This is a genomic window from Parabacteroides sp. FAFU027 (genome assembly GCF_022808675.1).
In the GTDB taxonomy this organism is placed as follows: Bacteria; Bacteroidota; Bacteroidia; order Bacteroidales; family UBA7332; genus CAXXIC01.
The window spans coordinates 1-57,671 of sequence record NZ_JAKZKV010000016.1; the positions used below are offsets into that span (position 1 = coordinate 1).

At 42.1% G+C, this 57,671-nt stretch carries 51 protein-coding genes and 2 pseudogenes (1 of these 53 running past the window's edge); 34 read left to right on the plus strand and 19 right to left on the minus strand.

Translation table 11 applies throughout. From position 1 onward, the window contains the following. From MLE17_RS17345 to MLE17_RS17375, 7 genes and pseudogenes are all read left to right on the plus strand, one after another. Positions 1-98, plus strand: a pseudogene (locus tag MLE17_RS17345) (IS4 family transposase); the annotation flags it as partial. A 54-nt stretch (positions 99-152) separates the two neighbouring features. After that, positions 153-839, plus strand: a complete 687-nt coding sequence (gene aqpZ / locus MLE17_RS17350; protein WP_243350002.1) for an aquaporin Z — start codon at positions 153-155, stop codon at positions 837-839. Between the two features lie 235 nt (positions 840-1,074). Then, a complete protein-coding gene (locus MLE17_RS17355; RefSeq protein WP_243350003.1) occupies positions 1,075-2,130 on the plus strand; it encodes a hypothetical protein in 1,056 nt (351 codons plus the stop codon). Positions 2,131-2,490: 360 nt separating this feature from the next. Next, the gene (locus MLE17_RS17360) at positions 2,491-3,060 is read left to right on the plus strand and encodes a Crp/Fnr family transcriptional regulator (RefSeq protein ID WP_243350004.1); all 570 of its coding nucleotides are present in this window, start codon (positions 2,491-2,493) and stop codon (positions 3,058-3,060) included. Positions 3,061-3,156: 96 nt separating this feature from the next. Next, positions 3,157-3,762: a hypothetical protein gene (locus tag MLE17_RS17365; RefSeq protein WP_243350005.1), complete on the plus strand. Its 606-nt coding sequence runs from the start codon at positions 3,157-3,159 to the stop codon at positions 3,760-3,762. Positions 3,763-4,033: 271 nt separating this feature from the next. Continuing rightward, positions 4,034-5,074 (plus strand): GTP pyrophosphokinase family protein, encoded by a 1,041-nt coding sequence (locus MLE17_RS17370; protein ID WP_243350006.1) that lies wholly within the window; start codon positions 4,034-4,036, stop codon positions 5,072-5,074. Between the two features lie 141 nt (positions 5,075-5,215). Further along, a complete protein-coding gene (locus tag MLE17_RS17375) occupies positions 5,216-5,680 on the plus strand; it encodes a hypothetical protein (protein ID WP_243350007.1) in 465 nt (154 codons plus the stop codon). 83 nt (positions 5,681-5,763) lie between these two features. Here MLE17_RS17375 and MLE17_RS17380 read toward each other — a convergent pair whose 3' ends face one another. Next, positions 5,764-6,582: a hypothetical protein gene (locus tag MLE17_RS17380; protein ID WP_243350008.1), complete on the minus strand. Its 819-nt coding sequence runs from the start codon at positions 6,580-6,582 to the stop codon at positions 5,764-5,766. A gap of 352 nt (positions 6,583-6,934) precedes the next feature. Between MLE17_RS17380 and fabV the strand changes: the two genes are divergently transcribed. The 8 genes from fabV to MLE17_RS17420 all read left to right on the plus strand — a co-directional run bounded on the left by fabV (position 6,935) and on the right by MLE17_RS17420 (position 15,558). Beyond that, complete coding sequence (gene fabV / locus MLE17_RS17385; RefSeq protein WP_243350009.1) at positions 6,935-8,125, plus strand: enoyl-ACP reductase FabV; 1,191 nt, start codon at positions 6,935-6,937, stop codon at positions 8,123-8,125. Positions 8,126-8,316: 191 nt separating this feature from the next. After that, positions 8,317-8,511 (plus strand): exodeoxyribonuclease VII small subunit, encoded by a 195-nt coding sequence (gene xseB / locus MLE17_RS17390; RefSeq protein ID WP_243350010.1) that lies wholly within the window; start codon positions 8,317-8,319, stop codon positions 8,509-8,511. A gap of 164 nt (positions 8,512-8,675) precedes the next feature. Continuing rightward, positions 8,676-9,752: an alkaline phosphatase gene (locus tag MLE17_RS17395; protein WP_243350011.1), complete on the plus strand. Its 1,077-nt coding sequence runs from the start codon at positions 8,676-8,678 to the stop codon at positions 9,750-9,752. A 436-nt stretch (positions 9,753-10,188) separates the two neighbouring features. Then, the gene (locus tag MLE17_RS17400; protein WP_243350012.1) at positions 10,189-11,355 is read left to right on the plus strand and encodes an AIR synthase related protein; all 1,167 of its coding nucleotides are present in this window, start codon (positions 10,189-10,191) and stop codon (positions 11,353-11,355) included. A 99-nt stretch (positions 11,356-11,454) separates the two neighbouring features. After that, positions 11,455-12,540 (plus strand): peptide chain release factor 1, encoded by a 1,086-nt coding sequence (gene prfA, locus MLE17_RS17405; RefSeq protein WP_243350013.1) that lies wholly within the window; start codon positions 11,455-11,457, stop codon positions 12,538-12,540. 102 nt (positions 12,541-12,642) lie between these two features. Continuing rightward, positions 12,643-13,473, plus strand: a complete 831-nt coding sequence (gene pyrF / locus MLE17_RS17410) for an orotidine-5'-phosphate decarboxylase (protein ID WP_243350014.1) — start codon at positions 12,643-12,645, stop codon at positions 13,471-13,473. Between the two features lie 640 nt (positions 13,474-14,113). Next, complete coding sequence (locus MLE17_RS17415) at positions 14,114-14,557, plus strand: hypothetical protein (protein WP_243350015.1); 444 nt, start codon at positions 14,114-14,116, stop codon at positions 14,555-14,557. Positions 14,558-14,727: 170 nt separating this feature from the next. After that, on the plus strand, positions 14,728-15,558 hold the full coding sequence (locus MLE17_RS17420; RefSeq protein ID WP_243350016.1) for an N-acetylmuramoyl-L-alanine amidase-like domain-containing protein: 831 nt from the start codon (positions 14,728-14,730) through the stop codon (positions 15,556-15,558). A 260-nt stretch (positions 15,559-15,818) separates the two neighbouring features. Here MLE17_RS17420 and MLE17_RS17425 read toward each other — a convergent pair whose 3' ends face one another. The 6 genes from MLE17_RS17425 to MLE17_RS17450 form a co-directional block, all read right to left on the minus strand. Beyond that, entirely contained in the window at positions 15,819-16,616 is a 798-nt protein-coding gene (locus tag MLE17_RS17425) for a DUF975 family protein (RefSeq protein WP_243350017.1), read from the minus strand. Positions 16,617-16,661: 45 nt separating this feature from the next. Continuing rightward, entirely contained in the window at positions 16,662-17,435 is a 774-nt protein-coding gene (locus MLE17_RS17430; protein ID WP_243350018.1) for a prephenate dehydrogenase, read from the minus strand. A 74-nt stretch (positions 17,436-17,509) separates the two neighbouring features. After that, positions 17,510-18,571 (minus strand): bifunctional 3-deoxy-7-phosphoheptulonate synthase/chorismate mutase type II, encoded by a 1,062-nt coding sequence (locus tag MLE17_RS17435; RefSeq protein WP_243350019.1) that lies wholly within the window; start codon positions 18,569-18,571, stop codon positions 17,510-17,512. A 57-nt stretch (positions 18,572-18,628) separates the two neighbouring features. Continuing rightward, positions 18,629-19,810 carry a pyridoxal phosphate-dependent aminotransferase gene (locus MLE17_RS17440; RefSeq protein WP_410795638.1) on the minus strand — a complete coding sequence of 394 codons (1,182 nt, stop codon included), beginning with the start codon at positions 19,808-19,810 and terminating at the stop codon, positions 18,629-18,631. 71 nt (positions 19,811-19,881) lie between these two features. Continuing rightward, the gene (locus MLE17_RS17445; RefSeq protein ID WP_243350021.1) at positions 19,882-20,721 is read right to left on the minus strand and encodes a prephenate dehydratase; all 840 of its coding nucleotides are present in this window, start codon (positions 20,719-20,721) and stop codon (positions 19,882-19,884) included. A 695-nt stretch (positions 20,722-21,416) separates the two neighbouring features. Continuing rightward, on the minus strand, positions 21,417-22,670 hold the full coding sequence (locus MLE17_RS17450) for a phosphoglycerate kinase (protein ID WP_243350023.1): 1,254 nt from the start codon (positions 22,668-22,670) through the stop codon (positions 21,417-21,419). A 341-nt stretch (positions 22,671-23,011) separates the two neighbouring features. Between MLE17_RS17450 and serB the strand changes: the two genes are divergently transcribed. Continuing rightward, the gene (gene serB, locus MLE17_RS17455; protein WP_243350025.1) at positions 23,012-24,232 is read left to right on the plus strand and encodes a phosphoserine phosphatase SerB; all 1,221 of its coding nucleotides are present in this window, start codon (positions 23,012-23,014) and stop codon (positions 24,230-24,232) included. A 114-nt stretch (positions 24,233-24,346) separates the two neighbouring features. Here serB and MLE17_RS17460 read toward each other — a convergent pair whose 3' ends face one another. After that, the gene (locus MLE17_RS17460) at positions 24,347-25,090 is read right to left on the minus strand and encodes a glycoside hydrolase family 25 protein (RefSeq protein WP_243350026.1); all 744 of its coding nucleotides are present in this window, start codon (positions 25,088-25,090) and stop codon (positions 24,347-24,349) included. Positions 25,091-26,033: 943 nt separating this feature from the next. Here MLE17_RS17460 and MLE17_RS18900 point away from each other — a divergent pair. The 6 genes from MLE17_RS18900 (at position 26,034) to MLE17_RS17485 (ending at position 30,406) form a co-directional block, all read left to right on the plus strand. Continuing rightward, complete coding sequence (locus MLE17_RS18900; protein ID WP_262920358.1) at positions 26,034-26,159, plus strand: hypothetical protein; 126 nt, start codon at positions 26,034-26,036, stop codon at positions 26,157-26,159. A 30-nt stretch (positions 26,160-26,189) separates the two neighbouring features. Then, complete coding sequence (locus MLE17_RS17465) at positions 26,190-26,882, plus strand: hypothetical protein (protein ID WP_243350028.1); 693 nt, start codon at positions 26,190-26,192, stop codon at positions 26,880-26,882. 112 nt (positions 26,883-26,994) lie between these two features. Next, complete coding sequence (locus MLE17_RS17470) at positions 26,995-28,269, plus strand: hypothetical protein (RefSeq protein WP_243350030.1); 1,275 nt, start codon at positions 26,995-26,997, stop codon at positions 28,267-28,269. Between the two features lie 124 nt (positions 28,270-28,393). Further along, positions 28,394-28,939: a hypothetical protein gene (locus MLE17_RS17475; protein ID WP_243350031.1), complete on the plus strand. Its 546-nt coding sequence runs from the start codon at positions 28,394-28,396 to the stop codon at positions 28,937-28,939. A gap of 107 nt (positions 28,940-29,046) precedes the next feature. Further along, on the plus strand, positions 29,047-29,718 hold the full coding sequence (locus MLE17_RS17480; protein WP_243350032.1) for a tetratricopeptide repeat protein: 672 nt from the start codon (positions 29,047-29,049) through the stop codon (positions 29,716-29,718). 79 nt (positions 29,719-29,797) lie between these two features. Beyond that, the gene (locus tag MLE17_RS17485; protein WP_243350034.1) at positions 29,798-30,406 is read left to right on the plus strand and encodes a hypothetical protein; all 609 of its coding nucleotides are present in this window, start codon (positions 29,798-29,800) and stop codon (positions 30,404-30,406) included. A gap of 160 nt (positions 30,407-30,566) precedes the next feature. Here the strand turns inward: MLE17_RS17485 and MLE17_RS17490 are convergent, their stop codons facing one another. Next, on the minus strand, positions 30,567-31,061 hold the full coding sequence (locus tag MLE17_RS17490) for a hypothetical protein (RefSeq protein WP_243350035.1): 495 nt from the start codon (positions 31,059-31,061) through the stop codon (positions 30,567-30,569). Between the two features lie 78 nt (positions 31,062-31,139). Further along, complete coding sequence (locus tag MLE17_RS17495) at positions 31,140-31,838, minus strand: glycoside hydrolase family 25 protein (protein WP_243350036.1); 699 nt, start codon at positions 31,836-31,838, stop codon at positions 31,140-31,142. A 270-nt stretch (positions 31,839-32,108) separates the two neighbouring features. On the opposite strand from MLE17_RS17495, the gene dnaG reads away from it, so the two are divergent. The 8 genes from dnaG (at position 32,109) to MLE17_RS17535 (ending at position 42,716) form a co-directional block, all read left to right on the plus strand. After that, entirely contained in the window at positions 32,109-34,076 is a 1,968-nt protein-coding gene (dnaG, locus tag MLE17_RS17500; RefSeq protein ID WP_243350038.1) for a DNA primase, read from the plus strand. A 426-nt stretch (positions 34,077-34,502) separates the two neighbouring features. Continuing rightward, the gene (locus MLE17_RS17505; protein WP_243350039.1) at positions 34,503-35,030 is read left to right on the plus strand and encodes an RBBP9/YdeN family alpha/beta hydrolase; all 528 of its coding nucleotides are present in this window, start codon (positions 34,503-34,505) and stop codon (positions 35,028-35,030) included. A gap of 179 nt (positions 35,031-35,209) precedes the next feature. After that, on the plus strand, positions 35,210-36,595 hold the full coding sequence (locus MLE17_RS17510; RefSeq protein ID WP_243350041.1) for an arylsulfatase: 1,386 nt from the start codon (positions 35,210-35,212) through the stop codon (positions 36,593-36,595). A 91-nt stretch (positions 36,596-36,686) separates the two neighbouring features. Continuing rightward, positions 36,687-38,063 (plus strand): UDP-N-acetylmuramate--L-alanine ligase, encoded by a 1,377-nt coding sequence (locus MLE17_RS17515; RefSeq protein WP_243350043.1) that lies wholly within the window; start codon positions 36,687-36,689, stop codon positions 38,061-38,063. Positions 38,064-38,245: 182 nt separating this feature from the next. Continuing rightward, the gene (gene gyrB, locus MLE17_RS17520) at positions 38,246-40,213 is read left to right on the plus strand and encodes a DNA topoisomerase (ATP-hydrolyzing) subunit B (RefSeq protein WP_243350044.1); all 1,968 of its coding nucleotides are present in this window, start codon (positions 38,246-38,248) and stop codon (positions 40,211-40,213) included. A 393-nt stretch (positions 40,214-40,606) separates the two neighbouring features. Then, positions 40,607-41,902, plus strand: coding sequence for an NAD(P)/FAD-dependent oxidoreductase (locus MLE17_RS17525; protein WP_243350046.1), 1,296 nt, complete (start codon positions 40,607-40,609; stop codon positions 41,900-41,902). Between the two features lie 198 nt (positions 41,903-42,100). Further along, a complete protein-coding gene (locus tag MLE17_RS17530) occupies positions 42,101-42,310 on the plus strand; it encodes a CCE_0567 family metalloprotein (RefSeq protein ID WP_243350048.1) in 210 nt (69 codons plus the stop codon). 1 nt (position 42,311) lies between these two features. After that, positions 42,312-42,716, plus strand: coding sequence for an arsenate reductase family protein (locus MLE17_RS17535; protein ID WP_243350050.1), 405 nt, complete (start codon positions 42,312-42,314; stop codon positions 42,714-42,716). A gap of 3 nt (positions 42,717-42,719) precedes the next feature. On the opposite strand, the gene MLE17_RS17540 is transcribed toward MLE17_RS17535, so the two are convergent. The 5 genes from MLE17_RS17540 to MLE17_RS17560 are packed head-to-tail and all read right to left on the minus strand — an operon-like array spanning position 42,720 to position 48,330. After that, complete coding sequence (locus MLE17_RS17540) at positions 42,720-43,487, minus strand: DUF4197 domain-containing protein (protein WP_243350051.1); 768 nt, start codon at positions 43,485-43,487, stop codon at positions 42,720-42,722. Positions 43,488-43,503: 16 nt separating this feature from the next. Continuing rightward, positions 43,504-45,612 (minus strand): M3 family metallopeptidase, encoded by a 2,109-nt coding sequence (locus MLE17_RS17545; RefSeq protein ID WP_243350053.1) that lies wholly within the window; start codon positions 45,610-45,612, stop codon positions 43,504-43,506. A gap of 50 nt (positions 45,613-45,662) precedes the next feature. Next, positions 45,663-46,769: an endonuclease/exonuclease/phosphatase family protein gene (locus MLE17_RS17550; protein ID WP_243350054.1), complete on the minus strand. Its 1,107-nt coding sequence runs from the start codon at positions 46,767-46,769 to the stop codon at positions 45,663-45,665. Then, complete coding sequence (locus MLE17_RS17555; protein WP_243350057.1) at positions 46,770-47,645, minus strand: rhomboid family protein; 876 nt, start codon at positions 47,643-47,645, stop codon at positions 46,770-46,772. Continuing rightward, on the minus strand, positions 47,626-48,330 hold the full coding sequence (locus tag MLE17_RS17560; RefSeq protein WP_410795639.1) for a rhomboid family intramembrane serine protease: 705 nt from the start codon (positions 48,328-48,330) through the stop codon (positions 47,626-47,628). The genes MLE17_RS17555 and MLE17_RS17560 overlap by 20 nt, the downstream gene beginning before the upstream one ends. Positions 48,331-48,462: 132 nt before the next feature. Here MLE17_RS17560 and MLE17_RS17565 point away from each other — a divergent pair, with 132 nt between their 5' ends. The 3 genes from MLE17_RS17565 (at position 48,463) to MLE17_RS17575 (ending at position 51,837) form a co-directional block, all read left to right on the plus strand. Beyond that, positions 48,463-48,792 (plus strand): HU family DNA-binding protein, encoded by a 330-nt coding sequence (locus MLE17_RS17565; RefSeq protein ID WP_317236639.1) that lies wholly within the window; start codon positions 48,463-48,465, stop codon positions 48,790-48,792. A gap of 253 nt (positions 48,793-49,045) precedes the next feature. Continuing rightward, the gene (gene argS / locus MLE17_RS17570) at positions 49,046-50,839 is read left to right on the plus strand and encodes an arginine--tRNA ligase (RefSeq protein WP_243350061.1); all 1,794 of its coding nucleotides are present in this window, start codon (positions 49,046-49,048) and stop codon (positions 50,837-50,839) included. A gap of 128 nt (positions 50,840-50,967) precedes the next feature. Beyond that, positions 50,968-51,837, plus strand: a complete 870-nt coding sequence (locus MLE17_RS17575) for a VIT1/CCC1 transporter family protein (RefSeq protein WP_243350062.1) — start codon at positions 50,968-50,970, stop codon at positions 51,835-51,837. A 114-nt stretch (positions 51,838-51,951) separates the two neighbouring features. On the opposite strand, the gene MLE17_RS17580 is transcribed toward MLE17_RS17575, so the two are convergent. The 3 genes and pseudogenes from MLE17_RS17580 to MLE17_RS17590 all read right to left on the minus strand — a co-directional run. Then, a complete protein-coding gene (locus MLE17_RS17580) occupies positions 51,952-52,131 on the minus strand; it encodes a hypothetical protein (RefSeq protein ID WP_243350063.1) in 180 nt (59 codons plus the stop codon). A gap of 166 nt (positions 52,132-52,297) precedes the next feature. After that, positions 52,298-53,974, minus strand: a complete 1,677-nt coding sequence (locus MLE17_RS17585) for an AMP-binding protein (RefSeq protein WP_243350064.1) — start codon at positions 53,972-53,974, stop codon at positions 52,298-52,300. Positions 53,975-54,080: 106 nt separating this feature from the next. After that, positions 54,081-54,299, minus strand: a pseudogene (locus MLE17_RS17590) (DMT family protein); the annotation flags it as partial. Between the two features lie 59 nt (positions 54,300-54,358). On the opposite strand from MLE17_RS17590, the gene MLE17_RS17595 reads away from it, so the two are divergent. Beyond that, the gene (locus MLE17_RS17595; protein WP_243350065.1) at positions 54,359-56,056 is read left to right on the plus strand and encodes a recombinase family protein; all 1,698 of its coding nucleotides are present in this window, start codon (positions 54,359-54,361) and stop codon (positions 56,054-56,056) included. Between the two features lie 257 nt (positions 56,057-56,313). On the opposite strand, the gene MLE17_RS17600 is transcribed toward MLE17_RS17595, so the two are convergent. After that, a protein-coding gene (locus tag MLE17_RS17600) for a hypothetical protein (protein WP_243350066.1) crosses the window boundary here: on the minus strand, positions 56,314-57,671 show its 3' portion. 451 nt of this gene lie beyond the right edge of the window; the window shows 1,358 of its 1,809 coding nt (coding positions 452-1,809); the start codon falls outside the window, past its right edge; it ends in the stop codon at positions 56,314-56,316.

Genomic DNA, 57,671 nt, shown 5'->3' on the forward strand with positions numbered 1-57,671 from the left:
CTGATAAAACTCATCTTCGAGACCTCTTCGACAAAACTAAATTTCAAAATGACAAAGAGCGTTTTAGGCTTAATGAGCCAAATTTATTTGATTTTTAATTCGTCCCAATTTTTATGGGACACTAGTGTTAACGACAATAAAATGATGATCCTATGAAAAAGTTAGTTGCAGAATTTATTGGAACCTTATGGTTAGTATTGGGAGGATGTGGAAGTGCTGTTTTAGCCGCTGCGTATCCTGAATTGGGAATTGGATTCACCGGCGTAGCAATAGCATTTGGTCTAACCGTTTTAACAATGGCTTATGCAATCGGGCACGTATCAGGTTGCCACCTAAACCCTGCAGTATCTCTCGGACTTTGGGCAGGCGGTCGCTTCGACAAAAAAGAACTACTCCCATACATTACCGCACAAATACTGGGTGGAATTGCCGGAGCAGGTATCCTGTACGTCATCGCCAGCGGGAAAGCCGGATTTGAGATCGGTGGTTTTGCTGCAAACGGATATGCAGAACACTCACCGGGCGGATACGGTATGCTTGCCGCTTTAGTGTGTGAAATAGTAATGACCTTTATGTTTTTGATTGTTATTTTAGGCGCAACACACTCCAAAGCCGCCAAAGGATTTGCCGGAATAGCTATCGGATTGGCATTAACGCTGATCCATTTAATCAGCATTCCGGTCACAAACACCTCGGTAAATCCCGCAAGAAGTATTAGTCAGGCCGTATTTGTAGGCGGTTGGGCAATCGAACAACTTTGGTTATTTATTATTGCTCCTATCATCGGGGCAATATTGGCAGGTGTTGTCTATAAAGTGATTTCACCCGAAAAAGAATAAATTCATCGGGGAAGGTGAGTATGTGGAGTTGGCTCTATCTGCGCAAGATTCTTCTGGATGAGAATGAGCGTAAGCGTACTTCTAAAAAGTAATTTAAATTGAACGCGAAGGCGGTAAGACGCTGTGCGTTTTTATAATATTAAAAGGGCAAATCCGAGTGTGGGTTTGTCCTTTTTTTGTTTTAGATATAAAATGGCTATTTTTGATTATTGAAAGAAGATAGCAAAAAGACATTATGAAAGAAGGTACAATCTATTTAGTCATTTCGTTTCCAGAAAATTTCCCACAAGGAATTACATCTCAGACTGAGTTAATATCAATGCCACTAACTGATTCAACTCTAATAATATATGGTTATCCAGATGGCCATATATTGATTCTAGTTGAAAATGAATACGTTATTTTTTCAAGATTTGAATCCCAAAAAATACGATTCCAATCTAACCGAGATAGAATATTAACATTCATATGGTCTGAGTTTTACTCTAAGTTACAAATAAACAATCATATAATACACACAAGTAATGTATGTGAAACAAAACTAGTATCAGATGAAGCTCCTTTAAACAATAATGAAAGTATAGATCTAAGTCACAACCAAAATTTAGATAAATGGATAAATTGGAGAAGAACTCGATTCATTGAATTAGAGAAAAAGAAAAAATCAGAAAGAAGAGAAAAGACAGAGCAAGAACAAGTCCAAGAATTCGTCAATCTTTTCAACAATATTGAATTCACATTTAAAGAATGGATTCAAGGTAAAGATTTTCTCATAATGAGTCTTTTAGGGCTTCTTAGAAGTCTTTTAGCACATAAGCTTGATGAGCAAAAACCACAAAACAGTAATTACAATCCTTTACTTTTTAGAATTGCCTCATTAAAGAACCTTTCTCTTCCTGTATATGCAAGACCCGTGAATCAAAGTTTCCCAGATGATATGCTAGATTTAGCAGATGGAATACTTGCTCAAATTATTATTAATGAAGCTACAATTGATAGAAAATTCTCAAACCAAATAATCATGGACTTTCAAGAATGGCTAAACGGAGAAGTCATTATTACATATAAAGACAGAAAACCTGTATTTTACTCTATAAACAGAATGCTTTTAGATAGTTCAAATACTCTTGGAGGTTCTCATTTCGATACAGATATTCCTCTTAATATAGATTTCCTAAAAAACACATCGTTACAAAGCATAGATACAATCAAAACTATTATTCACAATACCACCATCGTAAGTCTTTTTCATTGTTCAAATGTTTTGTCTCATTTTCTCCGTTCATCGTAGTGTACAAAACTAGCTAAGCCGTTGAGCGAAGTCTCCAGACTTCGTTCTGTTAAAAGCAAGCCTCCCGGCTTGCACAAATAACGGACATATAATATATAGAAACCAGTTTCTGCGATTAATTCTTCCGTCACACCGGATTTACAACCGTACAAAAATAATGAACCGTCAGGGCGTGATCTGTGATCCGCCCTTTCTTTATTATGAGCATTTTGCAATGCGGAAAGCAGCTAAAATGCTTGTTCAATTTTAAGTTTACACACCACAACCGACCTCTTCCAGTCCTTTCTGAAGCCGGTTTACTGTGGATAGATAAGGATGTAAAATTGTTATATTTGCAGGAACCAAAGCCCCCAACCTCTTATGAACAGTGATTTACTAAAACGTTCGACAGAAGCAATCATTTCGCTCAGTGAAGCCGAATGGCAACAACTGCTGGAGCTATTCGAAGTCAGGATATTGAAGAAAAACGACTATTTTCTAAAAGAGGGTGAGGTATGCACTTCCATCGCTTTCATTAACCGGGGAACGCTGATATATTATAAGTTACAGGATTCGGGGAATGAGGCGACCACCGATTTTGCTTTTCCCGGAGATTGGGTAACCGACAACAGAAGCAGACTTAGCCATAACCCCTCTTATATTCATATCAAAGCAATTGACGACTGTGAACTGCTGGTGATTTCCAACAATAATCTTAACTATGCCTACCAACAAATCCCCAAACTTGAAAAGCTGGGGCGCATACTGATCGAGCAGGCTTTTGTGAAGATTGCACAACACAGCATTGATCTGCAAACTCTTACAGCCGGACAACGCTATGAGAAGTTGCTTCACGAGCACCCTGAGATCGTGCAACAGGTTCCGCTTTACCACATAGCCAACTTTCTGGGTATTGCACCCAAATCCCTCAGCCGCATTCGAGGAAAATAATTCAAGGTACCGAAATTTGGTAACAAATGCGGTGTAAAATCGAATCTATTCTTCTGACTTTTGCCATCCAATAGTCATTATTAAAATTCAGAAGAAATGAAAAAGCTAACGTTGATCTGCATTGTTTTACTGATCCCGGTTTTTAATGCCCTGGCACAATCCGACACCACGAATACATCATCAAAGAAACACTGCCCGCATAGTTATGACACAAAGCAAGCGTTGGAGTTTGAAAGCCTTGCACCCATGTTCCTTACCGGAGGCTTTCACCTTGCGGCCTGCTACCGATACGAAAAATTCAGGGTCAGAGTGAGCGTGATCAACGGTGGAAACTACGATGCCGAACCCGCAGGAATAAAGAACTCGTCAGCAAACTTCAAAAGATATTATAAAACGTCACCCGGTCTTTTTCTGGGTTATAATATATGGAAGAATCTCGAAGCATACACTTATCTGGAATCACACACTTTCGGTATTGAACAAAAAAGCACAGGCATTGAAAAGGACATACACAGTACAGACTTTGGTGGCGGGATCAGCTACCAGTTCTTTATTGGCCGGAATTTCTATGTTCAGCCGGGATACCACATATATTTGCGAAGCGATAAAAGTGCGAACTTCGGCTCCACACAATATCATATTCCGAATGTAGATCTGGCCCCTGTATTGCGCATCGGATGCAGAATCTGGAGTAAGTATTGAGGTCAGGTTAAACACAGGATAAAAGATGACCTGCATAAGATTAACTCCGGAATCCCAAATTCACGCAAGTATAAAAACACGCTGTCTGGAGCTAGTTCAGGTCTGAGCGTAACAGAGACCTTCCATATTTGCGACAGCAGAGTTATTTATGATAGAAAAAGGACAAATCCGGTTGGATTTGTCCAATATTATTTTGCAAGAAACAAACCGATTCCATCCAGTGTTTAGATCATAAATGCAGATAACCAAATATTTCAAACACAAAAAAGTGATGGATGAAAATATTATAGAAATAGCGGTTGCCAGATATTATCGTGAATATGACAGATATAAGAAACTGGCAGACCTTGTCTATCTTATCTGTAATGAGATCGTTCAAAAGAAACTAACCATCAGAGCAACCGTACAGAGACGGGCCAAAGATCCGAATAGCTTTCAGGAAAAACTACGAAAGCACAAAACGCTGACAACAGTAGATGAGGTCTTTGATCAAATCAGCGATTTAGCCGGTGTAAGAATCATCACCTATCTGGAATCAGACAGGGAAAAGGTGGTGGAAGAAATACGGCAGGCTTTTATCGGAAAGGATAAAGGTAATCAACCGATTATAAAAGCAAAAGACAAATCGGAGAAAGGCAAACACTATCGGGCGACTCACTGCCAGGTATATTTGCCGGATGAATATCTGATTGGTGAAAACGAAAATCTGAAAAATACAACCTGCGAGATTCAGGTGTGCAGTCTGCTGGCTCATGTATATAATGAAATCGAGCACGATTTACAATACAAACCTTTGAGCGGAATCATTTCCGAACAGGAATTAGAACTCCTTGACCAGTTGGGGTTAATCACCAAATCAGGGGACACAACCATCAAAAGATTACTGGAAGCCACCGATGAACGACTGAAAGAAAGGACCGGTGACTTCGACGATGTTCATGATTTCGTCATTCGTATGCGTGAAGAGTTGAAAGGCGAATCTACTTTCGCAAATAATGCCGGTGAACTTTATGAAGAACTACTCCTTTTGAAACTAACATCACCTCAAACGATCAACAAGGCATTGATTTCTCATGGAGAAATTCTAAAACAGGTTGCTGAGATCGAATACAATAAACTGAAAAAATATATCATTGACAATAACATAGATATTACGTTAGATGATAATTCTTCGGATATATTACTCTTGGCACTATTACGAAAAAAAGTCAATACAATAATTGCAAACCACCCTATCGGTCGCGGTAAAAGAAGACCCAGCAGATTATTACAAATCGCAATAGTCTATAAAGAGATGGTAGAAAGTGTGTAAAAACTGTATCATTCAGGCTATCCCTATTGCACTCTGCCTCAGTTCGCCTTAACCTACAAATCCGAGCTTTCGATAGACATTTTTACACAAACACCACAACATTCCAATCAAATTGATTATATTGCAGCAAAAAACCCGACAATGAGATTATTTGACAACGAGGAAAGAAGATCGCAATTTCTGGAAGAGTTCAAAAAGGTGGATAAGTTCTACAATACGTTCAAGGAAGAGTTTGAGACCGAAATCATCAACATCATCCGGCTGCATTATCCGGCATTTATCCGCACTGACGAATTCAACGAACTGCTAAGTCAATTTGCAATCGCAGCATTGAGCATTACTCATACAGTACTGGATAAGGATGAAAGTTATCCCGATTTCAGGAAGACCGAAGATCTGGCTGCATTACGGGCATACTATGCCAAAGCCATTCAAACAACCAAAAACATAGAGCTGACGGAGCAGATACACCTAAAAACAAAAGAACTGGCTGTAAAATATTATCCGAAGATTGTGGATTTATCGGGTGATGGATTCCGTTTGCTAGAACTCAATCTCAAGCTGTTTAATCTGGAATTTGTGGCAACTATCAATAGCCTGATATAAGAGAAAATAGTCGGCAACTCCACTCTGCGAATCAAAAATGTCCCGTCTTTGTGAATTTCATTTTACTTTTTGGGTATAAGATCTTAATCACCGGAGTATTTCACCAATGGAATAAACGAGGTATTGTCATTCCAGTGCTCAATATCCTTGCTATGCAAATCATCGATATAACTGTAGTGCATTGCCTGGTCGAAATACAAATCTTTGCGGATAAAAGGAATGGTGAGGTCAATCGGCAAGGTAATATCGTAGCCGGTTCGCTCCTTGCTGTTAACGACGGCGACAAAGACTTCCGGCCCCAGAATATGCACAACGTTGAAATCGGTATTCTCCCTGATCAGATTAAACAATGGCGCCCGGAAATAGATACGCAGCTCACCGCCCAGGTGTGAGTTGTCAATCAGCTCCTCAAGCAACCGGTTGTTGTGTTCGTTTGGGCACTCCACTATCCCCAGTACCCTTTTGATATGCTCCCGCTCTATCCAGCGATCGGCTTCGTCGGCAATCATTGTGGGGTCGAGATTCATTTCCAGAGAATAAAAAAACCAGGTTTCAGTGGCATTGTGCATCAAATGTCGGATGGGATTCGACGGATCACGCTGGAACAACATATGGGCAATATCAAAGCGGTTTTGCTCCATAGAGCGATCCACCACATCGATTTCATACTCATCAGCCAGCTTCAATCGCAGCGCTGCAAAGCATTCCAGTAACTGTTTATATCCGTCTCTGTCTAGGAATTCTTCAGTACGGCGATAGAGTGGCATCAATGAATTTTCAATGAGACATTGCTGAATAAGCCTGCGTTCATTAAGCAGTTCTTTTTCTGTTCTGCCCCACTGGAAACGGGTAGATGAGGGAAGATACATCTGTATATCCGAAAAGGGAATGAGTGTTTTCATGGTTCAAAATATTTATGACGGCTATACGCTAACCGGATTGAGTAACAGTTGACACAGGAGGTTAATTTGATGGTTTCTAATGCAAAGCCATTCGATCAAAAATAGAGATTTATTCCGGAAAACGTAATATAAAACGGGGGAATTTCTTCAGAGAATTTATCGCCTTTATCTGAAGGAGCATTCGCTCAGTACCCGGATTTGTACACATTTCCATAAAGAATTATCAGAATACAGGGGCTTGTTTAACTCCTTAGCTGGCAATTCGGTAAAATAATATTACTTTTGCACCCGCAAATTACAGAAACGAGTAATCGTGCACTATGTTTTGAAATAAATAAGACCAAATCATATTATGATCATTAAACAAAGAATGCGCGGATTCATCAGCCTTACCGCTCACCCGAAAGGTTGTGAACAGAACGTGCTTAACCAAATCGAATATGTAAAATCGAAAGGAGCCATCAACGGTCCGAAGAAAGTTTTGGTAATCGGTGCATCTACGGGCTTCGGTCTCGCATCGAGAATCACCAGCGCTTTCGGTTCAGATGCTGCTACTATCGGGGTATTCTTCGAAAAAGAACCACAGGAAGGTAAAACAGCTACTCCGGGCTGGTATAATACGGCTGCGTTCCAGCAAGAAGCAATCAAAGCCGGACTTTATGCTAAAAGCATCAACGGAGACGCTTACTCAAACGAAATCAAAGAAAAAACCATCAACCTGATTAAAGCTGATCTCGGCCAGGTGGATATGGTGATCTATAGCCTTGCAGCACCGGTGCGTACAAATCCGGTGACAGGCGTTACCCACCGTTCGGTATTGAAACCAATCGGTGTTCCATATTCAAATAAAACCGTTGATTTCCACACCGGCGTCATTTCTGAAGTTTCAATTGACCCTTGCAACGAGGAAGAGATCGAAAACACTGTAGCCGTAATGGGTGGTGAAGATTGGGGAATGTGGATCGACGAAATGATTAAAGCTGATGTTTTGGCTCCTAACGCGCTGACACTGGCTTATTCTTACATTGGTCCTTCAGTTACCGAGCCGATCTACCGCAGAGGTACAATCGGTCGTGCAAAAGACCACCTCGAAGCAACAGCTGCTGCTATTACTGAAAAACTTCAGGCTAAAGGCGGTAAAGCGTATGTTTCGGTAAACAAAGCATTGGTAACCCAGGCAAGCTCTGCAATCCCGGTGATTCCTTTGTACATCTCTATCCTGTACAAAATCATGAAAGAGAAAGGAATCCACGAAGGTTGTATCGAGCAAATCCAGCGCCTGTATGCTGACCGACTTTTCGTAAACGGACATATCCCGACTGACGAAGCGAACCGTATCCGCATTGACGATTGGGAATTACGAGATGATGTACAGGAAGAGGTTACCCGTTTGTGGCAAGATGCGACAACCGAATCACTCAAACACATCGGTGACCTGAAAGGTTACACCAAAGATTTCAAAAACCTATTCGGTTTCGGATTCAAAGAAGTAGATTACCATGCCGATGTAAACGAAATGGTGGAAATCGAAGGATTGGTATAATCCATTTCTAATATTATACAAAGCGGAACTTCAAACGAGGTTCCGCTTTTTTTTGTGGCTAAACCTCCAAGGTTTTGAAAACCTTGGAGGTTAGTAATGGTATTAAATTTCTATTAATTCACCACCCCGATTTATTTGGAACAGATATAAAAACTAACTTTGCCTGCATTGAAAATAAAACGATTACACCTATGGCAAAAAAGACAACATATACCGAAGCGGTAAAAGAACTGGAAGACATCGTCCGCAAGCTGCAAAACGATGAAGTGGAAATCGACCAATTGAAATCATTGGTTGCCCGTTCCACAGAACTGCTGACTTTTTGCAAGAAAACGCTTCACGAAACAGACGAAGAGATCAAGAAAATTATTGATACTCTCGAATAAGAAAAATCCATACGAAATCACATATCCAATTTCCCATTATAAAAAGTTGTCGATTGGTCTGCTATTTGTATTATTTGAACTGATAGTTTTCCCTACCCTCCGGAATCAACGGTTACTTTGCCGACACAAACAACAACTTAACTAACATATCACATCGTTCTAAAATGACAAATACTTTAAAAACAGGAATGCTGTTGGTGGCTTGCCTGTTCGTGGTCAACACGACCGATTCATTTGCCCAAAAAGTAAGAAACATCATCGTCATGATTGGTGACGGTATGGGATTCAATCAGGTACAAGCGGCTTTGACCGTCACCGGAAACAACCTGAACATGGCTAAATTCCCCTATACCGGGATTGAAAAGACTTACTCTGCAAACAATTACATTACCGACTCGGCAGCCGGAGGTACCGCCATCGCTTGCGGCGTTAAAACCAACAACGGGATGATTGGGGTAACACCGGATACTGTTCCGGTACAATCCATCTTGTCTGTTGCGGAAAAGAACGGCCTCTCTACCGGAATTGTTGTCACCTGCAACCTGACTCATGCTACCCCTGCAACCTTTTATGCACATGCCGGAAGCAGAAATTCCACTCAGGAAATAGCGAGCTGGTTTCCCAAATCGGGAGTAGATGTGGCTATCGGCGGAGGAATTAATGATTTTGAAAAGCGCACCGACGGACGCAACCTCTCCAACGAACTGAAACAGGCCGGATACACCGTTGCCTACTCAATGGAAGAGGCCGCTAAAGCTCCGGTGAAAAGCCCCCTGTTAACTTTTTTGGCTGAAGACCATCCGAAGAAAGCGAGCGAAGGCCGCGACTATTTGCCTGAAGCGGTTGAGCTGGCGATGAAAAGACTGAGCAACAACAAGAAAGGATTCTTCCTGATGGTGGAAGGCTCACAAATCGACTGGGGCGGCCACGCAAACGATGGAAACTATGTCGTAACAGAAACCGTTGACTTTGACAATGCGGTTGGGAAAGTCCTTGAATTTGCTAAAAGAGACGGTCATACCTTGGTGATTATCACCGCTGACCATGAGACAGGAGGTACTGCCATTCGTGAAGGCAGCTTCAAGGATAAAACCGTGAAGATTGACTTTACCAAAACCTACCATACCGGAGCGCCTGTTCCTATTTTCGCTTATGGTCCAGGAGCTGAACAATTTACAGGATGGTTGGAAAACACCAATTACAAGAATAAAATCGAAAAACTGGCGGGTTTGAAAGAATAATCTTCCACCTCAAAGGTAAATGTGTTTACCTTTGAGGTAAATCGGGACACTTCAAAGGTGAATTAGTTTAGCTCTAAGCTGAACCAATTCACCTTTTTGCTAAACCAGCCTACCTCGAAGGTCAATCAGTTCACCTAAAAGGTAAACCTGGGTACCCGAAAGGTAAATCGGTTCACCTTTTTGCTAAGCCGGTTTACCTTCGAGGTAAATCGGTTTAACTTTTAGGTGGGGAGGGGTACCTCTGAGGTACCCCCATTTACTCCAAATATAGATTTCAGCAGAAGATATTCCATTTGCCTAACTCCCTTTTTTACACTAAATTTGCACCCAATTTGCTGACTATTCAGCAGATTCATATTTCGCTAATGCATTGAATCAAAAACTTTGCGTCTTAGCCACTTAGCGTTCAATTAAAAAATTCGTAACTAAATAGAAAATGAGCGACCAACGGTACAACCAGCGCGGCGTTTCTGCCTCGAAAGAAGATGTGCATAACGCCATCAAAAACATCGATAAAGGTATTTTCCCAAAAGCATTTTGTAAAATCATCCCTGACATTTTGGGCGGTGATCCCGAATACTGCAACATTATGCATGCTGACGGTGCGGGCACAAAATCTTCATTAGCATACCTTTACTGGAAAGAAACCGGTGACATCTCTGTATGGAAAGGTATCGCTCAGGACGCTTTGATCATGAACATCGACGACCTGCTTTGTGTGGGTGCCGTGGATAACATTCTGGTTTCATCGACCATTGGCCGCAATAAACTATTAATCCCCGGAGAAGTGATCTCTGCTATCATCAACGGTACAGACGAACTGCTTGCCGAACTGCGCGAGTTGGGCGTTAACGCTTACTCTACCGGTGGCGAGACTGCCGATGTAGGTGACCTTGTACGCACCATCATCGTAGACAGTACCGTGACCTGCCGCATGAAACGCAGCGACGTAATCGACAATGCCAACATCCGTCCGGGTGACGTGATCGTGGGGATGGCTTCTTACGGACAGGCGACTTACGAAAAAGAGTACAACGGCGGTATGGGTAGCAACGGTCTTACCTCTGCCCGTCACGACGTATTTGCAAAATATCTGGCTGAAAAATATCCTGAAAGCTTCGACGCTGCCGTGCCTTCAGAGCTGGTTTATTCCGGTGGCCTGAAGTTAACCGACGCTATCGAAGGTCTGGACATTGATGCCGGTAAAATGGTGCTTTCTCCGACCCGTACTTATGCGCCCGTAATTAAGAAACTGCTCGATCAGCTTCGTCCGGAAATACACGGTATGGTACATTGTTCAGGTGGTGCTCAGACCAAAGTGCTTCACTTCGTAGACAACGTGAAAGTGACTAAAAATAACCTCTTCCCGGTTCCTCCATTGTTCCGCACCATTCAGGAGCAATCAGGCACTGACTGGAAGGAGATGTACAAAGTGTTCAACATGGGACACCGCATGGAAGTGTATATCGCTCCGGAACATGCGCAACAGGTTATTGAAATCTCTAAATCTTTCGGTATCGATGCGCAAATCGTCGGTTTCGTAGAAGCTTCAGAGAAAACCGAGCTGGTAATCGAAAGCGAATTCGGACGATTCGAATATTAAATCATTAAACGCCAAGGCGCTGAGATGCGATGATCTTAAAAATGAATTCATAGCGTCTTTGCGCCTTTGTGTTCAATCAATAAAACAACGACCCTATAAATGGCCGAAAATTCATTATTAGAAAAATTAGACGGACTAGTATCACGCTTCGAGGAGGTTCAGACCCTGATTACCGACCCGGCTGTGTTAGCGGATATGAAACGCTTTGTCAAACTGAATAAAGAGTACCGCGATTTGGAGAAAATCGTGGCTGCCCGCAACGAATACCAGCAAATGCTGAACGGCATCGAGGAGGCACGCATGATCCTTGATACTGAAAATGATCCCGAAATGCGTGAAATGGCGAAAGAAGAGTTGGATACCTGTTCTTCCCGCATTCCCTCTTTGGAAGAAGAAATCAAATTGTTGCTCGTGCCTGCTGATCCGGAAGACAGCAAAAATGCTATCGTAGAGATTCGTGGAGGTACGGGAGGTGATGAGGCGGCTATTTTCGCCGGTGACCTCTTCCGGATGTACACAAAATACTGCGAATCGAAAGGCTGGAGAGTTGAAGTAACCGACCACAGTGAAGGAACGTCAGGCGGATTCAAGGAGATCATCTTCTCGGTAACCGGTGAAGGCGTTTACGGTATCCTGAAATACGAATCGGGCGTTCACCGTGTGCAACGTGTCCCTCAAACGGAGACTCAGGGCCGTGTGCATACTTCTGCTGCGACTGTGGCAGTACTTCCGGAAGCTGAAGAATTCGATATCGAGGTAAAAGAATCAGACGTGCGCGTCGATACCTTCTGTTCTTCCGGTGCGGGAGGTCAGTCGGTAAATACGACCTACTCTGCGATCCGATTGGTACACATCCCGACCGGTATTACCGTGCAATGCCAGGATGAGAAATCACAGCACAAGAATAAGGCTAAAGCGATGACCGAACTTCGTTCGCGTATCTACGCTATCGAGCACCAAAAGTACCTTGACGAAATCGCTTCGAAGCGTAAGACTATGGTTTCGACCGGTGACCGTTCGGCTAAGATACGTACATATAACTATCCGCAAGGTCGCGTAACCGATCACCGCATCAACCTGACGATGTACAACCTCGCGGCAATCATGGACGGAGAAGTGCAACCGATCCTTGACCAACTGATAGTGGCTGAAAACGCTGAACGACTGAAAGAATCGGAACTTTAAGATTTAACCACTAAGACACTAAGCGCACAAAGAAACACTAAGACTTTATTAGCCTAATAATCTTAGTGGTAAGGAAATTCAAATAATCTAACACACGATAAAATGACTAAGCAAGAGCTGTTTGCTAACATCAAACGTAAAAAATCCTTCCTCTGTGTAGGACTGGATACCGACATCAAAAAAATCCCGCAACATTTATTGAAGGAGGAAGACCCTATCTTCGCTTTTAATAAAGAAATCATCGATGCTACCGCTGATTTGTGCGTTGCATATAAGCCTAATGCTGCTTTTTACGAAAGCCTGGGTATGGTGGGAATCGCAGCTTTGGAAAAAACCATTGCTTACATCAATGAGAAATACCCTGACCAGTTTATCATCCTCGATGCGAAACGCGGTGATATCGGTAACACCTCTGAGATGTATGCCCGTTCGGCTTTCGAACACCTTAAGGCGACTTCAATTACCGTGGCGCCATATATGGGAGAAGACAGCGTGAAACCTTTCCTTATCTATCCGGGTAAATGGGTAATCGTGTTGGCTCTGACATCTAACAAAGGTTCCCAGGATTTCCAGTTTACAACTGACGCAAACGGTGAGCGCCTGTTTGAAAAGGTATTGAAAACTACGCAACAGTGGGCAACTGAAGACCAACTGATGTTTGTGGTTGGTGCAACTCAGGGCAAGATGTTTATTGATGTGCGTAAAGCGGCTCCAAATCACTTCCTGTTGGTTCCTGGTGTTGGGGCTCAGGGCGGAAGCCTTCAGGATGTTGCCGAATACGGTATGAACGATACCTGCGGCCTGTTGGTAAACTCATCCCGTCAGATTATCTACGCTTCTAACGGCGAAGACTTCGCGCAAGCTTCTAAAGCGGAAGCGGCTAAAGTACAACAAGAGATGGAAGCGCTGTTAGCTGCTAAAGGTCTTATCTAAGAGCATATCTATTCAATCATATAAAGGCTGGAAGATGAATTTCTTTCAGCCTTTCTTGTCTTTTAGAGTATGGCTGTTGTCTGGTACATTACTTTCGCTTACTCTGCTGTTACGATAGAGCATTTCACAATTACGACAGTGCAATTTGTTAATACGATAAACCATTATTGGGTTACGATAGAGCGTTTTGTTAATACGATAGCCCATTAGTGAGTTACGATAGAGTATTTTGCCATTACGATAAAGCATTTCTCTACTACGATATTACAATATGTTAATAAGATAGCCCATTGGGAACTTACTTTTGCTCTCTTCTCGTTTACTTTTTCACATTTCCCATTTACGATAAACACCTTCTTCTTTACGTATTAACAATTTGCACTTACTAATTCGTGCTTTGAGGTTATGTAAGGCCTCTTTGTTATTTTACCGGCGCCAATAGTCGTTATTTTCCTCCAACTGGATATTTTTTGAGTGTGTATTAATGTGATTGTAGAGATTTACATACAATGATATTATTCAATATGATATTTACAGAGATAATATAATGATGTTTCGCTGACATTAAACTGTTTTGTATATTTGAAAGGAAATAATAATCACATAAGAGAAATTAATCGCTTAATAATAAGTCAATCAAATGAAGCTTAATAAGGTAATAAAATATACATTAGTTTTCATCGTCTTTTGTATAGCCTGGAATCTAATCGGGGATTATATTGAAAAATCATTTCGTAAGAATGTCTATTCTAAAAGGAAGATGTATTGTTATGAACGATATCACAAAGGTACTGTTAATCCAGTATTGTATGTAGAAGATAAAATGTATTGGGATTCACTCATAACTTATTACAGACAAATAGAACATGGGAACATGAATCCGGTTTTTAATTTTCCAGTGAATGAAATGCCTTATGATACTTGTGTCTATATCATGGGATATGAGCATGATTCTTTAATTGCAGATGTGATTTGTTATTATGATTGGGGGAGGACTGGCACCTATAGAAGAGGATATGTTTATCGAAATACGCTGCACTCTGATCTTCCGCCTAAAAAGAAGACTTATAATAAAATGAATTAAAAGATAAGCAGGTCAAATGCCGGACTTGATTAATTTAATTGCATTTTATCATTATTGAAAAGCACTAATGATTGGGCTATTACAAATACCTGATTAAATATTTATTCAAACTTCCCAGACATCAAAACTTCACTATTATATTTACCTTTGACAAAACAAAAATAGCCGTTATGAAGAGTAAAATATTTTCCCTATTGATTCTTTTTTCCCTTGTATGCACAGCAACATACGCCCAAATGGATGATAAAGCCGTTTTTGAGCAATATAAATCCGCTGTCAGCCCGAAGTTGCCTTTGGAGAAATTGATTGAAGAGACGGGCAGATTCTTTCTGGACCGTCCTTACGTGGCGAGTACGCTGGAGATTAACGACCGGGAGCAGTTGGTGGTCAATTTACGCGAGTTGGATTGTACTACGTTTGTGGAGACGACTTTTGCATTGGCTTTGACTGCCAAATCAAAGGATTTTACCTATGATAATTTCTGTCGCACATTGACCCAAATCCGTTATCGGGATGGTAAAATAGACCAGTATCCTTCCCGATTGCACTATTTCACCGACTGGATTAAGGACAACACAAAAAAGGGGCTCGTGAAAGATGTTACGAAGAAGATCAGCTGCGACACCATTCGATTCCATGATGGTTTTATGAGTCATAACCCTGATAAATACAGAGCCCTGCGCGAACATCCCGAATTTATCCCTACTATAGCGGCTCAGGAGAACGATATTAACCAACGCATCTACAATTATATTCCGAAGGCTGATGTGGCTGCTAAGGCGAATAAGATCAAAACCGGCGACATCATTGCCATTACCACAAACCTGAAGGGACTGGACATCAGCCACGTTGGTTTTGCCGTGTGGGTGGGCAAAGAACTGCATTTCATGCATGCTTCCTCGACGTTGAAGAAAGTGGTCGTCTCCGATAAGACATTGGCCGAATACCTGAGTGGCGTGAAAATTCATACCGGAATTATCGTATTGCGCCCTATTGAATAATAACCCCATTCGCTATAAGAGGCAGTGTAAAAACTCAGCAAAGTTTCAAGTGCTATTGTATTTTCCGCCCCTAAATCCCCTAAAGGGGACTTTTGCAGCAGCAAAAACAGGTAAATCAGCACATTTATTGACCGATTTAACCAGAATATGATATTGTCTGCATCACTCGGGAGGGGTCACTAGGTCGTTTTTACCCTTTCTCCATAAATGACAAAAGCCAGGCAGCGAACTGTCTGGCTTTTGTGTGAAATATAGATTGATTACTGCTGTACTTCAGGTTGTACCGGCTCAATCACCTCTTTGGGTTGAATCGCTTTATCCAGTTGCAGATAAATCAATGCAGTTGTCATTGAAATGACCGGAATCGCTACAAAAACGCCAAGCACTAAGGCTATCAAACCCGCAATTACCAGTCCGAAACAAGTCAGCCCGAACAAAAAGATATGCCAAAAGTTACCTTTAGAAGCTGCCCAGCTCAAGCGTAATGAGTCCATAATTCCTGCATTCTTATCCACAATATAATATGGAAAGAACATCCATCGGATTTTGAAATAAATTGCAGGAGCAAGTACTATAATTAAAACCAATAAACCGGGAAAAGCAACAATTTTCAGAATTGAAAATATCTGAGTTGCATCATGAAATGAATAGCCAGCCAAACGGGCTCCCATATTCATAAAATCAGCAAGAATAAAAGCAAAAAGCCCTGCAACTATAGCACATGCCATAATTGGCAATGCAGACAATATAGATGCGAAAATGTATCTCCAGAATAACGGAATAACATCCTTGAATGCTTTAAACTCCGGTTCTTCTCCTTTTGCGATCTGAAGGCAAACTTTAATGAATCCCAAGGAAAATACCACCGACACAAACAGTTCTGCCAACTGAGAAAGTAATGAGGAAATGCCTCCCTTGTTCAAGACCTGTACCGTAGATAGTAATCCTTCTATCACCAAATAAGCTAATAACAATCCGATAAGTAAAAACAGATTGTCATTGTTTATCAGTTTCCATGCAGACTTGATTGATTCCCTGATCGAAAATGCTTTTTCCATAAGTCAACTATTTTATTGTGATTAATGACGGCAAATGTAAAAAAACTACTCAATATTCTTGCGCACCTTGAGCAAATATTCGCCCATCGCCTCATTGTCTTTATTATCAATGATGTGAATAAGCGTATCAAGCTCCCCTTTCATACGTTCAAGTTGTTCGACCGTGTATGGGTTAAACAGGATTTCACGAATCAGGTAATCATCCTCCGAAAGCAGTCCGTAAGCAATGTCCATGTGCTTTTTGAATGTCGTACCCGGTGCTTCCTGACGCTTGATGATGGATGCGAAAGACAATGTGGATGCAAAGGGAACGGAAAGCGAGTAAGCCACCGTCTCATCATGTTCCTGGAATGAGTATTCGAAGATATTCAAATGCAGGGATTGGTAGAAGTCCTTGAAAAAGGCCTTTCCCATGTGGTCTGACTCGGTAATGATAATGGCATTCTGCTTTGACAAATCGCTTAAGCTCGCAAAAGTAGGACCGAACATCGGGTGGGTAGAGACGTAAGGATTTTTTGTTTTGGCATAAAACTCCGGCAAACCCGTCTTCACCGATGCGATATCCGAAATGATACATCTTTCTGTGAGATAAGGCAGTACCATTTCAAACGCGGGAATAGTATATTTGATGGTCACCGCATTAATGACCATATCGGGCTCAAATTCGCGGATTTCCTCCGGTTGGGTCATGCGTAGGGTGTTGAAAACGAAACGCAGGCGCTTAGGATCGGTATCGAAGAGCGCAACTTCGTGATTGAGGCAAAGTGCGTCGGTCAGGAAGGTTCCCATTTTTCCGGCGCCAAGGATTAATATCTTCATCGTGGGTATATCGCTAAAAAAAGACGAGCTACTTGCTACCGGTGTAGCTTGTAGCTCGTCTTTGTATCTGAAACTTACTTATTCATGATTTCAATTTGCTGGCGAACCGACTCTTCGTGAATCGCTTCGAGCACCACTTGCATAAACTCAGAGCTCATGCCCATGCTCACCGCCTGAGCGACACGCTTGCTGATGATTTCATCGTAACGTCCTGACTGAAGAACGGTCATTCCGTGCTCTTTTTTGAACTGGCCGATTTCTTTAGAGATTCTCATACGTTTAGCCAAAAGCTCAAGCAGGTCATTATCGAGGTTGTCAATCTGACGACGGAGGTCTGAAAGGTCTTCGGTAGTCTGTGCAGTATCACGGATAACGAGATTGTTCAGGATTTGCTCCAATGCATCAGGAGTTACCTGCTGTGAAGCGTCACTCCATGCGCAATCCGGATTACAATGCGACTCGATAATCAAACCTTCGAAGTTCAGATCCATAGCCTGCTGGCTCAACGGTGCGATAAATTCGCGTTTACCGCCAATATGGCTCGGGTCACAGAAAATAGGAAGGTTTGGAATACGACGTTTCAGTTCGATAGGAATGTGCCACTGTGGCTGGTTGCGGTAAATCTTCTTGTCGAATGAGCTAAATCCGCGATGGATAGCACCAATCTGACGGATACCAGCGTTATACACGCGTTCGATAGCTCCAATCCACAATTCGAGGTCAGGATTCACCGGGTTTTTCACCAATACGGGGATTTTGCAGCCTTTCAAAGCGTCTGCCACTTCCTGTACGGCAAATGGGTTAGCAGTGGTACGTGCACCAATCCACAACAGGTCAACACCGAACTTCAATGCTTCATATACGTGACGCTCTGTCGCTACCTCAGTTGCTACATACAAGCCAGTCTCTTTTTTAACACGTTGCAACCATGCCAAACCTTCGCTTCCGATTCCTTCGAAGCCTCCCGGTTTGGTACGCGGTTTCCAGATACCCGCGCGGAAGATTTTCACACCTTTTGCAGCCAGTGCATGAGCTGCTTCCATTACCTGTTCTTCGGTCTCTGCACTACAAGGACCGGCAATTACCATCGGGCGTTTGTTTTCTACGCCTTCGAATGTTATTGGTTGTAATTCCATAGTTTATGTTGCTTATTTATTCTACAAAAATGAGATGATATATAGTAACCGGCTTTGTTACAATACCGATTTAATTCTTTCCAAAGCTTCTTTCAGTTTCTCTTCGGGACAACAAAGCGAGATGCGTACATATTTATCCCCTTTATTTCCGAAAATAAACCCGGGAGTGATGAATACGTTTCCGTCATAAAGAACTTTATCCGAAAGCTTCTCTCCGTTTTCCCACTGGTCGGATACTTTTCCCCAAAGGAACATTCCGACCTGGTTTTTATCGTAAGTACAACCCATCGCGTCCATAATTGCACCCGCTACGTCACGACGTTTGCGGTACACTTTGTTCATCTCCTCGTGCCATTCCGCTTTGTTACCCAACGCAGCTACGGCTGCCTTTTGCATCGGACGGAACATACCTGAGTCGATGTTGCTTTTCACTTTCAATACCCATTGTACGAACTGCGCATTCGATGCCAACATCCCGATACGCCAGCCCGGCATGTTATGCGATTTACTCATCGAGTTAAGTTCGATACAAATTTCTTTTGCTCCTTCAACACTGAGAATTGAAATCGGTTTATCGTTCAGGATGAAGCTGTAAGGATTATCGTTGCAAATGATAATGCCGTGTTTTTTACCGAAAGCCACCAGTTTCTCATACAATGCGATGGTTGCATTGGCGCCGGTCGGCATGTTCGGATAATTAACCCACATTAGTTTGACTTTGCTGAGGTCCATCTTCTCCAAAGCGTCGAAGTCAGGCTCCCAGTTGTTGTTTTCATCCAAATCGTAAGTTACAATATTAGCTTCCACCAGGTTGCTTACCGAACTATAGGTCGGATAACCCGGATTTGGCACCAATACCTCATCACCCGGATTGAGGAACGCCATAGATATGTGCAAAATACCTTCCTTAGAACCGATAAGCGGCTGTATTTCGTTCGCCGGGTTCAGTACAACGCCGTACCATTTCTTATACCACCCTGCAAAAGCTTCACGCAATTCGGGAATGCCCACGTAAGGCTGATATCCATGCGCTTCAGGCTTGTGACTTTTCTGACACAAAGTCTCGATGGTCGCACTTGAAGGCGGAAGGTCAGGACTTCCCACTCCCAGACTGATAATATTTTTACCCTGAGCATTAAGATCTGCAATCTCTTTCAGTTTGCGCGAAAAGTAGTATTCGTTTACCTGATTGAGGCGGTTGGCCGGTTGTATCTGCTTCATATTTTTGTATTCGTTGATGCGTTTATTTCTTACTTTTTCGTTTGGTGGGTTATATCACTCTCAATCCCTCATTCCTTCATTCCCTTTTCTCAAGGCGTCTCCGCTTCGCAATATTCACCTAAGACTTTCAGGTCTTTGGTCAATGGTCGGCAGGCATCCATCGCCTGGCGATAACGGGTATAATCATTGTAAGTGAGGTCAATATAAAACTGATACTCCCATTCGCGACCGATAATCGGCAGGGACTGGATTTTGGTCAGGTTTACCCCGTAAAACGAAAGGATCGAAAGCACTTGCGATAAACTTCCCTCAGTGTGAGGCAGGGTAAATACGAGCGATGATTTATTCGGCGTTTGCCCTTTCGTAATCTCATCAGCTACCCACTGGTCAGCCAGCATCAGGAAGCGGGTAAAATTACGTTTATTGGTCTCCACACCCATTTTAAGTACTTCGAGACCGAATAAATCCGCAGCCAGTCTGCTGCAAATCGCTCCGACACCCACCAGCTTATCTCTGGCGATAATCTCAGCGCTCAATGCGGTATCCGCTTTTTCCACCACTTTAACGTTAGGCAAAGTATCAAGAAAATCATGGCACTGCATCAAGGCGATCGGGTGTGAATTGATTTCGGTCAACTCTTCCAGCGTTGTTCCCGGCAAAGCGCAAAGGCAATGGGAAATATGCAGCTTGTATTCACCGATGATGCTTAAATTACTCTCCTTCAACAGATCATAGTTAGGAAGAAGACTACCTGCAATCGTATTTTCGATAGCCACGGCGGCAAACATCTTTGGGTCGCTCTTCGTTGCGGCAAAAACATCCTTAAATGTCTTGCAAAATACGAACTCCAGTTCTTCTCCTTTGAAATAAGCTCTCGATGCCACCTCGTGGTACGATCCTGCAAAACCCTGTATCGCTACTTTCTTCATTGTAAAACCTCTTCACCGGACATCCGGTTCATTTATTTCGTTTACGGGTAAAAAAAAATCCCGCCTGTAAGCGGGATTTGATTTATTTTTTCTCTGTTCATTTTCAGTAAACTTGATTACATATCAATTCCCGCTCTTACCGTTTGCTAAAGTAAAAGTAAAAAAAGAAGTAATATGCAAAACCGAAAATGTTCATAACTCTGTGTCTGATTTTAACGCTGCAAATGTAATGAATTTTTATAAGAACCAACTTTCTATACCGATTTTTTTCTGGAAAAATACGGAAAAGCAAATTATTAGGGTTCAATATACAGGATTTCAATCCTTTCCACCTTAAAGCCGGACGGTATTTATACACACAGCCCGGCTCAAGGGGCTTTATTTTTCATTCCATTAGAAGGTAAAGAATCTCCGATTGGTTAGATCGGGTGTTTAATCATTGGATACCAACTGTTCGTCTGCTTAACGCTACCGACGACGGGTACCTCTCTTGCGTGTTTTGTGTTTTGGTACGAGAAGAAAAGATCAAAAAGAGCAAGGTAGTGTAAAAGTCGTGAGTCGATAGTCAAGAGTTGCGAGTCAATATTGAATCATAAAACTTAGCTGCTCTATTACGACAACTTACAGTGAATTAAAAAACTAAGGCACAAAGATAGGAATAAATCCCAGATCTTTGTGCCTTTAAGTATTTTTAGTTACCCGCGGATAGCTGCGATACCCGGAAGAACTTTACCTTCCATGTATTCCAACATAGCACCACCACCGGTAGAAACGTAGCTTACTTTGTCAGCCAATTGGTTTTTGTTGATTGCAGCAACTGAGTCACCACCACCGATCAAAGAGAACGCGCCGTTAGCAGTAGCAGCAGCAACAGCGTGAGCGATTGCAGTCGTACCTTTTGCGAATGCATCCATTTCGAATACACCCATCGGGCCGTTCCAAAGAACTGTTTTAGAGTTAGCAATAACTTCGCTGAAAGTTTTGATAGTTTCGTCAGCGATGTCAAGACCCATCCAACCGTCAGGAGTTTCGTTGGTTTTAGAGATACAAGTTGCAGCATCAGCAGCAAATTTATCAGCGTTTACAGCGTCAGTCGGGATGTAAACGTTTACACCTTTCGCTTTTGCTTTGTTCAGGATCTCAAGAGCCAGATCAAGTTTGTCAGCTTCACAAAGTGAGTTACCGATGTTACCACCCAAAGCTTTGATGAAAGTATAAGTCATACCACCACCGATGATCAGGTTTTGTACGCGATCCAACAGGTTTTCGATGATCAAAATTTTGTCAGATACTTTAGCACCACCCATGATTGCAGTGAAAGGAGCCTGAGCACTTGTCAATACTGTATCCATAGCTTTCAACTCGCTGTTGATCAGGAAGCCGAACATTTTGTTTTCAGCAGTGAAGTAGTCAGCGATAACAGCTGTAGAACCGTGAGCACGGTGAGCTGTACCGAACGCGTCGTTTACATAAACGTCAGCGTAAGAAGCCAGTTTCTGCGCGAAAGCTTTTTGTTTTTCTTTCAATGCTTTTTTAGCCTCTTTTTTAGCTTCTTCTGTTTCGAATTCGCCACGTGGTTTGCCTTCTTCTTCTTCGTAGAAACGAAGGTTTTCCAGCAAAAGAACTTCACCTGGTTTCAAAGCAGCTACCTGAGCGTCAGCGTTAGCGCAATCTTCTGCGAAAAGAATAGATTGACCCAAACGAGCTTCAACTGCAGAAATGATTTGCTTCAAAGAGAATTTAGGATCCGGATTTTGTTTCGGACGACCCATGTGTGACATCAGGATTACTGCACCACCGTCAGCCAAAATCTTTTTGATTGTAGGCAGAGCACCACGGATACGGGTATCATCACTAACAGCGCCTGTTTCTTTGTTCAAAGGCACATTGAAGTCCACACGAACGATTGCCTTTTTACCGGCAAAGTTGAATTGGTCAATTGTTTGCATAATATTGATTCTATTTGATTTAGAAAGTGTTTTTTCAATTTCGCATGCAAAGATAGAAAAAAGTAGAAACAATTCTTTCCCCTAAATAGGCAAAATGATTTTGTCTCCGCTTTTTGAGTTGAGACATTGATTTATAAGCAAATGAACCATTATCACAAAAATAACTTCAACAAATGCCTGTTTATCGAATCAAAATGTCACAGACCGCCATTGGCTTGTTTAAAATAAAAGCCGCACTTTTCCGTCGAAAAATCTTTATCCGTGCATAATATTTCCTATTTTGTCATATCGAGATTGCAATAATTGGCTATTTTTGCAGTCCATCATTGAAGTTAACCCGCATGGAATCAAAAAACGAAATCGTACTTATTAATATTTCCGGAGAAGATAAGCCGGGAGTAACCTCATCCCTGACCGCTATTCTGGCCCGTTACGGTGCCTTTATTCTGGATATTGGTCAGGCAGATATTCACAACAACCTTTCGTTGGGAATCCTTTACAAAACCGAAAGCGAAAAATCGGGCGATATCATGAAAGAGTTACTTTTCAAGTCGTACGAACTGGGTATCGGAATTAAATTTACCCCGATCTCTTACGAACGCTACGAACGTTGGGTAAATATGCAGGGAAAAAACCGCAATATCATCACGTTGCTGGGACGGAAACTGACCGCACAACAGATTGCCGAAGTAACCAGCCTCATCGCCGAACAGGGATTGAATATCGACATGATACAGCGCCTGACCGGACGTATCCCGTTGGAAGAAGATGCCCGTAGTCCCAAATCATGCGTGGAACTTTCAGTACGAGGCAATCCTCACAACCGCGAAGAGATGCAAAGACGCTTCATGGAACTGAGTAACGAGTTGCAGTTTGACATCTCATTCCAGCAGGATGACATGTACCGCCGTAACCGCCGCCTGATCTGCTTCGATATGGATTCTACCCTTATTGAAACAGAAGTAATCGACGAACTGGCTGACCGTGCCGGTGTGGGTGAAAAGGTACGTGCCATCACCGAAGCTGCAATGCGCGGAGAAATTGACTTCAACGAAAGCTTCAAACAACGCGTGCGTCTGTTGAAAGGGCTTGACGAGTCAGTCATGAAAGAGATTGCTGATAATCTGCCGATTACTGAAGGTCTTGACCGCCTGGTAAACGTATTGAAACGCGTGGGTATCAAGATCGCCGTGCTTTCAGGAGGATTTACCTATTTCGGAAACTACCTGAAACAGAAATACAACTTCGACTACGTGTATGCCAACGAATTGGAAATCATAGACGGTAAACTGACAGGAAACTACGTGGGAGAAATCGTGGATGGCAAACGTAAAGCCGAGCTTCTTCGCCTGATTGCCCAGGTGGAAAAAGTGGATATTGCTCAAACCATTGCCGTAGGAGACGGAGCCAATGACCTTCCGATGATTGGCATTGCCGGTCTGGGTATCGCCTTCCATGCTAAACCAAAAGTTAAAGAGACAGCCAAACAGTCGCTATCTACGATCGGTCTGGATGGTATTCTTTACTTCCTTGGATTTAAGGATTCGTATCTGGATGTATAATCAGGGGATGAAGGAATGAGGGAGTGAGGGTTTGCCCTTTACTACCTTTTATATATAGGACAACCGCAATGGTACTTTCAAAGTCTGTTGCGGTTGTTTTTGTTCAAAGTATACTCAATCCGCCAAATAATCTGACCATTTCTCACGATCTCCGTTGAAAACATTCACATCCACCTTTCCACGGGCACCTTTGTATTTGCCCGTATGAGAATTTTGCCAGAAAGTCCATTTGCGGTCAATCTCCGGTGGTGTTCCCAATGAACAGATCCAGATATCGTTGTCATCAAAGCGTCCCTGGATATATTTGCTGTAAGAGTGCTTATCCGAATAGATAATTACGGAATGGTCGCATTTCTCCTCCACAAGATCAATGAATGTACGCAATTCAGCTGACACCTTTTCCGCATCTTTCGACTGGTTATACTGCCCCCACTCTTCCACATCGACCACAGGAGGCAGATTAAGATCTTCCATGGAGACATTTTTCATAAAATGCTGTGCCTGCTCCTCCCCGCTCCGGTTGAAACGGAAAAAGTGATAAACCCCGACCGGAATCCCCACCCGTTTCGCTTCCCTGAAATTGTAGCTGAAGCAGGGATCAATATAGGTAACCCCCTCCGTCGATTTGACGTAAGCAAAATCGACATTCTGCATCTTGATTTTCTCCCAGTTGATCCGTCCGGTATGCTTGGACACGTCGATGCCGGTAATCTGACCAGGATCTATTTTCTCCGGATTCCGGTGCAACCGAAAGTAAAGAAAAACACCTGTTAATAAGAGGACTATGCTGACTGCAATCCAGGCCCTGGTCTTGCTATTTATCTTTTTCTTCGCTTTTTTCTTCTTCTTTTTTGCCATAGGGATGCAAAAATAGCAGGTTTCACCAGATTCACCGCCCGAATCTATCCGATTTCTCTAAAATGTCACTTCTCCAGCCTAAGGATATAGCGTGTGCTGTTCAAAAAATCGTCAAACAGGGGTTACAATGGGACAACTTATGGAAATGCGGGAGCCGCCATCGTTATGCCATCAAACTTAACAAACTCATTATCAAACACTCAGCACTTACCAACCGAGAACAACTGACAATGAAGAAAAGTCTCAAATTGCTTAACGTTTATTTTAGTAAGCAGATACGGCCAAGCCATCCGCTCACTAATATTCCCCATATTACATTATCTTAAAAATCAGCATCACGTTTCTTATTTCGTCTCATGAGATTTTCCGTCGATACCCACATTACCACAATGCAGGGTCACGTCCACCACCAGGGAATCATCATCGCTCAACTTCACTTCCGCATGGGTTACAACCTCAATAGCACCACCTGACCTGAAATGACTCCTTTGGATGGAATCCCCCCCGAGAGCCAAGATATATCAACGCCATAACAATACTTATTGACCAGTATATATATTTATCCTTTTCCAGCCATTCCTAAGTAACCAGTGACACGAGGTATAGCTAAGGTTATGTAAAGAGTATAATAAATGGGGAATAATAGGGAATCAAAAAGAGATAATACAGGGATATTACACTATATATTTCTGTTATATCCCTGTATTATCCCTGTTATATCTCTGGTTTATCCCTGCTTTATATATTCTTATGATATGCTTTAGGCTACAAGTAGGTATGGGTGGAATCAAGAGAAAGGGATAATAGAAATCGGGGATAAATTGAAATATAAATCCAAGCTATATTACTCTTAGTTTTAAAATTGCAGGCTTAATTTTTGCAAGTTTAAGGAACAATCGCAACCTTTGCATTTATCCACTTTACAATGACAAAAAAACAACGCATGAGCCTATATCAACAATTGCAGCAAGTCAAAAGCGAAGAAGATGTAAAAGATGCCTACATCAAAGTATTGGAAATGAAGTGTTATTCCCAAAACTTCATTGATATCCAGACCAAAGAGATTTGAACCGTGTAAACACAAATAAATACATTGACAATGAATAAGTTGTTGTTACATATATTCCTTCCACTAATTGTAATTTTAGTTTCATGTAAAAAAGAAAAACCGATTACAGATTATACTTACGAGTTATTTCCTGCTCCTAAAGATACATCATTATATATATCGTATGAGATGAATAATAAGTATTACAAATACTATCAGGTCATAGATTACAGAAATAGCTATATCAACTTATTAACTTGCCCGAACAATAGAGTTCTTGGTTATTTTGAGAGAGGAGTATCGTATGATAGGCTTATAACTGACCCTGATTATTTCAATGTATTGCATCCGGCATTTAGTTTCATTTTTTGGAATACACGTATGCAAGATAAAAACTCACAATCTTTTGACGATTATTACTATAAAACCAGATTATCGGATGATTTAAAAAAATACACGTCATATACATTTTCCTACCCTCCGGAATCTCCAAGTGTAAAGGATACCATCCCTACACACGGAATGAATATAGGAAGTTATACGGATAATGTGAATAATGCTTTTAATCACAACAAGACGTTAATAGATAATTTTTTCGCAAGAAATTCTCATTTCAATATTTCAAAGATTGAGCTCGTTAATAATAAATATTACTTGGTAAGTGGCGATTTTACAACGAAAACCATCCAAGGAAATGATACAATAGATATCAAAAATGGGAAGTTTACTTTTATTACCAAGTAGTTAGTATCTGTCTCGGCTTTAGCGCAGTGTAACCCATACCTAAAACCGAGACAGCTTGTAGCTGTTTATTCGCTTTTCGACATCATTTCAAAACGGCATAAAACATCACACCATGGCAACCAATAAAAAGAAGAAAAAAGCACCGGCTCCGGTACGAATCAATCTCAAAACGACCAATACCTATTTTAATGAATTCGGGATTGTCGCCCCAAAAGTTTTGCAATTAATGGGACTTAACCCTACTCTTTATGACAAGCTCACCAAACGGGAGAAGGAGAAATTGATGCAGCTCAAGTCTATTCCGTTTAAAATATCGGTCATGGAAGGTAGCGCTGTCCCCAAGGCTTATGTGAAATACCTCCATGAGGAACTCTTTAGATATATGAAGAAAACGTATATCGGAGATCCGGAGGTGAACCTGACCTTCTATGACTTCTGCACCTATGGGTTGACATTGGTGCATGAATTAACAATCAACAAGGCAAAACTATCAGCTGATGAACTCTCTCCTCTGGGTATTATAAAGAAGAGAGCTGACATCTATTACGAGACCGACTTTAATGACCAAATCAGACCTCTATTCACCTACATCTACCATTTAACGATATTCCTGTCAAAGATCACCTTCCGGGTATATGGTTTTATACACAAATGGGAACTCAACCAACACACCTTTTACTCCACCTGCAAAATTCTGGTATACTCCCAAGAGACAGAACGCAAGAGCTTTATTTATCAAAATACGGAACGCGTGGCCTATCGGCTTGCCATTTCAAAACTGCATAATATCGGATTGGATTATCTGAAAATAAAGTACAATAACGTATTTAAAGAGAGTCACGATACCCGGGATCTAAAGGTCTATATACAAAGCCATGCCTTATTCCGCATCAAAGAACGCCTCGATTCGGTTTCACCCTACTTCAACAACTTCGATCTCCGGGCATCCATCATGGATTGTCAGATCTGTAAGCTGGAAAATAACCGGCTCGCCATTATCTTCCGCACTCACGTTAAACAGATCACCGGATACATGCCTTTTATCATCATTGGAGATAGTCTTTATATCCTAAGCTTCCTGCCACTGTGCAGCTACAGCACCCCTCAGGGAAAACAACTAATGCAGATACTACAGTTAAACAAAGATGATACAGTATTTCTGGGACTTGACAAGCTTAGCTTTTATAAGAAAACGGACTTTGATCATCTTCCTATTTTAAAGCAAGCGTTGATAGACGCCGACATGTGGTATCTGACCGATATCCCTTCAGAGGATGAATATGTCAGGGAAAAACCGGCCCTGGTAGTCCGTCGGTTCTTTGAGCAGCACACGCCTATTCCGGACAGAGTGAGTATATTGAATGATATTGCGGAGGTGATAGATTAGCTAACCTATAATTCGTTTTACGATAATGGGAGAGGCCTTGAATAGAGAACAACCTCTATAACAAAAGAATACAAACTTTTTTCTCTTCGAATTATTTATCGAAGCCAATAATCACACAAAAAATATGAAGAAACTTACTGGAATCATTTTATTCTTTGGAATAATCACCAACATTTTTGCACAAAATGCATCCGTAGAAAAATCAGTCACCAGCATTCAAACCGGTGTGTTGGGTATCTGGGTAAATAACGAGTGCCGATTGACAAACCACATTGCATTACGCTCAGAAGCGGGTCTGGGAACGGTTGCTGAAGATATTATATACATCCTAACACCAACTTTGTCCGTTGAGCCCAGGTATTACTACAATCTTGATAGCAGACAAGCAATAAATAAACCCACAGAGCATAATTGTGGTAATTTCTGGGCATTAAACGTTCGCTATTTTCCGGACTGGAAAGTGTTTGGAGCTCTTGAAAAATCAACAATTATGGATCAAATCAATATCATCCCCAAGTGGGGAATAAGAAGACCTCTTGGCCAACACTTTAACTACGAGACAGGTCTTGGATTAGGAGTCAAACATATCTTTCGAAAGAAATACGGATATGCTGAAGATAAAAATGATGCTGCAATTGACATCCACTTGAGAGTTGGATATACTTTTTAAAAGCTCTTCCCCATTTCCTAACGAGGGGTAAGTGGTAAAACACTTCCAACGTTGAAATCTAATCGCGATAAATTAGCTTGAACAACAAACCATATAACCCACCAACTATGAAAACAAAGCACCCACTCACAGTACTTCTCTTTACCTTATTATTTACCACCGCCTTTGCCCAGCAAAAGGAATACACCGTCTCCCTTGACAGCCGTAATGCCGCAATTGCACTGACCAACAAGGCCGACAGCCTGATCACTCAAGGGAAATACGAAGCAGCAATACCACTCCTGGAAAAGTCTATTGCAACGGATTCGGTGTATCGGCCAGCTTACATCCGCCTGTGCAAAGCCGTGATGCAGGGCAGCGGCCATTCAACTAAAGTCCCGTTCTACATGAATAAAGCCAAGTGTCTCTTTGACAAGGATAATGAGATTTATTATTTCCTCGGGGAGTACTACCGCACGAATCAGGATCCAAAGAGCGCACTAAAGGAGTACAATAAGGCCATCGAATTCGGCAAAATCAATAAGACAGACAACGCCACTATGCTCCACTATTATTTTAACCGGGGTGTGTGCCATTTGAAACTGGAGATGCTTCCGCAAGCCTACGACGACCTGAGCGAAGTGCTGCGTATCAACCCATCTTATTCAAACGCATTGGTCAACCGCGGCATTTGCCTTTACATGATGAAAAAGCCCCAAGAGGCTTGTACCGACTGGCGCAAATCAGTAGCTTTGGGCAATCCTTCTGCCAAGGGATATCTGGCGAAGTATGATAAATAAAATATAAAACCAAGTTTCACCTACTATGAAAATTATACGAACGTTATTTACTCTCCTTTTCTCAATATTGTTTACTACAATGGTATATCCACAAGAAGGACTCTCCATACAACTGGGTCCTTCTATTTCTTTACCAGATAATAGCTTCAAGCACATATCCGTAAGCAATGCAGGTGTGGACTTAGGAGTTGAATATAAGTACCCTTTAAATAAAAGAGGACTAGATATTATGTTTAGCGCTGATTTCTTAAACAACAGGTACACGCTTGATAATTCTAGCTATTACAGTAATTTTGGTTCTTACTCCAAATATGCATGTCCAATTCCAACAAATAAATATGTAAGTATTTCCAGTCTTCCTTTATTGACTGGATTATCGTTACATAAAGAATTTATTGAAGATTCAGAGTTCTTTATTTCAGGAGGGATTGGGCCTAATTTTATGCTTGTTCCGAATATAGAGTATTATTGGTATGGAGAAAAGGAATATTACAAATCAGGCATATATACAATGCTGTCAACTAAATTGAGTACAGGATTTGTTGTTGATGAAAAGTACTCTTTTAAAATTGACTATTTCATGTTTTGGGGGCATTTTCCCGACCCCGTATCCGGTATTTTAGATCTGGATTTTGTAGGTCTACGCCGCGACCCTGTATTAGCATTGACATTTGGAGTTTATTTATAGAATATCAACAACCGTTTTGGGGTTGTATAAACCCGTACCCAAAATCAGGATTACATGAAGCAGATATCTGGCGAAGTATGATAAATGACAGACCGAAATGGAAAAGGCGATCCAATCAATATGAATGAATCGCCTTTTCTTGTTCTACACAGCCGTAAAATCAAAAATTCAGGCTGGCAAAGAAAACCAGATTACTATGATCTGAAACGTCTTTGTTAAACATCTTATAGTAAGTCCCTTTCACTCCTACCCCGAGAAAACTGGTAACCAACATACTACCTTTCACCTGCAACGGAATATCCATATCCAGTCTGCTATCAGAACCCGCTCCTGCCGAAGGTGAAAAAATGCCACCCAGTCCGATTGATCCTGCCACCAAGAAATTCCTATTTAGTTTAAAATACGGACCTATTTTAGCATCAAAAACGTGGCTATTGATAATGTTCTTTTTACTCACCAGATTATAATCAAAGAATGTGGCAAAATTACTGTTGATACTCCGGGTTACAGCAATATTTAAATCGCTGTAAGAAGATGGTGTATTTACCACACCCAGCCCAACTTCCATATAAGACATTCCGGCTCCACGTGACTGACTAAAGGCTGTTACCGCCCCAAAAGCAAACACTACTACTATTATAAAATACCTTTTCATCTTCTGCTATTTAATCGTATTTATTATGGTTAATGATTCTCGATTCGAAACATTAAACAGGCTCTTAGCTTCCACCAATTAGTTTTTCATAAACTTCTTCCAGGCTTTAAAGTTCCCGTTAAACAGGTTGACATCCACCTTACCGGGAGCGCCTTTGAATTTCCCGTCGTGCGACTGCTGCCAAAGCGTCCAGTCACGGTCAATCTGTGGCGGTGTGCCTATTGAGCAAATCCAGATGCGGTTTTTCGGGAATTTTCCTTCCACATACTTCCGGTAAGAGTTTTTATCGGAATAGATCACCACACTACGTGATGAATGATCCTCCACCTCATCTATAAAGTCTTTGATTTCGCGGGTAATATCGTCGGCTGACTTTGTGGTGTTGTATTGGCCCCACTCTTCCACATCGACCACAGGAGGAAGATCCAGCTTTTTCAGATTAACCTGAGACAGGAAGTTATTGGCCTGCTCCTCCCCCGTCCGGTGAAAACGAAAGAAATGGTAAGCTCCCACCGGTATGCCCACCTCTTTAGCCTCTTTAAAATTGTAGTCATAACGGGGATCAATATAATCCGCCCCTTCTGTAGATTTCACGTAGGCGAAGTCCACTCCCTGAGTCTTTAACTTTTCCCAGTTTATTACTCCGGTATGCTTCGACACATCTATGCCTATAATCGGGCTGTCTGGTTTACGTTTGGTTTTCTTTTCTCGTTTACCGTAAGCAAATATTCCACCCACACATAGCAGTAACAGGATTGCTACCTTTATTTTATTCATCTTTCTTATTTCCTTTTTCTGATTCGACTGCAAAATTAGTTGTTAAAAAAGTCTGCTCAAACCAAAAGGGTAATTAATTCACCAGTTTAACGTTTCCGAATGATGTAATATTCTGAAGGAAAACAAGAAACGGCTTCGGGTAAGCATTGTTAACCCTTGCATTAATATTCACTTACACCTTTTAGGCTGAAAATAGTCTATCTTTGCAGACCGGTCAGAATGCATCTTCAAGTCGCGCCTTGACCGTTTAACTGAATCCCTTCAAAACAAATGATCGACCAGGCTACCATAGACCGCATCATGAACGCTGCCCAGATTGTAGAGGTGGTGTCTGATTTCGTGAGTTTGCGCAAACGAGGCGTGAACTACCAGGGACTATGTCCGTTTCACGACGAGAAGACTCCGTCGTTCAGCGTATCGCCGTCGAAGGGAATTTGCAAATGCTTCAGTTGCGGTAAGGGTGGAAATCCCGTGCACTTTATTATGGAGCACGAGCAATTGTCGTTTCAGGATGCACTGAAATACCTGGCGAAAAAATACAGCATCGAGATCGTTGAGAAGGAGATGACCAACGAGGAGCGTCAGGCGCAGAATGAACGCGAAAGTATGTTCATCATCAACGCCTTCGCCCAGCAATACTTCTCCCGCATACTTTACGAAAATCCGGAAGGCATCGCAGTCGGACTCGCTTACTTCCGCGAAAGGGGTTTCCGCGATGATGTCATCAAGAAATTCCAGCTCGGTTTTTCTCCGGAAACGCGGGATGCTTTCACCCAGGAAGCATTACGTAGCGGATATAAAAAGGATTTTTTGCTCAAAACCGGACTCACTCTAGAACACGACGGACAACGCCTCTCCGACCGTTTCCGTGGCAGGGTGATGTTTCCCGTACATACGCTTTCGGGAAAAGTCGTTGCTTTCGGAGGACGTATCCTCAAGAAGGACGAGAAGATGGCGAAGTACCTCAACTCGCCCGAATCGACCATTTACCATAAAAGTAACGAGCTTTACGGACTTTACCTGGCCAAACAGGCAATCGTAAAACACGACCGCTGCTTTTTGGTGGAAGGTTATACCGACGTGCTTTCGATGCACCAGGCGGGTATCGAGAATGTCGTGGCTTCTTCGGGTACTGCATTGACTCCCGGACAAATCCGCCTGATCCACCGTTTTTCCAATAATATCACGGTATTATATGATGGAGATGCCGCTGGTATCAAAGCCTCCATCCGGGGTATTGACCTTTTGCTCAAAGAGGGTATGAACATTAAGGTGGTACTTCTGCCACAGGGTGAAGACCCCGACTCATTTTCCCAAAAACAGAGCGCTTCATCATTCATCGAATATATCAAGGCAAATGAAACGGACTTTATCCGCTTCAAGACCAGCCTGCTCCTCGAAGAAGCCGGACAAGACCCGATCAAACGGGCAGCTCTGATTTCGGATATTGTCCGAAGTATTGCCCTGATTCCGGAAGACATTGTCAAAGCGGTGTACATCAAGGAGTGTAGCCATCTGCTTGAAATCGACGAAAAGGTACTGATCAACGAGATCAACAAGCTCAAAATATCCGAACTGGAAAAGGAGATGACCCGTACACAAGCGGATTACGTCCCCGCAGAACCGGATCCAACTCCGGAAGAGCTTGCTCAGGCTTTTGCTGAACCTGTCCCTATCAAACGCGATACCCGTTACGATCCGTATGAAAGGGAAATTATCCGCTTGGTAGTGCGTTATGGAGAGATTCCTTTCTTCAATTTCAATGATGAAGAGACACAGCAGGAATACAGTTACACTGTGGCCGAATATATTGCTTATGACTTACAACAGGACGAAATCGAGCTTCGCCATCCCATCTATAAAATCATTCTTGAAGAGTGTGCAAAACACTGCCGACAGGAGGAATTCAGGAGCGAACGCTATTTCGTAACATACCCTGATATCGAGACCAGTAAAATGGCCATTGAGCTTTCTACTGACCGTTATCAACTGAGCAAAATCCACTCGAAGTTCCAAACCGTAGAACATGAACAGGACCGCCTGTTAGAGGTCGTTCCTAAAGCAACTATGGCATTGAAAGATGCGATGCTCAGGGATGAAATCCGTACTCTGCAGGAAGAGCTTAAACGTATGCCGACGATGGAACGCATCATGGAAATACAACAACGCCTGATTCAAATCAATGAAATCCGGGTACAACTCGCTAAAGAGCTGGGTGAACGGATTGTGGTGAGGTAAGACCGCCAACAGCTCCTCGAACAACCTATCTCCTAGTTGCGAAATGGCAAACCGGATATCAAACAGGCTTTCGCAAGTTTGCAATGCGGCAAACGGATTCCAGTTTGTTAAGTCGCGTTAATGCGGAGGGGCAAACGAGAGCCAGATGGTTAAGTCGCATTAATGCAGAGCCTTGAACGAAGTCCAATTGGTTAAGCAGAGTTAATACCAAGACTTAAACGTGAATCCATTTGCCATTTCGCACAATGGCAAAGACACAAACCGCCCTGAAAATCTGTTTCCGCGAAACAGTCATAAGCTATTTAGCTACAAATTACCATATTTTACCCCGCTTTAGGTACGCAAATACCTAAAGTGGGGTATTTTTTTCGCCTTCCGGATTGCCGTACTTTGCATTATCAAATCAAACGTCTAAACAAGCAATATATGGCATCTCAAATACTTATAGCCCCCGGTTACGGTAACTCAGGCCCCAACCACTGGCAAACCCTCTGGCAAAAAGAGAATCCCGAATTTATCCGCATCGAACAGAAAGACTGGTTTCTGCCCGTTGCAGAAGAGTGGATTGCATCTATAGAAAAACAAGTCGCTGGTTTTAAGGAAAACAGCATCATCGTGGCTCACAGTCTGGGCTGCATCGCGCTGGCTTTATGGTCTCAAAAGACCAAATTATCCATCAAAGGCGCTTTGCTGATTGCCCCTCCGGACACCGAAAACCCTGAATTTCCGCACGAAATCAAGGGTTTCTCCCAAATCCCAAGAACTCCGCTACCTTTCAAAAGTATAGTGGTTTCAAGCACCAATGATGAATATTGCCATATCAGTCGGGCTGAAGAGTTTGCCAAAGGCTGGGGCAGCAAGTTTATCAACATCGGAGCCAAAGGGCACATCAATGCCAACTCCAACATTTACAACTGGCCGGAAGGACGATTATATCTGAACGAGATTGTTTAAAAAGAACCACCACTAAGACACAAAGAGCACTAAGCTACACGAAGTCTTTGTATCACTTTGTGCTTTTAGTGCCTTAGTGGTGAATTCCGTCAAAATCTACAGGATATTTCCACAAAAACACAGTCCGTATTTACCTCAATATCGTAATTTCGTGGTCGATATTATCCAATCTACCGATTATGAAAAAACGCCTTTCGCTTCAAGCTGCAACACTTACCGCAGGGTTGGTCAGCAGCGCTATTCCAACTCATACCTTCGCGGCAAAGAAACCCGCCCCCGAGAAACCAAACATTATCTTTATCATAGCCGACGATATGGGCTACGGAGACCTCGCCTGTTACGGTAACAAGGTGGTCAAAACCCCGAATATCGACCAACTGGCAAACGATGGAATCCGATTCACCCAGGCTTATGCCGGCTCTGCCATCAGTTCGCCGTCACGCTGCTGCCTCCTGACCGGTAAAAATACCGGACACAGCCGCATCCGCGATAATTTCTGCAAAGCCGGTGGTATTACCGGGGATAAAAACGGGCAACCTATCCGCCGTATGCACCTGCTGGAAACAGACACTACCCTTGCATTGATGCTCCGGGGTGCAGGTTATCACTCCATGCTTGTAAATAAATGGCACGTGGACGGATTCAGTACAGAAGCCGGGCCTCTTGACCGTGGATTTGATGAATTCAAAGGCTGGTTGATCACCAATCTGGACTCCAATTTACCCTATTACTATCCTTCAAAACGCTACCATAACCGCGAGCTTATCGACATTCCGGAGAATCAAAACGGCGCTCAGGTACGACACAATAACGACATTTCGACTGACGATGCCGTACAGTTTATCAATGAAAATAAACAACGTCCGTTCTTCCTTTATCTTGCTTACGACACGCCACACGAACCTTATGTAATTAAGGATAAAGGCATTTACGCAAATACCAACCTGAGTGAGACGGCTAAAACCTATGCGGCACTGGTCACACATATGGATAGGAATATTGGTCGGGTAGTACAGGCTTTGGAGAAAAACGGCATCCGCAAAAACACGATGATCGTCTTTATTTCGGATAATGGAGGAGCTGTCATGGCGCCACACAAAGAACTGGCCTGCAATGCCAATCTGCGCGGGCTGAAAGGTAACCTGTATGAAGGGGGGATCCGTGTACCGATGATCGTAAGTTGGCCAAACCGTTTACCCAAAGGCAGAATCAGTCAGGCGATTACCTATTCGCCGGATCTAATGCCTACGCTTGCTGAAATCACCGCCGCTAAAACGCCGCAAAATATCGATGGCATAAGTATTTTGCCAACTCTCAAAGGGAAAAACCAGCACTCTGAGAAACGCTTTTTCTACTGGGAGTTTCCCAACCAAACCCGTGCGGTCCGTTGGGGCAAATGGAAAGCTATCCGCCCGAAATGGAATGCTGAACTGGAGTTGTATGATTTAAGTAAAGATATTTCGGAGAAAAACAATGTAGCGAAGGAGTACCCCGAAATTGTCAAAACGATTGAACAATACATGGTGTCTGCACGAACTGAATCGGAAAACTGGCCGACAAAATAAATTTGAGGTTAAACCTCCAGGGTACTGAAAACCTTGGAGGTTTTATTTTAAATCCCTATTTTTGACCATCAAACTGAATAACCTGTTTATCATGGCAAAAAATATAGATTCTTTCCAACACTACTTCTTCGTGGGAATCGCAGGCACCGGCATGAGTGCCATCGCCCAATACCTGCGTGGCATTGGCAAAAATGTCTCCGGTTCCGACCGTCTCTTCAACAAGGATAACAAGATGCTCATTCAGGAGCAGTTCGAAAGCATGGGCATTGTGTGCCACTTTCAGGACGCTTCGGGCATTACCCCCGATGTGGATGTAGTGGTGGTTTCCACGGCTATCGAAGAGAGCAACGTGGAGTATCAGGCGGCCTTGCAAAAAGGCATCCCCATCATGAAACGCTCGGAGCTGCTGGCTGCCATTTCGGTATCGAAACGCACCATTGCTGTAGGAGGGACTTCCGGGAAATCCACCACCACCAGCATGATTTTCCACATCCTTCAGGAAAATGGCTATTCGCCTTCACTCATTACCGGAGCCGGACTTACCGCTTTGCAAAAGAAAGGATTGCCTGGAAATGCCTGGGTTGGCGAAAGCGACTGGCTGGTTATCGAATCGGATGAATCTGACGGCTCCATTGTCAACTATTTACCAGAAATATCCGTCCTGCTCAACATTGACCGCGACCACAAGGAGTTCGATGAGTTGATTGAGCTATTCTCCACTTTTAAGAAGAATACGCACGGCCGCTTTATTGTCAATGCAGACCACCCCGTAGCTGCAAAACTTTCCGAAAAACCGGAATTTGACTTTGGGGCAAATCAAGGAGTAGGATTCGTTGGAAAGGATTTTCAGCAAAAAGGTTTTGAAATCAGCTTCTCGGTCAATGGCGTGCCGTTCCATATTCCCGTCATTGGCAAGCACAATATGGAAAATACACTGGCTTCAGTTGCCGTTGCCTCTGCCATTGGCATATCAATAGAAGATTCGACCAAAGCGATGACCAGTTACGAAGGTATTTACCGCCGTACCCAATTAGTGGGACTGAAAAACGACATTTGCGTCATCGACGATTTTGCCCACAATCCTGCAGAAGTCGCCGCAGCCATCAGAGCCTGCCAGCAAGTAGGAAAACGCGTATTTGCCTGGTTCCAGCCGCACGGCTTCGGACCGCTTCGTTTTATGCACGAAGAACTTGGTGAAGAGGTGGCAGCCACTTTACGCAGTGAAGATGAATTTATTCTGTCTGACGTTTATTATGCCGGAGGGTCAGTAGATAAAAACATTTCTCCAAAAATAGTTTCCGATGCCATTCAGGCTAAAAACGCAAAAGCAACCTTTATCCCCGACCGGTCCGAACTTACCGGATACCTGCAAAGCCTTTACCAGCCGGGAGATGTCGTACTGATGATGGGGGCTCGTGACACCACTTTATCTGACTTTGCTTTGGAAATATTTGAAGCTATAAAATAGACCGCATACAATCATTCTAAATCCTCAGAAATCCTCTTCAAAAAGCGCTTTGGAGAGGTTTTTTTATGCCGATATGTGAGCAAAATTGACTATATTTGTTGGCTTTTTGCCTATCAGGCAACTCCGGCATACCACACACCGGATATTCAGCAATAACAAATTGATATTTAGCCATATAAATTATGTCAGAAGAAATTTTGGATAACACCATCAATGGAAGCAACGGCTATTCGGCCGACAGCATCCAGGTACTTGAGGGCCTTGAAGCCGTAAGAAAACGTCCCGCGATGTACATCGGCGACATCAGTCAAAAAGGTCTTCACCACTTGGTTTACGAGGTAGTGGATAACTCGATTGACGAAGCCTTGGCGGGATATTGTAAAAACATTGAAGTAACCATTAACGAAGACAACTCCATCACCGTAGTGGACGATGGTCGCGGTATCCCGGTGGATTTCCACGAAAAAGAGGGACGATCAGCACTTGAGGTTGTGCTTACCGTACTTCACGCAGGGGGAAAATTCGATAAAGGTTCTTACAAAGTTTCCGGAGGTCTTCACGGAGTAGGTGTTTCTTGTGTGAATGCTCTTTCGACCTACCTCAAAGCCGAAGTTCGTCGCGATGGCAAGCTACATATGCAAGAATTCTCGTGCGGTAAGCCATTAGATCCTATTCAGGTCGTTGGAGACTCTGATCTCACCGGTACAACTATCACCTTCAAACCAGATGGCTCTATCTTCACCGTTACTGAATACAAATGGGATATCCTTGCAGCCCGTCTGCGTGACCTGGCCTACCTGAATGCAGGTATCAGCCTTTCACTTACCGACAAACGTGTGGTGCTGGAAGATGGCTCCTTCAAGTCTGAACAATTCCATTCGGAAGAAGGCTTGAAAGAGTTTGTTCGCTTTCTGGATGAGGCCCGCGAGCCGCTGATGGATGATGTAATTCACATCTCTTGCGAAAAACAAGGCATTCCAGTTGAAGTGGCAATGACCTACAATACCTCTTACAACGAAAACGTTTATTCTTACGTAAATAATATCAACACCATCGAGGGTGGTACTCACCTTGCAGGTTTCCGCCGCGGATTGACCCGCACATTGAAAAAGTACGCTGAAGATTCGAAAATGCTTGAAAAAGTAAAAATCGAAATCAGTGGTGACGACTTCCGTGAAGGTTTGACAGCTGTTGTATCTGTAAAGGTTCAGGAACCACAATTCGAAGGACAGACTAAAACCAAACTGGGTAACAACGAGGTAATCGGAGCCGTAGATATGGCGGTAAGCGAAGCGCTAGGTTATTATCTCGAAGAGCACCCCAAAGAAGCCAAACAGATTGTTGACAAAGTTATTCTGGCAGCAACTGCACGTTACGCAGCACGTAAAGCGCGTGAAATGGTACAACGCAAATCACCGCTTACTGGTGGTGGACTTCCCGGAAAACTTGCGGACTGCTCAAACAGAAATCCCGAAAACTGCGAAATATTCCTTGTCGAGGGAGACTCTGCAGGCGGTACTGCAAAACAAGGACGTGACCGTAACTTCCAGGCGATTTTACCTTTGCGTGGTAAAATCCTCAACGTGGAAAAAGCCATGCACCACAAAGTGCTGGAAAGTGAAGAGATCCGCAACATCTACACTGCTTTAGGTGTTACTATCGGAACTGAAGAAGATTCAAAAGAGCTCAACATGAGCAAGCTCCGCTACCACAAAATCATCATCATGACCGATGCCGACGTGGACGGAAGCCACATTGCCACATTGATTCTGACCTTCTTCTTCCGCCACATGAAGCCACTGATTGAGATGGGATACGTTTATATTGCCACTCCACCACTCTATTTGTGTAAAAAAGGGAAAAATGAAGAGTATTGCTGGAATGACCAGCAACGCCAGGCATTTATCCTGAAATATGCCAATGGTAATGAAGGACAGGTTCACACCCAACGTTACAAAGGTTTGGGAGAGATGAAGGCTGAACAGCTTTGGGATACCACTATGGATTCAACCCGTCGTACCCTACGTCAGGTAACCATCGAAAGCGCCACGGAAGCCGACCACATCTTCTCTATGTTGATGGGTGAAGAAGTTGCCCCTCGTCGTGAGTTCATCGAAGCCAACGCTACCTACGCGAAAATCGACGCTTAAAATCATTCTACATAAATGTCAAAAAGCCAGTTTCGGAATCGAAACTGGCTTTTTTGCTTTCTCGAGATTACAAAATATGCTGCCCAACATGTATTTAACTTTTATTTACGGAAATATTTCCTGATTATTTTTGCAAAGCCTTAGAAATCATTCTATTTTTGCATCGGTTTTCGATGGGTAGTTATCAATTGACCACTTTCATGTGTTTGATTCCCCCATTACACAAACAACAACATCACTTTATTGGACTCCGGATTTTCGAGCGCGAAAACCGGAATGATTTTTGATTATCACATTCTAACATAAGGGCTGGATTTGGCAAAAGTATCCGCCCATGAAATTGAAAATTTACGCACATCTAACATCACTTACTAACTTTATTTATTTCGAATTATGAATCCAAACATCCCTGAGGTAGAGAGCAAGCGCATTGTCGTCGTTGGTGGAGGATTCGCGGGACTGACACTCTGTCGCGACCTTGTAAAATCAGATTATCAGATAGTTCTGTTGGACAAACACAACTATCACATGTTTCAACCATTGTTTTACCAGGTAGCGACAGCCGGTCTGGAGCCCAGTGCTATTTCTTTCCCTTACCGCAAAGTTTTCCAGAATAAGAAAAACGTTCACATCCGCAAAACGGAAGTGTTGAGCGTTGACACAGATAAAAAAATCGTTCATACAACTATCGGTGAGATTAGATACGATTACCTCGTTATCGGAACAGGCGCTACTACTAATTTCTTCGGCAACAAGCAACTGGAAGAAATCACTCATCCGATGAAGTCTGTTGCACAAGCGCTGGGTTTGAGAAACAGTATCCTGCAAACATTCGAAAACATTCTAATCAGCGAGTGCGAAGAAGAGCAAGAGGGAATGATGAACTTCGTGGTTGTAGGTGGTGGTCCTACCGGAGTGGAAACTGCCGGAGCAATCGCCGAAATGAAGAAATATATCCTTCCGAAAGACTATCCGGAAATTGACTTCAACCGCATGAACATCTATCTGGTGGAAGCGGCTCCACGCCTGCTGAACGGTATGTCAGACAAATCGGCACGCAAAGCTTACGAATACCTGATGAAAATGGGTGTAAAAGTTTGGTTGAATGCAGCGGTATCAGAATACGATGGAAAAGTGGTTTCTCTGAGCAATGGAGCCCGCATGAAAACCGACACCATCATTTGGGCAGCCGGTGTGCGCGGTAACTTCGTTGAAGGTATCAACACTGATGTTATGGCACGCGGCCAGCGCATGAAGGTCGATGGATTCAATAAAGTAGAAGGATATGATGACGTTTATGCAATCGGTGATATCGCATTGCAACAAAACGACCCTAAATTCCCGAACGGTCACCCTCAGGTAGCACAGGTAGCCATCCAGTCGGCTGTAAACCTGGCTAAAAACTTCAAACATATTGCAAAAGGTGAAACGCAAAAACAATTCATCTACAATGACCTGGGAAGCATGGCAACCGTAGGACGCAACCGTGCGGTTGTTGACCTTCCGGCCTTCCACTTTGGCGGATTCTTTGCCTGGATGGTATGGATGTTCATCCACCTTCGTTCAATCCTGGGAACCAAAAATAAGGTTCAGACCTTTGTGAACTGGATCTGGAGTTACTTTACTTACGACCAGTCTCTGCGTCTGATTATCAAAGCGACCCAGAAGCCTAAAAAGCAATTAAAATAATCATCGACTATACCATCCCACTGTTCATCCGGACAGTGGGATTTTTATTTTCCTACATTTTTGTATTATAAAGACTCAAATCCAACAATTTTGTAGGTTACTCCCGCCCTCCATATCCCCTATCCACCTAATTACCAACCAATAATTAAATGGCATAATAATTGCATCTGCTTGACAAACTAAAAACAGAGAAGCAATATGAGTACATCAGAAATTATCGAATTGGAAAAGGCCGTCAATAAAGCAAAATTCAAATTAACCCAGGAAGCTGGAGCTCTGCACGACCTGATTGAAGACAGATTGATGAGTGATTTTAATGAAATCCCGGTATTCGCAGAAGCTGCCTATAAAGCCGCTTGCGAATGGTCAGCTCTTAAAGAAAAACTGAGTTCTGCAAAATCCGTATAGTATGGAAGTGACATTCTTTGAAAAGCCGGGCTGTATCAATAACACCCGTCAGAAAAATATAATAGCAGAGGCAGGGCATGTGGTAAATGCCCTCTCTCTGCTAGCCTATCATTGGGATAAAGAGGATTTGAGAAGCTATTTCTCAGGACTTGAAGTCAGGGACTGGTTTAATCCGACTGCCCCGAGAATCAAGAACGGGGAGGTTAATCCGGGTGCAATCGATTCCGAAACAGCATTATCAGAAATGATAAAAGACCCGTTATTGATTCGCCGTCCTTTGCTTGAAGTCAATGGCACTAAAGCCTGCGGATTTCAAAACAAACTGGTCGAGCTGCTCTTGGAAGGCAAAGATGTCAGTTATTTACAAACATGCCCTAACGCTTCAACCACTAAAGGATGCAACTAATCCTTATTTCTTAGCATCCAGTTGCCCGAATACTTTTTTAAGAATAGTATTCACTCGGGCAGAGGGATTTTCACGGATTTTCTTCTCTTCTGAAGCCAGACTAAGGAACATTCCATTCAACGTTTTATCTGTAACATACCGGGTCAGATTGGCACTAACCGGCTTCATATTCGAAGCTTTCCCCACGAGGGAATTAGCAACGGTATTATACGCATTGGCCAGAGCCTTCCAGGAATCAGTTGTTGAAATATTCCCTACCAGTTTCTTATCCAGAGAGGTCGCTATTTTAGGTTCAAAAGCACTGCTCAGTTGTGAGTAGGTATTATTCCTCAAATAGCTGGTAGCGGCATTATTTGCTCCGAAAAGAATATTGGTAGCGTCTTTAATAGTCATATTTCTGATGGCGCTGACAAATATCGGCTTGGCTTCAACAGCTGCATCCTCTGCAGCTCTGTTCAGACGAAGGACAACATCATTGACCAGCTTCTCTCCTCCTGGCACAAGCTTAATATTTTTGATAATCGGCTGCGCCTCTTCTGGTAATAATATTTTTAAGGCCTGATTGGCAAAAAAGCCATCTGTCTTGCTCAGATTCATTACCGAATTGGTTGTCCCGACCAATAACGCTTCTTTGAGTCCGGTCGCATTATCAACACCTATAGAGGTAGATACCCCTTGTTGTGTCATTACCTGACTAGCTACCTGCTGCAATTCAGTGCAGGAAGTTGATAATATCACAATCGCCGACAAACTAATTATCATTCTTCTCATAAATACAATATTTTCGTTATTTCAATCCTCTGTTTTTCAATAAAGCATCCGGATTTGGCTCTGCTCCCCGAAATTGGATGTAGAGCTTCATCGGCTCGTCACTTCCCCCTTTTTCCAGAATATTCTGGCGGTAACGGGTGGCAATCTCCTGGTTGAAAATATTCCCGCTCTGCTCAAAGGCTTCAAACGCATCGGCATCAAGCACTTCCGCCCACAAATAGCTGTAATAACCAGCCGAATAGCCTCCATCATCAAAGATATGTTTGAAATAGGTGGTGCGGTAACGGGGTATTATTTCGTTGATTAAACCGATTTTATTCATCGCATCGGTTTCAAATTTACGAACATCTGTCGAATCGGTAATCGTTGCCAAATGCCAGTCCATATCAAGAATTGCAGCAGCTACTAATTCTGTAGTATTGAATCCCTGATTAAATTTCGAAGCGTTTCTCAGCTTTTGGATAAGTGAATCGGGAATCAGTTCACCCGTTTTATAATGGCGGGCATACATCTTCAGCACTTCCGGAGCAGTGGCCCAATGTTCCATCAACTGGGAAGGCAACTCCACAAAGTCACGGGCAACTCCCGTTCCTGAGACTTTCGGATAGGAACAGCGTGTGAGCATTCCGTGCATAGCATGACCGAATTCGTGGAACAGGGTTTCGACCTCATCCAGCGTCAATAATGAAGGAGCATCAGCAGTCGGTTTGGTAAAATTGCCGACGTTTACAATAACCGGACGGATCTCTTTGCCATTCTGCACATATTGATCTCTGATATTATTCATCCAGGCCCCAACACGTTTACCCGGACGGGGGAAATAGTCGGTGTATAAAACGCCCAGATGAGAGCCATCGACGTCCTTCACCTCGAATGCACGAACATCCGGATGATAAACCGGCGCATTTTTTATTTCATGAAATGAAATTCCATACAGTTTATGCGTTACCTGAAACACCCCGTCAAGGACATTTTCAAGCTTAAAATAAGGCTTGAGTTGTTCTTCATCAAAGGCATAACGGGCTTTGCGCACCTTTTCGGCATAGTACCACCAGTCCCACGATTGAAGGTTGTAATTATTCCTTTCGGCATTGGAAAGCATTTGCATATCGGATAACTCTTCCTTTGCGCGCTGCAATGCCGGTGTCCAAATGCTATTGAGCAGGTTCATGACTCGTTCGGGGGTCTTTGCCATTTGAATATCCAGAGCGTAATCAGCATAGGTTTTAAAGCCTAAAAGTTGGGAACGCTCCTGTCTAAGCTTGATGATTTTGGCACAAATCGCTTTATTGTCAAAGTTGTTGTTATTATCTCCCCGGTTGATATATCCTTTGTACAGCTTCTCGCGCAACTCCCGCTTATCGGAATATTGAAGGAACGGTAACATGCTTGGCTTCTGGACAGTGAATACCCATTTGCCTTCCAGTTTGCGTTGTTTCGCCTCTTCGGCGGCAGCAGTACGAACCGATTGGGGTAATCCTGCTAAGTCAGCCTCCTTATCAATAACCAGTACAAAATTATTGGTCTCTTTCAACAGGTTGTCACCAAACTTCAAAGAGAGCATAGCCAACTCTTTATTGAGAGCTCTCATCCGTTCTTTCTGCTCAGGATTTAGTAAGGCTCCGGCACGAACAAACTCTTTGTAATACTCGTCAAGCACACGTTTTTGCTCAGTGGTTAATCTCTCCTGCTCCTTATGATCATTTACATATTTGATACGCTGGAAAAGTTTATCATTCAGCAAAATGTTATCCTGATGCTCGGTCATCATTGGAGTGACCATTTCGGCTATTTTTTGCATCTGGTCATTAGTTTCAGCTTCCGTCAAATTGAAAAAGACGTGCGAAACTTTCTTCAGATTTTCTCCGCTAAATTCCAGTGCTTCGATTGTATTCTTAAAGGTCGCAGGCTCGGTATTCTGCGCAATTTGCTCAATCTCTTTTGCCTGAACCCGGATTCCCTCCTGAAAAGCGGGCAAATAGTGGCTATTTTTAATCTTATCAAAAGGAGGTACACCAAACGGCGTTTTATACTCTTCGAAAAACGGATTATGCTTCATTCCAGTCTGAGTTTTACAAGATGTAATTATTAAAGCGGCTGATAACAGATAGATTAGATTCTTCATTGTCTTAATGCTTTATGTGTTTCTGGTATTGATTCTATATTTTCAAATCATCATTTCCATTCGAAGTAACAACTGATTGGGAAGTGATCCGAAAGTTTAATCCTGTCTATTTTACATTTATAAGCCTTCAATGAAGGAGAATGTAGAATATGGTCTATTCGAAAATAGAAGTAGTTTTCATTATATGAAATGCCGGGGCCAAATCCGGTTTCTACGAAGGCATCTTTCAGATCCCCCTTTACTTTGTGATATGCGTAAGACAGCGGCCCATCGTTAAAGTCTCCGCAGACTATCACATCATGCTCACAGTTGTCTATCGCCTCTCGCACTAATCTTGCCTGTTTTGCCCGTGTCTTGTAGGCCTGATCCATTTTTTGAATAATGATTTCGTTAAAGCGTTCGATATTTTCTGAAGATACATCTTTGATTACCTTTTTATAAGTCGAAATATCGTCTCCTGTGAATTTATTGGATTCCAGATGATTATTGATTACATCAAGCTTTCGGTCACCGATCTTGATGCAGTAATAGGCAGAGGCGTTATACTTGCTTTTATAGGGTATTTTATAGGAAGAAATAATGGGATATTTAGAGAAACAGGCCAAACCACTGAAATTCCACCGGCTATCGACCGTAATGGTAAAGCGGTAATAGGGATAACCTTTGAAGGCTTTGAGGATGCCTTTCCGGTCAAGATAGCCATCGTTTTTACTCCACCCAAACTCCTGAATACAGATAATATCGGCATTTTGCTCCAGAATATATTTTATGGTCGGGTTAGGCGCATCTTCCGTATGAGTAACGTAATTAAACCCACGGACGTTATAGGACAAGATTTTGAGCGTCTTGGCAGGAAGCTCTTTATGAGCTTTGTGCATTGGAAAATAAACCAAAAACTGCGGAAAGCTCAACAATACTCCCAGGAGAGAAAGGATCAGATATTTCTTCAGCCGAATTATCCAAAACAACAAAAAAGAGATATTTACCAAGAAAAAGACTGGAAACAAAAGGCTTACATAGGCAAACACCACTCCTTTTTCGGGAGAAATGCCGTCAGCGAAAGTAGCCATTACCAACGCAAAAAAGAAAAGAACATTCAACAGCAGCATCACTGCATGGAAAATACTCTTGATATGAAGTTCCTTTTTTATATCCATTTATTTTTTGCTGGCATCGAATAAGAATTTCTTTTCTTCAGTTGTCAGGCTCTCATAACCTGATTTTTTGAGCTTATCAAGGACCTCGTCAAGCTTTTTATTATCGTTGCTTCTTCGATTGCGATACTCCTGATCAGTTTCGGCCCGGTGATACTTTACTTTCATCCGCACCTTGGACTTTGGCTTGAATAATAAAACCAAAGCATCCATCACGTTATTGAAACCTTTGGTCAAATCGCGTCCCCGCTTATAGCTCAGGAAAAAGAAGTAACCAAGAAGAGCTCCCCCCAAGTGCGCAAAGTGCCCTCCGGAGTTGGCGGAGGTCATACTCAGTAAATCAATCAAAATGGTCGCCGCAGCTATGTATTTCAATTTAACGGAACCAATCAAAAACAATTGCACAGAAAAATCCGGAATCCGGAATGCCGTTGCAATCACAATAGCCATGATTGATGCTGACGCACCTTGAAGCAATCCTGCCTGATTGGCAAAAAAGGGCAATGTGTTATATACCACCAAAAACATCAGAGCACCGGCCAGACCTCCTAAGAAATAGAGCGCCACCAACTGCTTTTCGGTAAATAACTGCAGAAAAAGCCCACCGAACCAATAGAGCCATAGCATATTAAACAGGATATGGAAAAACTCCGTATGCAAAAACATGTACGAAATCAAGGTCCATGGACGGTACATTAACTCAATGGGCTGCGATGGAAGACTGAAGTAGAAGGAGAGGTCAATCGTACCCAGAAACAGGCGGTTGACCACCGAAAAAAGCCCTACAACGACAAACACAACCGCATTGGCAATGATAAAACGCTTCAACGCATTACCATGCTTAAAATGAATCTTCAGTTCAGAAAAAAAACCGGCCATTCTGATTATCTTTTTGTTTCCAGTATCGAACTAAGAAATAACCAAACAACATCCCGCCGAGGTGGGCAAAGTGAGCTACATTGTCTGACGCAGAATTGTAAACCCCGCTGGTTAGCTCAATGATTCCGTAAATAATCATCATATACTTTGCCTTGATGGGCACAGGGATAAACATCAGGAACAGGGGAGCATTAGGATAAAGCATTGCAAATGCCAGCAAAATTCCAAAGACAGCACCGGATGCTCCGATCGTAATCATACCATTTAAAAGATTTCCAAGTGCCGCAATTTCCGACAAAGATGTCCCAAAGGCCATAAACCAGGTAATCTGCTGCACAATAGCCGCTCCAATTCCGGTTATGGTGTAGAAAATCAAAAAGCGCTTCGGTCCCCAGGTCGATTCCACAATACGGCCAAACATATAAACGGCAAACATATTGAAAAACAGATGCGTAAAACCAGCATGCATAAACATGTAAGTCACCATTTGGTAAGGTCGGAAATCCGGAGCCTGAATATAGTGCAATCCTAACCAATAGCTGATATCAATTGGTTCACCTATGCTGTTTCTCAAAATGGAAGGCAGAGTTATTGAAGCCAACCAACACAGCAGGTTTATTATGATCAGATTTTTTGTAACGGGAGGTATCCCATGCAGAAAGTCTCGCTTTGCGTTAAACATAATTTCAGGGTTCTATTTCTGGCAAATTTACTGATTTTCGCCCGAAATTGGCTTTACAACATACTTAAATAAGCTTTTAAAACCGCCCTTATGGATTTTTCATGAAATAATTAGCCAGACCTATTGCTTATGAGAATTTTAAACTTATATTTGCAAAGCTCAAAAAACTATTTTTTAACTCTAATCTATACTATTGTTATGAACAAGCAAGAACTAATCGATGCAATGGCTGAAAAAGCCGGTATCTCAAAAGCAGACTCTAAAAAAGCATTAGACGCTTTCACAGCCGTTGTAGCTGAAGAATTAAAAAAAGAAGGTAAAGTAGCTTTAGTTGGCTTCGGTACATTCTCTGTTGTTGAAAAAAGCGCAAGAACAGGTATCAACCCTGCCACTAAACAGCAAATTCAGATTGCCGCTAAGAAAGTTGCCAAATTCAAACCAGGTGCTGATTTGGACATCCAGTAACCGGATACAAAACTGAGAAAAAGAGGTGCAAGCTTTAGGATTGCACCTCTTTTTTTTTCCTCTGCTTTAAATATGCTATCTTTGCAGCCAATTAAATAAAGAACAGAGCTTTAGTTACGCTGCGCAATAGAAAAAAGCCCCATCAATTTGAAAGAAGCCCGGCGCATTTCATTCTGCCTGTTCAAGACTCAAGACTATATAAATCAACCATATAACATTGCGCATTTGCGTTTAATGCTAACGACAAATCACTATGAGTATAGAGACAAAATTAGCAATCGCCGTAAGCGAAGCCATTCTGAAACTTTACGGACAGAAAGTCAGCCTCACCCAGATTCAATTATCAAAAACCAAAAAAGAGTTTGAAGGACACCTGACTCTCGTTGTTTTCCCCTTTTTAAAGATATCAAAAAAAAATCCGGAACAAACCGCACAGGAAATCGGAGCCTACCTTCAGGAAAATGAGCCGGCAATAGCCGCTTTCAACGTAATCAAAGGTTTCCTTAATCTGGTCATTGATGCGAAAGTGTGGATCAATCTGCTTCAAACCGTAGCCGATGACGACAAATTCGGCATCACTACCGCAGACGACAATTCTCCTCTGGTGATGATTGAATACTCTTCACCAAATACAAATAAGCCGCTTCACCTCGGCCACGTCCGCAACAACCTTTTGGGATACAGTCTTTCCGAAATCCTGAAAGCAAATGGAAACCGCGTAATAAAAACAAATATTGTCAACGACCGGGGTATCCATATCTGTAAATCAATGTTGGCCTGGAAAAAATACGGTAATGGTGAAACTCCGGCAAACAGCGGAATGAAAGGCGACCATTTGGTAGGCAAATACTACGTTGTTTTTGACAAAGAGTACAAAGCTCAAATCAAAGAACTCGTTGCAGCCGGACAAACCGAAGAGGAGGCTAAGAAAAATGCCCCCCTAATGCTTGAAGCCCAGGAAATGCTCCGCCAATGGGAAGCCAATGACGCTGAAGTGGTAGAAATGTGGCGCATGATGAATGGCTGGGTATATGAAGGATTTGACACAACCTACAAAAAACTGGGCGTTGACTTCGACAAAATCTATTACGAATCAGAAACTTATATTGAAGGAAAGAACAAAGTACTGGAAGGCCTTGCCAATAGTGTTCTTTACCAGAAAGAAGATTCTTCGGTATGGGCAGACCTGACCGGAGAAGGCCTGGACCACAAGCTTCTGCTTCGCGGTGACGGAACCTCTGTTTACATGACCCAGGATATTGGCACCGCAAAACTGCGTTACGATGATTACCCTATCAACAAAATGGTTTATGTGGTGGGCAACGAGCAAAACTACCACTTCCAGGTTTTAGCGATCCTGCTGGATAAACTGGGATTTGAATGGGGCAAGGAGCTTGTTCACTTCTCCTACGGTATGGTGGAACTACCTGAAGGTAAAATGAAATCACGCGAAGGAACAGTTGTAGATGCTGACGACCTGGTAGAAGAGATGGTAACCACAGCCCGCGAAACTTCACAGGAATTAGGCAAGCTCGACAACTGTACGACCGAAGAGGGCGAAAAAATCGCCTACACTGTCGGAATGGGTGCTTTGAAATATTTCATCCTCAAAGTTGACCCTCGCAAAAACATGACCTTCAACCCCAAGGAGTCTATTGACTTTAACGGAAACACCGGCCCGTTTATCCAATACACACATGCCCGCATCTGTTCTGTTTTACGTAAAGCAGAAGAACAGGGCATCCAGGTTGATCAGGCTATCAATAAAGATCTTACTCTTTCTGAAAAAGAACAGAACCTCATCCAGTTGATTGCCGAATACAAAAATGTGGTGAAAGAGGCCGGCAAAGAATATAGCCCGGCATTAATCGCCAACTACATTTACGACCTGGTAAAAGAGTACAACCAGTTCTACCACGACCATTCTATTCTTCGTGAAGAGAATGAGGCGTTGAGACATTTCCGTCTGGTACTGTCGAAAAATGTAGCTAAAATCATCAAATCAGGAATGGGATTGTTAGGCATCGACGTACCGGAGCGCATGTAATAGCGACACCAATTTTTACATCAAAATAATAACAGGATTTTTGGGCTTGAGTCACTCGATGACTAAACCCAAAAGTCCTGTTTTTGTTTATATAACTAAAACAACAAACCCGATAAAATCAATTAAGTATGGGAATGACAAAACAAATGATAGAAAACCTGGTCGCATTTCAGGTAAATGAAATCACAGAAAGCCTTGTCTACAGAAACCTATCAAAGCTCGAAAAGAATCCGGAAAACAAACGGGTACTGGAACATATCGCAAATGAAGAGCTCAAACACTACAAGGTGTTGAAACAATTTACCAACAAAGCACCTCTTCCCGATAAATTCAGGGTATGGAAGTTTACCCAAATTGCACGAATATTCGGCGTGACATTTGGTATCAAATTAATGGAAAAGGGCGAAGTACATGCCCAGTCAAATTACGGAGCATTCAAAGAATATCCGGAGTTGGTACAAATTGCCACCGAGGAAGGTGTTCACGAAAAAGAGCTCATCAACATGATTGACGAAGAGCGCCTCAACTACATGGGTTCTGTGGTTCTGGGCCTTAACGATGCCCTCGTTGAACTAACCGGAGCATTGGCAGGATTCACCCTCGCCTTAAATAATCCGGGACTAATCGCACTGACAGGCAGTATTACCGGTATTGCCGCCGCACTTTCTATGGCCTCATCCGAATACCTGTCAACCAAATCGGAAGGCGGAGGCAAAAGTGCAATAAAGGCTTCGGCTTATACCGGAACAGCTTACCTAATCACTGTCATATTACTCATTCTACCGTTCCTACTTTTATCAAATGTCTTTCTATCATTGTCGATAACTATCGGAACAGCATTAGGTATAATCGCCGTGTTCAATTACTACTATTCAGTTGCTAAAGATGAAAGCTTCAAACACCGCTTCCTGGAAATGGCCGCATTGAGCACATCCGTCGCGGGGATAAGCTTCCTGATCGGATACCTTTTGAATAAATTTACCGGCATAAATGTTTGATCAAAATAACAAAGCCTGACTCGTCAAAAAGTCAGGCTTTGTTATTTTATGGACAAAAAAAAAGAGAATGTGTTCTTAGAACCATTCTCTTCAATGCCTTTTTGCGTCAGTAAATTACTGAGCAGCAACAGCTGAATCAGCAGCAGCAGAATCAACAGCAACAGCAGTGTCAACTACAGCAGCAGTATCAACTGCAGTAGAATCAGCAGTAGCAGCTTTTTCAGCAGATTTGTTTCCGCAAGAAGCGAAAGAAACAGCAGCAACAACAGCAAAGAACAATACTAACTTTTTCATTTCTTTTAATTTTGAAAGTAAAACAATTAATTGTTTGTTTGATTAAAACGATGCAAAGTTATGGAGAAATCAAATACGTTGTACCACTTTCAATCTTTTTTTTTTCAAAAAAATCATCCGGCAAAATATCCAGCTGATATACAACGATTTATAAGGCGATATTTTTTCAGGATTTTACGGTAATCTGACTATATAAATAGCGTTTTATACTGCGTTTCGGGGTCTTTTCGAACTCCGTAGGATAAAGAATAATCTCTGCTATGTTTTCGTAAGCAGCGGTCATCTTATTCAAATGCTTTCGATTCTCCTCCATTATAGCCTTTAATCTGCCGGTTTCCAACCCCATAGCATTCATGGTTTCATAATCAGGATAGACTAAAGCTATAAGTCGGCCCTCTTTCTCCATTACCAGACTTTCCATCACGCAAGGGAGATTATTTAGCTTAGCCTCAATCTCTTCCGGATAAATATTCTGGCCACTGGAACCAAGAATCATAGACTTACTACGGCCACGGATAAAGACGTTATTATCTGCATCGATTGTCCCGACATCTCCGGTATGCAGCCAGCCATCAGAATCAAGTACCGCACGGGTTGCCTCTTCGTTTTTATAATAGCCACTCATCACGTTTTCACCTTTCACCCAAATCTCACCCGGAATATGATAAGGGTCTTCCGACTCAATCTTTATTTCCATCAGGCCCGGCAATACTTTACCGGCTGACTGGGGAACAAATTCCCGCCATGGCGAATAGCTAATCAACGGTGCGCATTCGGTCATACCATACCCTACGGTGAAGGGTAGCTTTATTTTTCTCAGGAAACTCTCCACCTCATAGTTCAGGGGAGCGCCGCCGATGACCAACTCCGTCATTTCCCCGCCAAATGCTTCAAGTAATGAGTTACGGATTTTTGCGTAAACTCTTTCTCTAAGATAAGGTATCGCCAATGCCATACGGACCGGTTTCTTCGAAATCGTCGGCAGAATCTGATTCCTGTATATCTTTTCGATAATCAGGGGAACGCAAAGAATCAAATTCGGATGAACCTCGGCAAAGGCCTTAAGCAGAACCTTGGGTGAGGGTATTTTCCCTAACAGCGTCACGTGGCCGCCAATAGCCAACGGTGTAAGGAAATCGAAAGCACAGCCGTAAGCGTGAGCCAACGGCAGGAACGAAACACACCGGCTTCCCCTGAAGTGCATGTCCAAGTCAATCGCAAAGGTTACATTTCCCGCCAGATTATTACCCGTCAGCATCACACCCTTGCTAAATCCGGTCGTTCCGGAAGTGTAGTTTATCAAGACAACCTTATCGTTGGGAATGCGGGGATAGCGTACATGCTCTGGCTTAAAGCCGTCAGGATAATGCTTTTGCATCTCCTCATCCAGCGAATTCAGGACTTTCTGAGTATGTTCGCCAGGCTGGTGGTGCAAGCACCGCATTCTATCCAGGGAAAACACGCATCGCACGTTTTCCATTTTATTTCCTTCAAGATTTTCCCAGATATTGTCTGCCGCAAAGAGCAGTACCGAATCGGAGTGGTTGACTATGTGGTGGACATCATTCGAATTGAAATCCTGCAAAATAGGGACAATCACCGCACCATAAGTAATAGCAGCCAGATAGGTGATACACCAGCGGGTATTATTTTTTCCAATCAAAGCGATTTTATCGCCATGATGGACATTCAGTTTGTGGAAAAGATAGTGAAGACGGGTGACTTCGTAAGCCACTTCTCCGAAAGTAAATGTTTTGTCTTCACCGTAATCGGTCAATGCTTTTAAGTCCCAGTTATCCTGGAAGCTTTGCTCGAATAGTTTGATAAAATTCCGCTCAATCATCGCACACTTATATTACATCTGTGCAAAAATAAGGCATAAAAGCCGGTTTTATTTCGCAGAAGGTGCATTTATGTTCTAAAACAGATAGTCCGGATGAAGGGGGAACTTATTTCCTGAATACAAAATAGACCGCCATCACGATGCAGACAAGTGCTGCCAGATGGTTCCATTTCAGCGTCTCATTCTTAAAAGCAAATGTGGAAAATGCCACAAACACAATCAGTGTTATCACCTCCTGAATCACCTTCAGCTGCATCAAGCTGAAAGGGCCGCCGTTTTCACGGAAGCCGAGGCGGTTGGCTGGAACCTGCAGGATGTATTCGAATATCTTGTCATTATAACCCCTATTATTATATTTGCACTGTAAATCAAAATATAAGAGCTATGAGAACAGTTCAATATATCCGAGTATCAACAACCAATCAGGACGTTATTAGGCAAAAAGAGAAGCTTAAAACCTACTGTGAAAGGGAAAACTATACTGTTGTTGATATAATAACTGATTTTGGTATATCAGGAAGCACTTTTGAACGTGACGGTTTTAAAAAGCTAATGGATATTACTTCAAAAGATGCTGATATTGTAATAGTTTCTGAATTATCCAGATTAAGCCGTAAGGAAGAAATACTAGAAACATTAAATAGCGTTCAAAACATAATATCCAAAGGAATAAAGCTTGTATTTCTTGATAATCCATCAAAAGTATATGAAGGAAGTCTGGATATTATGGAAATCCTAACACTTTCACTTGCAGCATATTTAGCAGCAGAAGAAAGAAAAGCTATTAAAACAAGAAATCAAGAAGGAAAAAAGGCTTTATTTAAAAATACACCCTATGCTTTAGTAGATGGAAAAATTCCCTATGGATTTAAGAAAGTAGTAAATCCTGCTGGAAACCATCCCAAATATATTATTGATTATGAAGAATCAGAATGTGACGTAATAAGGAAGATATTCCAGATGATAATGGAAGGAAAAAGCGTTGCTCAGGTTATGCACTTTCTTCATAATTCAGGTATAAGGCATAATGACGATGTGATTTTCAACAGACAGTTTCTCAGTAAACTCTTCTCTAATGAAATCTATAAAGGCATAAGAAGAAGGAAGAATGAAACGGCTTATATAAAAGCTATCATTGAACCTGAAATTTGGGATACTGTGCAAGTAAAGATAAAAGAAAATCATCTGTACCAATCCAGAGGAACTATAATGTTCAATCCATTGAAAGGAATTATCCGTTGCAGATGTGGTAGAGCAATGATGATTAAAAATAAAAGCGATGGTCTTTATGTATATCGTTGCTCTGATGTGCAACCCCAATATATGCCTAACAGATGTGAATACCACGACTCTATTAGATTTGAGCTAACTAACGAAGTTATTTTTGCTCTATTCAAGAGCCTAGACTTTATTGAGATCAAAGGTAAATTTGCTGATAAGATTGCTGACCTTGAAATTCAAATTAATGGGATTGAAAAACAAATCAAAGAAGACAAAAAAGAAACCTCAACCCTTAAAGATGAAATTGAAATTCTGGGTGAAAGATATATGTCTGCTAAATCTCAATTATTAGCAGATAAAGTACAAGAAAACATATTGAAGAAAGAAGATGAAGCAGCAGAGCTTCACAAAAGGATACTTCAAAAAGAAGACCTGATTACCAGATTAAAAAATCAGATCCAGAACCTGAATGAAGTTTCAAAAGATGAAGATTTTGAAAACCTCAACATCAATGAAAGAGCTGAAATTTTCAGGAAATACCTAAAAGAGGTACAATACCTTCCCAAAACTCAAATGCAAGGCTTTTACAGGGTTCAATATATCTCAGGTATGGAAACATTCATAGCTGTAAAAAAGACCAAAAGCAAGCCTATTTTTGCCGTTTTACCAGATGCTTTTAAACTCAATGATAAACTGAACATTGAAATCACAGGTTTCACAAACACAAATTCTGGTAATTTATACGATTTAAGCGCAGTCAGAAAAACAGAAATCACTATTCAGAAATTCTTCAATAGCTATTCTGATGTTTATCCTTTAGATGTAGATTTATCATACAGGCAGGAAAGAAAGAACAAATAATCCAATAAAGAAAGCCCACTCAGAACTAATCTAAGTGGGCTTAATTGATCTTATGCCATTGAGACTGTAAATTATTTAATAATTTCAGTTCTAAGTTTGGCAACTTCATATCTCAGGGAATTTATCTGTTCTATTAATCTTTTGTTTTTATCTCTTTGTCGTAATACCACCAGGTGCAAAAGTTTTAGAACACCTAGTATAACATATAAAACACAGGATATGAGAGCCGTACTAAATATAAATGTAATCATAACTGCTTAGTTCGTTTTGAAAATTGTTCTGCATCTGTAAACATTATAGCCATTTACTTTTTTATTATCTATTCGTTTGCTTCCATCTTCACAATCGAACCATTTAGAAATATCTGTTGCTTTTGCTGTCTGTTTCACTCCTACTTTATTGTAAGCATCTTGAATAATAGTTTTAAGATCTTTGTTTGACTTAAAGCCTGTGCTGATTCTGGTAGATAATATTGCTGCAATCTTTGAATCTACATTTTTAGTTACATCTAAACTTTTCAGGCAATCTTCAATCTCTTTTTTGACATATCTAAGGCTCCTTACTTTTTCAATTCCTAACTTATGATAAGCTGGTGATACCAAAGGTTGAATTGAGGAAATCTGATCTGCTTCGTTTGAAAAAGTATAGGTGTTTTGCAGTTCTGCGAACCTTATAAATGCGTCTTTAAAGGACAACTTGGCAGTTGCATTTTTATCCAGGGTTGTAGTTATCGTTTCCCAATTCACATTCGTTGTCATAGCACCATTTTCATTATAAGCTTTTGATAATGCAATCCCTGAGCTGTAGATAATCTGATTTACTTTGTAATTGTAAAGCTCTAATTTGGGTAGAATGTCGTTTACGACAAACTTATCTTCTGTCCTATTGTAACTCATATACATTTCGTTCAATTTTGCCTTTAAGTCAGTTCTTAATTTGGCTTTTACATTTTCTGGAGCATTATTAAAATGACTTGCTGTATCTCTGGCATCTTTAATCCCTTTTTGAGTTCGTTCTACAACTTCCTCATAGCTTAGATTTAGGTCTGATTTATTACTATTGAAAATGTGTACAATCATTTTTCTAAAAGGGTTTGTGATAGTTCTGATTCTACCTGCAATCTGGGGAATGTCAGTATCAATACTGGCTAAAGTGTGAGGATTGGAAGCAGAACTAACCACAAAACACATTCCAGTTTCAGAATGATAATCAGCTCCTTCAAATGATTTAGACGTGATAAAGTTGAACATTTTATTTTTGTCAATTGAACTACTAATCTTATAACCGCCTAATTTGGCTTTGTTCTTTTCGTTATTCGCACATACAATCCTGACTTCTTCATCAGTCAGATTGCAATGATCTAAAATTCCTTTTATATCAGTTACACTGTTGATAAAGAAAAAAGCCTCATAGCTTTTTATTCCATCAATAGTAATATAACCCTCTTTCTTATACGTGTTTATGATATTTGCGGCTTTGACATAGGGTTTATTCGTTTGTTCTAATCTTACTTTAAGAGTAACTGTACTTTCCCATTCTGCTATTATTTCTGGAATATCTTCCAGGACACTTGGTTTAAACTCAGCACATATTGGAGTTGCAGACATAAAACAAT

Bases quoted from the DNA above. Each gene is read 5' to 3' on its own strand.
- aqpZ (WP_243350002.1), top strand. From the start codon at position 153: ATGAAAAAGTTAGTTGCAGAATTTATTGGAACCTTATGGTTAGTATTG.
- MLE17_RS17355 (WP_243350003.1), top strand. From the start codon at position 1,075: ATGAAAGAAGGTACAATCTATTTAGTCATTTCGTTTCCAGAAAATTTC.
- MLE17_RS17360 (WP_243350004.1), top strand. From the start codon at position 2,491: ATGAACAGTGATTTACTAAAACGTTCGACAGAAGCAATCATTTCGCTC.
- MLE17_RS17365 (WP_243350005.1), top strand. From the start codon at position 3,157: ATGAAAAAGCTAACGTTGATCTGCATTGTTTTACTGATCCCGGTTTTT.
- MLE17_RS17370 (WP_243350006.1), top strand. From the start codon at position 4,034: ATGGATGAAAATATTATAGAAATAGCGGTTGCCAGATATTATCGTGAA.
- MLE17_RS17375 (WP_243350007.1), top strand. From the start codon at position 5,216: ATGAGATTATTTGACAACGAGGAAAGAAGATCGCAATTTCTGGAAGAG.
- MLE17_RS17380 (WP_243350008.1), bottom strand. From the start codon at position 6,582: ATGAAAACACTCATTCCCTTTTCGGATATACAGATGTATCTTCCCTCA.
- fabV (WP_243350009.1), top strand. From the start codon at position 6,935: ATGATCATTAAACAAAGAATGCGCGGATTCATCAGCCTTACCGCTCAC.
- xseB (WP_243350010.1), top strand. From the start codon at position 8,317: ATGGCAAAAAAGACAACATATACCGAAGCGGTAAAAGAACTGGAAGAC.
- MLE17_RS17395 (WP_243350011.1), top strand. From the start codon at position 8,676: ATGACAAATACTTTAAAAACAGGAATGCTGTTGGTGGCTTGCCTGTTC.
- MLE17_RS17400 (WP_243350012.1), top strand. From the start codon at position 10,189: ATGAGCGACCAACGGTACAACCAGCGCGGCGTTTCTGCCTCGAAAGAA.
- prfA (WP_243350013.1), top strand. From the start codon at position 11,455: ATGGCCGAAAATTCATTATTAGAAAAATTAGACGGACTAGTATCACGC.
- pyrF (WP_243350014.1), top strand. From the start codon at position 12,643: ATGACTAAGCAAGAGCTGTTTGCTAACATCAAACGTAAAAAATCCTTC.
- MLE17_RS17415 (WP_243350015.1), top strand. From the start codon at position 14,114: ATGAAGCTTAATAAGGTAATAAAATATACATTAGTTTTCATCGTCTTT.
- MLE17_RS17420 (WP_243350016.1), top strand. From the start codon at position 14,728: ATGAAGAGTAAAATATTTTCCCTATTGATTCTTTTTTCCCTTGTATGC.
- MLE17_RS17425 (WP_243350017.1), bottom strand. From the start codon at position 16,616: ATGGAAAAAGCATTTTCGATCAGGGAATCAATCAAGTCTGCATGGAAA.
- MLE17_RS17430 (WP_243350018.1), bottom strand. From the start codon at position 17,435: ATGAAGATATTAATCCTTGGCGCCGGAAAAATGGGAACCTTCCTGACC.
- MLE17_RS17435 (WP_243350019.1), bottom strand. From the start codon at position 18,571: ATGGAATTACAACCAATAACATTCGAAGGCGTAGAAAACAAACGCCCG.
- MLE17_RS17445 (WP_243350021.1), bottom strand. From the start codon at position 20,721: ATGAAGAAAGTAGCGATACAGGGTTTTGCAGGATCGTACCACGAGGTG.
- MLE17_RS17450 (WP_243350023.1), bottom strand. From the start codon at position 22,670: ATGCAAACAATTGACCAATTCAACTTTGCCGGTAAAAAGGCAATCGTT.
- serB (WP_243350025.1), top strand. From the start codon at position 23,012: ATGGAATCAAAAAACGAAATCGTACTTATTAATATTTCCGGAGAAGAT.
- MLE17_RS17460 (WP_243350026.1), bottom strand. From the start codon at position 25,090: ATGGCAAAAAAGAAGAAGAAAAAAGCGAAGAAAAAGATAAATAGCAAG.
- MLE17_RS18900 (WP_262920358.1), top strand. From the start codon at position 26,034: ATGAGCCTATATCAACAATTGCAGCAAGTCAAAAGCGAAGAAGATGTA.
- MLE17_RS17465 (WP_243350028.1), top strand. From the start codon at position 26,190: ATGAATAAGTTGTTGTTACATATATTCCTTCCACTAATTGTAATTTTA.
- MLE17_RS17470 (WP_243350030.1), top strand. From the start codon at position 26,995: ATGGCAACCAATAAAAAGAAGAAAAAAGCACCGGCTCCGGTACGAATC.
- MLE17_RS17475 (WP_243350031.1), top strand. From the start codon at position 28,394: ATGAAGAAACTTACTGGAATCATTTTATTCTTTGGAATAATCACCAAC.
- MLE17_RS17480 (WP_243350032.1), top strand. From the start codon at position 29,047: ATGAAAACAAAGCACCCACTCACAGTACTTCTCTTTACCTTATTATTT.
- MLE17_RS17485 (WP_243350034.1), top strand. From the start codon at position 29,798: ATGGTATATCCACAAGAAGGACTCTCCATACAACTGGGTCCTTCTATT.
- MLE17_RS17490 (WP_243350035.1), bottom strand. From the start codon at position 31,061: ATGAAAAGGTATTTTATAATAGTAGTAGTGTTTGCTTTTGGGGCGGTA.
- MLE17_RS17495 (WP_243350036.1), bottom strand. From the start codon at position 31,838: ATGAATAAAATAAAGGTAGCAATCCTGTTACTGCTATGTGTGGGTGGA.
- dnaG (WP_243350038.1), top strand. From the start codon at position 32,109: ATGATCGACCAGGCTACCATAGACCGCATCATGAACGCTGCCCAGATT.
- MLE17_RS17505 (WP_243350039.1), top strand. From the start codon at position 34,503: ATGGCATCTCAAATACTTATAGCCCCCGGTTACGGTAACTCAGGCCCC.
- MLE17_RS17510 (WP_243350041.1), top strand. From the start codon at position 35,210: ATGAAAAAACGCCTTTCGCTTCAAGCTGCAACACTTACCGCAGGGTTG.
- MLE17_RS17515 (WP_243350043.1), top strand. From the start codon at position 36,687: ATGGCAAAAAATATAGATTCTTTCCAACACTACTTCTTCGTGGGAATC.
- gyrB (WP_243350044.1), top strand. From the start codon at position 38,246: ATGTCAGAAGAAATTTTGGATAACACCATCAATGGAAGCAACGGCTAT.
- MLE17_RS17525 (WP_243350046.1), top strand. From the start codon at position 40,607: ATGAATCCAAACATCCCTGAGGTAGAGAGCAAGCGCATTGTCGTCGTT.
- MLE17_RS17530 (WP_243350048.1), top strand. From the start codon at position 42,101: ATGAGTACATCAGAAATTATCGAATTGGAAAAGGCCGTCAATAAAGCA.
- MLE17_RS17535 (WP_243350050.1), top strand. From the start codon at position 42,312: ATGGAAGTGACATTCTTTGAAAAGCCGGGCTGTATCAATAACACCCGT.
- MLE17_RS17540 (WP_243350051.1), bottom strand. From the start codon at position 43,487: ATGAGAAGAATGATAATTAGTTTGTCGGCGATTGTGATATTATCAACT.
- MLE17_RS17545 (WP_243350053.1), bottom strand. From the start codon at position 45,612: ATGAAGAATCTAATCTATCTGTTATCAGCCGCTTTAATAATTACATCT.
- MLE17_RS17550 (WP_243350054.1), bottom strand. From the start codon at position 46,769: ATGGATATAAAAAAGGAACTTCATATCAAGAGTATTTTCCATGCAGTG.
- MLE17_RS17555 (WP_243350057.1), bottom strand. From the start codon at position 47,645: ATGGCCGGTTTTTTTTCTGAACTGAAGATTCATTTTAAGCATGGTAAT.
- argS (WP_243350061.1), top strand. From the start codon at position 49,046: ATGAGTATAGAGACAAAATTAGCAATCGCCGTAAGCGAAGCCATTCTG.
- MLE17_RS17575 (WP_243350062.1), top strand. From the start codon at position 50,968: ATGGGAATGACAAAACAAATGATAGAAAACCTGGTCGCATTTCAGGTA.
- MLE17_RS17580 (WP_243350063.1), bottom strand. From the start codon at position 52,131: ATGAAAAAGTTAGTATTGTTCTTTGCTGTTGTTGCTGCTGTTTCTTTC.
- MLE17_RS17585 (WP_243350064.1), bottom strand. From the start codon at position 53,974: ATGATTGAGCGGAATTTTATCAAACTATTCGAGCAAAGCTTCCAGGAT.
- MLE17_RS17595 (WP_243350065.1), top strand. From the start codon at position 54,359: ATGAGAACAGTTCAATATATCCGAGTATCAACAACCAATCAGGACGTT.